Consider the following 55,969-nt stretch of genomic DNA (forward strand, 5'->3'; position numbering starts at 1 on the left):
GCGCCCGCTCGATCTGTTCGCCGACGCGGGCAACATGGGACAGTTCGCCAAGGACTTCTTCCCGCCCAATTTCGACGACTGGCGCATCTACCTGCACGAGATGCTCGTGACGCTTGCGGTCGCCGTGTGGGGCACCGCGCTCTCGATCGTCTGCGCGATTCCGTGCGGACTGATGTCGGCGCACAACATGGCGCCGATCTGGATCGTGCAGCCGATGCGGCGCGTGATGGACGCGTGCCGCGCGATCAACGAGATGGTGTTCGCGATGCTGTTTATCGTCGCGGTCGGTCTCGGTCCGTTCGCCGGTGTGCTCGCTTTGTGGGTGCATACGACCGGCGTGCTCGCGAAGCTTTTCGCGGAGGCCGTCGAGGCGATCGATCCGCGTCCGGCCGAAGGCGTGCGCGCGACCGGCGCAACGAATCTCGACGAAATCATCTACGGTGTGCTGCCGCAGGTGCTGCCGCTGTGGATCTCGTACGCGCTGTACCGGTTCGAGTCGAACGTGCGCTCGGCGATGGTGGTCGGGATGGTCGGTGCGGGCGGCATCGGCGTCGTGCTGTACGAGTCGATCCGCTCGTTCGATTATGCGCAGACGTCGGCGGTACTGATTATGGTCGTGGTGGTGGTGACGGCGATCGACCTGATTTCCGCGAAACTGCGGGAACGGGTGATTTAACCGACGGTATGCCCGCTTAACGGCGCAGACGTTCCGTCATCTCGCCGATAACGACGTGGCCGATCGCGCGCAAGCATCGCATCTCGCCGCCTAAGTTGGCGGCGAGAGCCGGGCGACCGGCAAGCAACGCTGCGTTTCCCCGCTCTGCTTCGTCCACATTGCGGCGTACCGCGTCACCGCCAGAGACGTTCACGCGGCTCCCGGAGCCAGCGGGCTTTGCACGGGCTGCACGCGGGCTTCACCGGCCCGCGCTCCGGCCAACCTGATCGGCATGGTACGAAGACCGCACGAGCGGGCCCGCCACCACGTCCTTGAACCCCAGCCGCATGCCTTCGTCGCGCCATGCTTCGAATGTTTCCGGCGACACGTAGCGCCGCACGGGCATATGAAATTTCGAAGGCGCGAGATACTGGCCGATCGTGTCGCGGCTGCGCAGGCCATGCTGCCCGAGCGCCGTCGCGCCCGAGATGCCTGCTCTGCCCGACGCCGAAACCGGCGCCGACACAGAATCCGCCACTTCGTCTTGCGGCACGGCTCGCATCGTCATGCTCCGCCGAAGAAGTCGTTCAACAGCCGATTCACTTCGGACGCCGCTTCCATATGCACCATATGGCCCTTGCCTTCGATCACATGCACCCGGATATCGCCGGACAAACCGTGCGCGTGCCGCGCGGGGATGATCTGGTCCTGCGCGCCCCAGATCACCATTGCGCGCGGCGCCAGCGCGCCGACGCGATCGCGGTAGATCTTCTGCTGCACGCCATCGGCAAACGCGAGCGCCGCGATCTTCTGCAAGGCCTCGTTGACGCCCTCGAGCCGCTTGTACTTCACGATGTCTTCGATCATTTGCCGCGTGACGAGCGCCGGGTCCGCGAATAGCTGCAGCATGTGCGGCTTTAACGTATTGCGGCTGCTGCCGGCCACGAAGCCTTCGATATACGCGCGGTTGATCTCCTCGCCGAGCCCCGCGCCGCTGATCAGCGTGAGCGACGCGACACGCGCGGGCGCATGCGCGGCGATCGTCATCGCCACGAGGCTGCCCATCGAATGTCCGACCAGATGCGCGCGCTCGATGCCGCGGTCGTCGAGAAACGCAAGCACCGCATCGGCCAGTTCCTCGACACTGCCGGTATCGACGGCTTTGCCCGATTCGCCGTGCCCCGGCAGATCGAGCGCCCACACTTCGCGGTGGGCGGCAAGGTCCGCATGATTGAACATCCACGCGTTGAGGTCGCCGCCAAAACCGTGGATCAGCACGGCGGGCGTGCCGCCTCCGTCGCCGACCTTGAGAAACCGCACAGTGCGGCCGCCGATCTGCGCTTTCTCCGGCTGCGGCCCCGCATCGGCTTGCGCCGCGGCCGCCGGCACAAAGTCGCGCTGGAATGCGGCAACCGCTTCGTCGATTTGCGCATCGGGCGTCTCGACGTCGGCCACCACGCCGAGCAACGCGCCGACCGGCAAGGTATCGCCCTCCTTCGCGATCTGCCGGCGCAGCGTGCCGTCGAACGCACACTCGACGCCCGACGAAATCTTGTCGGTCTCGACGTCGAGCAGCTCGTCGCCGCGGCTTACCTTGTCGCCGGTCGACTTCAGCCAGCCGTTGACCTGGCCCTGCTCCATCGACAAGCCCCACTTGGGCATCGTTACCATGTGAATCGGCATTGCTGTTACCTCGCTCAGTGCGTCGTCTTCGTCGTCCTGGTCACCGCGGCGGCGATCTGATCCGCCGACGGGATGTACAGGTCCTCGAGCACGCTCGCAAACGGCGCGGGCGTGTGCGGCGCGGTGACGAGCCCGATCGGCGCCTTCAGCGAATGAAACGCCTTCTGCGCGACGAGCGCGGCGATATCGGTCGCCATCGAGCAGCGCGGATTCGCTTCGTCGACCACCACGACGCGGCCGGTCCGCGCCGCGCTTTCAAGGATCGTCTCCTCGTCGAGCGGCGACGTCGTGCGCAGATCGATGATGTCGACGTGGATGCCGTCTTTCGCGAGCTTGTCGGCCGCTTCGGTCGCAAAGTGCACCATGCGGCCATAGGTCACGATTGTCGCGTCGTCGCCTTCGCGCACGACATTCGCTTCGCCGAACGGAATCGTGTACAGCTCTTCGGGCACATCGCCCTCCCGGCCGTACAGCAATTTATGCTCGCAAAAAATGACCGGGTCGTTATCGCGGATCGCCTGGATCATCAGGCCTTTGGCATCATACGGCGTCGATGGGCACACCACTTTCAGGCCGGGCACATGCGTAAACAGCGACGTCAGCATTTGCGAGTGTTGCGCCGCCGCGCGCAGACCCGCGCCCTGCATCGTGCGAATCACGACCGGCGTCACCGCCTTGCCGCCGAACATATAGCGGAATTTCGCGGCCTGATTGAAGATCTGATCGAAGCAGACGCCCATAAAGTCGATAAACATCAGTTCCGCCACCGGCCGCATGCCGCACGCGGCCGCGCCGACCGCCGCGCCGATAAAACCGCCTTCCGACAGCGGCGTATCGAGCACGCGCCCCGGATACTTGTGATAAAGCCCCTTCGTTACGCCGAGCACGCCACCCCACGCGTCGTGCTCGCCGGGCGCGCCTTCGCCGCCCGCGTTGTCTTCGCCCATCACGATGACGCTTTCGTCGCGCGCCATCTCCTGACTCAAGGCTTCGTTGATTGCCTGTGAATAGCTGATCTTGCGTGCCATGTCCGTCTCCTTGAATGTATCTGTGCGTGGCTGGCTTGCGGCCGGCAATCCGTTAGGGATACGACACGTAAACATCGGTCAGCAGGTCTTCGGCGCCCGGCGCCGGTGCCGCTTTCGCTTCGCTCACCGCGCTGTCGATCAGCTGTTTCACTTTCGCGTCGACGTCGCGCAGTTCGCCGGCGCTCAGCATCTCGGCGCGCACGACGCGTTCCTCGAAACGCTTCAGGCAATCCTTCTCGTCGCGCAGTTTTTGCACTTCGCCGGCCGCGCGATACGTCTGTGCGTCACCTTCGAAATGGCCGAAGTAGCGCGACAGCTTCATTTCGACGAGCGTCGGTCCTCCGCCGCCACGCGCGCGTTCGATTGCTTCGCCCACCGCTTCGTGCACCGCGAAGAAATCGAAGCCGTCGACAATCACGCCCGGCATGCCGAATCCGCTCGCGCGGTCGGCGATGTTGTCCGACGCGACGGCCCACGACGACGAGGTCGATTCCGCATAACCGTTGTTCTCCGCGATAAAGATCGCAGGCAACCGCCAGATCGACGCGAGATTCATCGACTCGAAAATAACGCCCTGATTCGACGCGCCGTCGCCGAAGAAGCAGACGCCGACGCCGCCGGTCTTCCTGTACTTCGCCGCGAGCGCCGCACCGCAGACGAGCGGTCCGCCCGCGCCGACGATACCGTTCGCGCCGAGCATGCCCTTCGACAGATCCGCGATATGCATCGAGCCGCCTTTGCCGCGGCAGACGCCTGTCGTGCGGCCATAGATTTCCGCCATCATGCCGCGCACGTCGACGCCCTTCGCGATGCAGTGACCGTGGCCGCGATGCGTGGTCGCGACATAATCGGCATCATTCAGATGCAGCATCGTGCCGACCGCGGACGCTTCCTCGCCCGCATACAGATGCACGAAGCCCGGAATCTCGCCGGTGGCGAACTCGACATGCAGCCGCTCCTCGAATTCGCGGATCGTGCGCATCATCCGATACGCGTCCAGCAGCTTGTGCTTGCTCAACTGACTCGAAACAGACATGGTGTGTCTCCTTTCCGTCTGATCATCTGGCGATGTAATGGCGCTGCGCGGCTATCTCGCGCATCAATTGCCGCGACGCCGAATAGCGCAGCGTGCGGCCCACGTCGACCGTCAACGGCCCGGCCCAATCCAGCGCGATCTCATAGCGATCGTCGCGCTCCAACTCAATTTCGCGTTCGCCGTCGAACGCAAGCGTGCCGCGGCCCGCGTCGAGCGGCAGCCATTCGCCGATGTCGAGCCGGTCGCAGGTGCGCATCGTCACCTGTCCGACGCGGCCCGGCGCGAGCGGCGCGAAGACCGGCACGCCGGCTCCGCCGTCGTGCGCAAAGGTCAGATGCAAACCATGCGACGCGCTGCGTTCTACCGGCGCCCACGCGCCGCCGATCGACGACAGGCCGATGCCGTCGGGCGGGGCGAAGGTCAGGTAGAGGGCGTCGATATCGGCCGGGTCCGACACCGCGCGCGCGCCGATAAAGCGCTGCCGGCTGACGCAGACGTCAACGAGTGCGATCTCTTTGCGGCCTCGGTTCGGGCCTGCGACGCAGCGCACGACGAGCCGCTTGTTGCGCGTCAATGCAACGTCGGGCGGCACGACACCGGCCGCGACGAGCGCGCCCGCGAGGCTCGCGACGGTCGCTTCGCGCATCTCGGGAAAGGCGTTGTTGGTGCCGGTGGACAGCGTGAGCAAAGGCACGCAGCCGCAATGCGCAGCGACCGCGCGATGCGTGCCGTCGCCGCCCAGCACCGCGATCAGATCGACGCCGGCGCGCACCATGTGGTCGACGCCGGCGTGCGTGTCCGCGACGCTGTCGGTGACCGGCAGATCGAGAAATTCGACATCGGGCCAATGCTCGGGGTAGCCGAGCGCCGCATGCGTATCGAGTGCGCGGCACAGCAGCGCCGCCACGCCGGTCTTGTCGCGCAACGTCAGCACGCGGCCCTCACCCAGCATGCCGAGACCCGCAAGCAGGCGCACGACCATGTTTGCCTTTTCGGCCGTCGGAAAGACCGAAGCATGGGTCGTCAGGCGGCGGATGTCGCGCCCGGACGCAGGGTTCGCGATCACGCCGACCGTGATGGGCGATGGCAAGGGCTTGTCTCCGTTGATCTGATTATTTGCTTCTGTTGCGTCTATCCGTTTGCGATGCTTGCGCCGCGCTGCGCGGCTTCGACGGAGCGCATTACTGCAATGCCCATGCCAAGAAATTTCCGGCGGTGACCAAAGTGCGATGAGCCGCGCGCATCAAGGCTCGCGACGTAAGGCGTGATGGCGTCGCACGCTTTGCAAACGCGACATGACGCAGTGCAAGAGGGTCGACGTGTCTCACGTCTTGCACGTGACAAGCATTCCGAATCAATCGATGAGAGTGCAACGCCTTCGCTGGCACGCGTTTCCCGCACTTCCCGCGCGAGATCGCCGTCTCACGTCGCATGAGACGAACGTCTCAACCGTCTCGCGTGCTGCATTGCAGTGTGATTGTGCAGCCCCGTAGAAATTAAACTTACGACCTGTCCGCCCCGACTGCGTCTCCTTGCGACTCGACTCGTCTCGCAAAATACTCGAACGAGTGTTCCCAGTGCACGGGAGTCATGATCTGCGCCATGCGCTTCGCGCGCGCTTCGGGCGCCAGGACCGCGGGCGCCAGCGACGCCGAGCGCGCCAGCACCTCCAGCCGCGCCGCGCGTTCGAGGAACACACCGACACAGATCGCATGCTCGATTGAGCGGCCGCAGAATGTCACGCCATGGTTGGCCATCATCACGACATCGCGCTCGCCCATCGCGTCGGCAAGTGCGCGGCCTTCTTCCGGCTTCACGATCAATGCGGCAGTTTCTCGCAATACGGGCAATTCACCGAAATAATCGGCGTCGAGCGTGTACGGCGTAAAGCGCTCGAGGCAGCCCGACAGAATCGACGCGTGACGCGGATGCGTATGCGCGACCACCTGCACATCGGGGCGCTTGAGCAGAATCTCACTATGAATCGGCCACTCCGAATGGCGGCCACCGCTGCCCGCAATCTGCTTGCCTTCAAAGTTCACCAGCACGAAATCCTCCGCGCCGTGCACTTCCTCGAGCCCGATACGATTGCGTTTGAGCCAGAAACCCCGGCCTTGCGGATCGCGCAGCGACAGATGCCCGAGCGACATGTCGCCGTGCCCTTCGAATTCGAGGATGCGGCAGCCGAGCGCGAGCCGGTCGAGCGCACGCTTGAGATCTTCGTTGATGTCCATCATGTTGTTCGTCGTCAGTGGGTCAATACGAAAGCGAAGGAAACGTGCGCCCCGCCGTGAAAACGCGCTAGCGCGCGCCATGCGAAATACGGCGCGACACAAAGACCAGCGCGCGGTCGAGCACAAGCCCGACGAGGCCGACCGCCAGCATGCCCGCGTACAGCCGGTCGTACCGGAACGTCGCCCCTGCATTCGCGATATAAAAGCCGAGCCCGTGCGTGTCACCGATCATTTCAGTGACGATCACCACCGTCATACCGATCGGCAAGGCAATGCGCAAACCATTCAGAATGCCGGGCAGCGCCGCGGGAATCAGCACGTGACGCAGCAGCGTACTGCGGCTCATCCCCATGTTCTGGCCGGCCCAAACGATTTCACGCGCCGTCGCGCGGCTCGCCAGATGCGTCGCGACAACGACCGGATACAGACACTCGAGCGCGGCAAACGCAATCTTCGACGGTGAACCGATGCCGAACAGGAACGTGAAGATCGGAAACAGCGCGATCTTCGGCACCGGGTAGCCCGCGAAAAACACCGGCTCGAACAGATATTCGAACCATCGCACGCGCGCGAGCCCGAAGCCGATCAGCACGCCGGCCGCCGAGCCGATCGCGAAGCCCGCGAGCGTGCGCCCGGTGGTCACGAGCGCGTGATACGGAAGGTTGCCGGACAGCGCGTCGCCGACAAACGCTTCCAGTACTGTGCCGAGCGACGGCAACACGCGTGGCGACACGACGCCGGACAGCGCAAGGCACTGCCACAGCAACAGCACCAGAGGCACCGAATACCACGCGCGAGCGCCCGACCACACACGTTTGAGCGCGATCATCGCTGCGCCTCCTCGGTGCCGAGGAGTGCGCCGCGCAGCACGCGCTTGCGTACAGCCATCAGCAACCGGTCGGCGACAAAGCCCAGCAGCCCGTACGCGACGACGCCCGTCAGCATGATGTCGTAGCGCACCCAATCCTCACCTTCGGTGATCAGCAGGCTCAAGCCCGTTTTCGCGCCGATCAGTTCCGCGGCGAACAGCGACACGAACGACAGTGCGAGCGCCACGCGCAATCCCGCGAAAATGCCAGGCAGCGTGGCGGGTAGCACGACACGAAACAGCAATGTCGGAAACGGCGTCTCGAAGTTGCGCGCGACCCAGATCAGGTGCTTGTCCATCTGCTGGACCGCGTGCTGCGCAGCGAGAAACACGGGGAACGACACGCTCAACGCGACGATCGCAGTCTGCGTCGCACTCGTCAGGCCGAAAACAAGCAGCACGACCGGTAAAAACGCGATCTTCGGAACCGGATAGATAAACGCGACGAGCGGGTCTGCGAATTCGCCGATCGGCTTCGACAGGCCGGCGAGCAGCCCGATCGCGACGCCGGTTGCCGAGCCGATCGCAAAGCCGCCGATAAGCCGTATCAGACTGTCGCGCAAATATGTCCACAATTCGCCCTCGCCGGCGAGCTCGCGCGTCGCATCCACAATCGCGCCCGGATACGACAGATACGGTGGCAGCTTGCCGCTTGCGCCAAACCACTGCCACAGCACGAGGACCACCAGCGGCACGGTCGCGCGGCCGGCCATATAACGCATGCGCCGCCACCATGTGCCGCGGCGCGGCTGAGCGGGAATCTCGAGTACCGCACTCATGCGACCTGCTCCACGTCTCGCGCCTTGATCACCTCTTCTCGTAACGCTTCCCATAGCGTGGTTCGCAGTTCGAAGAAGCGCTGCGATTTGCGGAACGCAACAAAATCGAGGCCGTCGCGCTCGACCTTCAGATCGAGCTTGATTTGCGCGGGCCGCGTCGAAAACACGACAATGCGCGTCGCCAGCGTCACCGCCTCGTCGATGTCATGGGTGACGAACAGCACGGTGCGGCGATGCCGCGCCCAGATATTGCCGAGTTCTTCCTGCAACAGCTCGCGGTTTTGCGCATCGAGCGCGCCGAACGGCTCGTCCATCAGCATGATGCGCGGCTCGAGCGCGAGCATGCGTGCGAGGGCGACGCGCTGCTTCATGCCGCCGCTCAGTTGCGCCGGGTACATGGTGCCGCCTTCCGGCAGACCGATCATCGTCAGCAGTTCCTGGACGCGCGCCGCGCGTGCCGGCGCGGACACGCCGCCGATACGCATCGGCCACGCGATGTTGTCGGCAACGCTCGCCCACGGAAACAGCGAGTAACCCTGGAACATCATCCCGCGGTCGCGCCCCGGACGATCGATCGGCTTGCCGTCGACGCGGATCTCGCCGCCAGTCAGCTGATCGAACCCGCCCGCCATGTGCAGAAACGTGCTTTTTCCGCAGCCGGACGGACCGAGAATGGCGAGGAACTCACCTTCCTCGACCGCCAGATTGAACCCGTCCAGCGTGGCGACGGAACCTTTCGGTGTCGCAAACACTTTGCGCACACCGCGTGCTTCGAGGATCGGCATTGAACTTATTCCTTCGGCAACCAGGACATGTCGACGAGCTGATTCACATCCGTCGGCTTGCGCTGGATGCCGTTCTTGATCAGGATGTCCTGCATTTTCGCGAGCGTTTGCACGTCGACCTTGTCGCTCGGGTCGCGGTAGTAGTCCGACATCGACAGATAAACCGCCGGCGTCACGCGCACCTCGCGTGCATCGATTAACGCCTGGCGCGCGTCTTTCGTGTGGTCGTCGTAATAGCGCGTCGACGTTTCGAGATCTTTCAGAAACGAATGCACGGCCGCCGGCTGGTTCTTCAACACGTCTGGCGAGGCGATCACGAGCATCAACTCCTGGTCGAACGGAATCGCGTCACGCGATGTGAACAACGGCCGCACACCGCCGTGTGTCTCCTCGGAACTCGCAAACGGCTGCGGAAACACGCCGACGTCGATCATCCCGGAACGCAGCGCCTGGCCCTGCGCGGGAAAGCTGACCGGCACGAACGTCACGTCCCGGTCCGGGTCGAGGCCGCTCTTCTCCAGCACGAGCTTCGCCCACAGGTGCGTTGAGCTGTTCAGCGCATCGATGCCGATCTTTTTGCCCTTCAGATCCTTGACCGTCCTGATCGGCGAGTTGTCGTTCACGAGATACGTGGTCTGGAAGCCGCTCGCGCTTTCCCGTGCGAGCGACGCGACGACCTTGAATTTCGCGCCTTCCGATGCGGCAAGCAGCGCTGCATTCGCGCTCGTCGTGATGAAATCGAGCGCGCCCGCTTCGAACGCCTGGAAGCGCTTGTCGTTGCCGGCAAAACGCGTGATGTCGAGCGTGTAGTCCTTGCCCTGCCCCGGTGCGATCGCGGGCTTCGCGTGCAGCAGCCACAATTGCTCTTCAGCCGCGCCGCCAATGCCGACGCGTAGCGCGGCCGGATCGGCATGCGCGAGCGCGGCCGCGAGCATGCCACCGACCAGGACGGCGACGCGCGTGATACCGCGACAGGCGGCGAACGGCTTCAACGGACTTCCACTTCTCATAGGTCACCTCGTGAATAGGGCGTTATCGCTGCTTACAACGTTCCACAAATGAAACGTCGTTTCTAATACGGTTTGCAGTTCATTCTACTGCGCGCAAAATGCATGTCGAAATTCTTTTTGCGAGTTCGTTGTGGATCGGTTCGAGCCGGCTTCGTATGCCGCTCATGCAAGCGCGGTCTGCGCATCCGCCAACGCGGCAAGCTCGACCACACGGCCCTGATTCATCCACTTGCGCGCGAGCTTCAGCTCGCGCGGGTTATTGATCGCAATCGCGCCGCGCAGCAGGCCGCGGTCGAGGCCCCCCGACAGGACAGGTTCGAGATAAAACAGCATCGCGCGCCGCGCCGCGAGATCGCCGCGCACCAGCAGCGGCGCATCGGTGGGCACATCGCCGAGAATCTGCAGGTTCACGTCGTACTGATCGGACCAGAACCATGGGATATCCGCGTACGGCTCGGGTTTTCCGAGCATCGCGCGCGCGGTGGCGATCGCCTGGTTTTGCGCATTTGCCCACGATTCGAGCCGCACGCGGCGGCCGAGCCACGCATTCGGATGATTCGCGACGTCGCCGCACGCGAACACATGCGCGTCGCTCGTCGCGCCGAACGCATCGACCACGACGCCATCGGCCACCGTCAGTCCCGCCGCCTCCGCGAGCGCCGTATGCGGCGCGAGACCGATACCGGCGACGGCGAAGTCCGCATCGAGCACCGTACCGTCGGCAAGCGTCGCGCGCACGCGCGATGCGTCGTCGGGATGATCGGCAAGCGATGCGAGCGCCGCGTCCAGATGCACGTTCGCACCGTGCGCCCGATGCAGGTCCAGCAGAAAACTGGACACGAGCGGCGGCACCGAGCGCGCGCACAGACGCGTCGCACCTTCGATCACCGTCGCTTCGACGCCGAGCTTGCGCGCCGTCGCGGCAACTTCGAGTCCGATCCAGCCGCCGCCGACCACGAGCACGCGCTTGCTCGCGCGCAGGCGCTCGCCGAGCGCGAGCGCGTCGTCGAGCGTGCGCAGATACGTCAGATGCGAAGTGCTGACGAGCGTGTCGGGCAATCTGCGCGGCGCGCCGCCCGTCGCCATGACGAGCCGGTCGTAATGCACTTCACGGCCGCTTGCGGTGCGCACGAGCCGTTGCGCGCGGTCGATCGACATCGCCCGCTCCGGTTGCCACGCTTCGACATTCAACGCGGCGAAGTCGTCGGGCGTGACAAGCCGGACCGTATCGATGCCCGCATCGCCCGCGAGCACGGCCTTCGACAGCGGCGGACGCTCATAGGGCAGATGCATTTCGTCCGCGATCATCACGATGCGCCCGCCGAAACCCTCCTTGCGAAGCGTCTTCACGATCCAGCCCGCCGCCTGTCCGCCGCCGATCACCGCGATCGTCCGCGGCATGCCGATGGTTGCGGCCGCAACGGAATCGGCAGCCGCATCGCCCGCCGTCGCGTCAGTCATCCTTGCGCTCCGTCATGAAGCGGCCCGCCGGCGCCACGGCATTCGCATTCTTCTGCCGCCGCGTGTTGCCGTCGAGGCCGCCGTCGATCGCCCATTCCGCGAACACGGTCGGACCCGGTTCGAAGTCGCGCGGCTGCCAGCTGGGCGTCAGCATGTCCTCGTCCGCGTAGTACTCGATCAGCCCGCCGGCCGGATTGCGGAAGTACCAGAAATACGCGGACGACACCGGGTGGCGCCCCGGTCCCAACTGCGTTTCCCAGCCCCGGCGACTGATATGCAGGCCGCCGCCGAACACCTCGTGAATATCGCGCACCGTGAAAGCGACGTGATTGAGACCGCGCTTGCCGCCCGGCAAGGCGAGCAGGAACAGATCGTGATGGCCGCCGTGCGGCGCGCAGCGCAGGAACGCGCCGCGGTCCGGGTAGCGGTCCGACAGCTCGAAGCCCAGGCGTTCGCGATAGAACGCCGTGTGCGCCGCGAGGCAATTCGTGAAGAACACGACGTGCCCGACTTCCACCGGCTCCGCGCGCTCATAGATCGGGCTCGGCTGATCGACGCGCAGCGTTTGCCCCCATACGTTCGAGGGCGAGCCGTGCACGTCGATCGCGCGGCGGCGCGTGACCTCGATGCGAATCGCCATGCCGTTCGGGTCGATGCAACCGACCGACAAGGCGGTCGAGAAGAAGCGGGGTTGCTCCGCCAGCGTTGCGCGATAGCGGTCGAGTTCCTGCGCGGCCGCGACGCCCCACGTCACTTCCCGCAGCGTCGCACCGGCTTCGAACGCGGGCGGCAGCGACGGGTCGTTTGCATCGACCGCGAGCACCGTACAACCGTTCAGCGTTTCGAAACGTGCGTGGCCCGCGTCGTGTGCGATTTCCGTCAGGCCCCAGTCGGCGAAAAACCGGCGGCACGCGTCGAGGTCGGTCACGCCATATGTAATCTGTTCGATACCGAGGATGCTCATAACCGTCTCCAGGCGCTTGATGAACGCCTCATAGCCTCTTGATTCCTTAATTCGCCCACGCGAGCGGAGCGTCATTCAAGCCCCAGTAAAGGCTCTTCTGCTGCATGTATTCGCGGATGCCGAAGCGCCCCTTTTCGCGGCCCATGCCGCTTTCCTTCCAGCCCGAGAACGGCGTCGAGATCGAAAACAGCTTGTACGTATTGATCCAGACCGTGCCCGCTTCGAGCGCGCGCGCCATCCGCCACGCGCGTTTGTAATCGCGCGTCCAGATGCCCGCGGCGAGACCGAACACGCTGTCGTTCGCCTGCGCGATCAACGACGCTTCGTCATCGAACGGCATCGCGACCAGCACCGGTCCGAAGATTTCTTCCCGGCAGATGCGCGCCGTATTCGGCAGCCCTTCGAGAATCGTAGGCAGGTAGAAGTAGCCGTGCTCGCGGTTGCCGCCGGTCGGACGCTCGCCGCCGCACAACAGTCGCCCGCCTTCTTCGAGGCCGAGTGCGACATAGCGCTCGACCGACTCGCGATGCGAGGCGCTGATCAGCGGCCCCATCTGCGTAGTGTCGAGCGACGGGTCGCCGACCCGCAGGCGCTTCGCGCCCGCCACGAGCCGCTCGACGAACACGTCGTAGATCGAACGTGCGACGAAAAGGCGTGAACCCGCGATGCACGCCTCGCCCGACGAGCTGAAAATGCCATACAGCACGCCATTGACCGCATGATCGAGATCGGCATCCTCGCAGACGATGGTCGGCGACTTGCCACCCAGTTCGAGCGAGGTGGGCATCAGCTTGTCGGCGGCGATGCGCGCGATGCCGCGGCCCACCTCGGTGCCACCGGTAAACGACACCTTGCGCACGAGCGGATGCCGCACGAGCGCGTCGCCGATCACCGAGCCCTTGCCGGGCAGTACGCTCAGCACGCCTTTCGGCACGCCCGCCTCTTCGCAGATGCGCGCAAGCGCGAGCGCGACGAGCGGCGTGACTTCCGCGGGCTTCAACACGACCGCATTGCCGGCGGCCAGCGCCGGTGCGAGCTTTTGCGCGTCCGACGCAATCGGCGAATTCCACGGCGTAATCGCCGCGACCACGCCGAGCGGTTCGTGCACGCTCATCGTCAAATAATCGCCGCGCGATGGCGTCAGGTCTTCGTCGAGTGTTTCAAGACACGCAGCGAAATAGCGGAAGGTGTTCGCCGCGCTCGCGACCAGCACGCGCGTTTCGCCGATCGGCTTGCCGTTATCGCGACGCTGCAATTGCGCGAGTGCTTCGTGGCGCGCCTGGATCAACGCGGCGATGCGATACAGGATCGCCGCGCGCTGATGCGGTTTCAGGCCCGACCAGTCGGCGCGCCGCCATGCGGCATCGGCTGCTTCGACCGCTGCGCGTGCATCATCGGCATCGGCCGTGGAGATCTCTGCGTTCAGCGAGCCATCGGCCGGATACAGGCTCCGGTAAGGCACACCGCGCCCGCGACGCCATTCGCCGCCGATAAAAATATCGGCGGTGGGCACAAGGCTTGTAATCAGTTCTGCTGGGGACATGTCGTTGAGTCCGTCCGGGTCTCGCTCAGATCACGCAGCGCGCCGCGCGGTTGCGCAGCGCGCGAATCGCGCTGAACGCGGTGAGCGCGGATGTTTTCGGGTTATCGGGTAGCGGCTTGCCGCTCATTTCCAGCGACATCTCGCCAAACGCGCCACGTGCGAGCACGCGATGCACATTGCGTGTCACGTTCGGATCGGCGATCAGCCGCACTGTCGTCGCGTCGAGACCCAGGCCCGCGAGCGCGATCGTCGCCGCGACGTTCGCGTTTTTCGGGTAAAGCCGCGCCGCGTCGCGCGCGCTGCCTTCGAAAATGACCCGTTCGTTCGCGAGCGCGCGCAGGTCGCACACGTCCTCCGCCGGCGTGCCGAGCCAGCCGACCGGCGGCTTGCGACCCGTGTACAGCACTTCGTCGAGGCCGCCAAATTTCGCGGCTGCAAGTGCATCGACGCCGCCGATCGCGCCGGACAGCAGCGTCAGCGTTGCCGCGCCCTCTTCGGCCGCAGCCGACAGCGCATCGAGCAGCCCGGTATCCGAGAGCGCGCCGATCGATGCGACCGCGCAATCGGTTCCGGCCTTCAACAGCGGCACGACATGAGCGATGAGCGCGCCATGCCCCGCACATTCGAGCGCAAAGTCGGGCTGGCTCGACAGCGCGGCGACCGATGTCACGACGTCGATGTCGGCGCCCACCGTCGCACGCACGGCGGCCGCGTGCGCTTCGGGCACGATCACATGCGACACATGCACCTGCGCATCGACCGCGACCGCGCGATACACGGCCTGGCCGATCGCGCCGAAGCCGATCATCGCGATATTCAGCGGCCCCTGTTTTTCCGGGTTCAGCGCGCTATGCATGTTCGGTTTCCTCCTTTTTGACGGGCGGTCCGGCGAACGCGGTCGCAAACGAACCGACCGCGAGCATGTCGACTTCGATCAGCACCGGCCCCTCCTTCGCGAGACCTTGCGCAATGACCTCGTCGGCTTCATCGAGCGAGTGCAGGCGGTAGTGCGTCAAACCGAGGCTCGAGCAGAACTGCGCGAAATCCGGCTGATGCAGATCGACGTAGTAGCGCCGGCCGCCGTATTGCGCATCCTGAATATTGCGGATCACGCCGTAGCACTTGTCGTTCATCAACACGATCATCACGTTGGCGTTTTCCTGCACCGCGGTCGCGAGTTCACCGACGTTGACCATCAGGCCACCATCGCCGACAAGGCATACCGTTTTCGCGGCAGCGCCCGCGAGTGCCGCGCCGATCGCCATCTGGATGCCCTGGCCGATGCCGCCGCCGAGTGCGTGCACGCCCGCGCGCGGCGCGAAGATCTTCAGCAGCCGGTTGCCCCACGTGCTGTTCGAAATCGTCACGTCGCGCACCCAGTTGTAGTCGCGGCCCACCGCGCGCTGCAATGAGTCGACGAGGCGGCGGTACGGTCCGAGGCCCTCCACCACTTCGGATACCGCGGCTTCGCGAACCGCGGCAAGGTCTTGTGCGAACGCGGGGTCGATAGCGAGGCGCCCTTCGAGCCGGTCGGCCAGCTCGCGCAGCACCGCGGCCGCGTCGCCGTGCACGAACAGTTCGTTGCGGTAACCGCGGTTATCGGCGAGGGCATCCGCATCGACGCGATAAAGCGGTTGCGGCAAACCGAGCTTGTACTTCAGCGTCTCGTTGCCGCGCAGCCGCGAGCCGACGACCACGAGCGCATCGCAGCTCGCATAGAACCGTTCGACCGCCGGATGCACGTTGAACGCGCCGAGCGACGCCGGGTGATCCTCGGGCAGCACGCCGCGCCCCTGCACGCTCGTCACGACACCGAAGCCGAGCGCGACGAGCCGTTCCACTTCCGCCCGTGCGTGGCGAGTGCCGCCGCCAAGCCACAGGAGCGGCCGCTTCGCATTCGCCAGCGTATCGGCCAGACGCTCGACGCGCGCGCTGTCATGCGTGAGCGTCGTGACATGCGGGGGAGTCAGATCGGACGGCCATTCGATCAGCGCGGCCTGGATATCGATCGGAATCTCGACGCTGACCGGACCGCCCGGCGCCGCTTGCGCAACACGCACGGCTTCGCGGATGGTCGGCAGCGCCGTTTCGACCGAGCGCACGCGAAATGCCGCTTTCGAGATCGACGACAGCATCGAGAGCTGATCGGGGGCTTCGTGGATGTACGCGAGGTCCTGATCCAGATAGTCGGTCTCGATCTGGCCGGTGATGTGCAGCAACGCGGTACCCGCCGTCAACGCCTCGACCATCGCGCCGGCCGCATTGCCGGCTGCAGTGCCTGTGCTTGTGAACGCCACGCCGAGGCCGCCCGACACACGCGCGAGGCCATCGGCCATGTTCACGGCGCCGGCTTCGCCGCGCGCGCCGACATAGCGGATCACACCGCGTCGTCCGATGGCATCGAGGATCGGCATGTTGTGAATCGAAATGACGCCGAAGGCGGTACGAACGCCGCACTGCTCGAGAAAGGCAGCGATCAGTTCGCCAACGGTAGTTTTGCTAGACATGTCGTGCTACGCCTCCAGAGACATCGATATGGGTGCCGGTCGTGTACGACGACAGCGCCGTGGCCAGGTAAAAGAGCGCCCGTGCGGCTTCGTCCGGACGTCCGAAGCGGCCAAGCGGAATGTTTTTCTTGCGTGCGAGTTCGCTGCTCCAGGCTTCCCAGCTCTGGCCGGGCTGCGCTTGCGCGGCGTAACGCCGGCGCCACTGCCCGGACTCGACGATGCCGATCAGGATCGAATTGACGCGCACGCCGTACGGTGCGAATTCGACCGCGAGCGATTTGGTCAGACTCAGCACCCCGGCACGCGCGGACGATGTCGCGACCATATGCGGCTCCGGCTGCAGCGCCAGCAGCGAATTCACGCAGACGATCGCGGCGTTGCCGGCGCCGGCCGCCTCGCGCAACATCGGCAGGAATGCACGGACCGGCCGGACGATGCTGAAGTACTTGAGGTCAAGCTCTTCTCGCCAGGCTTCGTCGGTGGTATCGGCGAAGGTCGACACGCGGCCCTGTCCTGCGTTGTTGATCAGCATGTCGACACGGCCGAACTGCGCGTGCACATCGCGCCGGAAAGCATCGACCGCCGATGCGTCGAGCACGTCGCACGACACCGCGAGCAACGACGCGTTCGGTATGCGTTCCCGCAGTGTCGCTTCGGCTGCGAGAAGCCGCGCGAGGTCGCGCCCGCAGATCGCAACCGAGGCGCCCGCGCGCAAAAACAGCTCGGCTGTCGCGAGTCCGATGCCCGATGAGCCGCCCGTGATCACCGCAACCTGTCCGGTCAAATCGATTTCAATCATTGCAATTCCAGTGTCTTCTTGGAGCCGTTGCGGTCTGCGCTGGGTCGTGTATTGGGCGTATTGGGCGTATTGGGCGCCTCGTGTGATCGATAGTTGAGCCGCAGCGACAACTGGTCGGCCGCATGCTTCACCTTGTCGACGAGGCCCGACTCGATCAGCGCAGTGTCGATTTGCGGACTCAGGATCGTCGTCGTGATCACGGCGGCAATGCGGCCCGTGTGATTGCGCACCGGTGCGGTCACGACCGAGATACCGCTCTCGAACGTCGACTGGCCGATCGCAAAACCCCGTTGCGCGTCCGCGCAGATCGCCGCATGCAATGCGTCGACGGTCGGCGGCGTGTGGTGCGTATAGCGTTCGAGTTCGTGTTCCGGGTAGAGCGCAATCAGTTCGTCGAAGGCGAGGTCGCCCATCAACACGTGGCCGTGCGTCGAAGCGTGAGCCGGCAAACGTGTACCGACATTCACCTTCACCGAACTGAACGGCGCGGCATGGCTTTGCGCCTTCGCAACGAACACCACGTCCCTGCCGTCGCGAATCAGGATGTGCGCGGTAAAGCCGGTCTCGTCGCGCAATTTCTCGATTAGCGGTTGACCAAGATCGGTCAGTTCCAGCGAACTCAGATACTCGAAGCCGAGCCGCAGCACCGCGACGCCGAGACGGTAATTGCGATCCTTGTCGACGCGCTCGACGAATCCGAGCGACTCGAGCGTCTGCAGCAGCCGGAACACCGTCGTACGAGGAATACCGAGGCGTCGCGAGAGCTCCGGCGCATCGAACGCGGGCTCACGCATGGAAAACTCCGACAGGATGCGCAGGCCGCGCTCGAGGCCGGGCACGCGGTAGCCCGTTTCGGACTGCGCATCGTCGTCGCGTGCGGCGGGTTGATGGTCCGATGTCATGGCGCCTCCCCTTCGCTCGCCGCGGGCATGGTGTCGGCCATGCGGCAGAACGTGTCGATCAGTTCGCTATAGACCGCCGGCGCTTCGACATAACCGGCGTGGCCCACGTGCGGCACGATCTGCAGCGTTACCTGCGCAGCCCGTGCGATGGGTTCGCACGCTGACGGCGGTGTGATCGCGTCGGCGGCGCCGACGGCGACCGCGACGCGCCCCGGAGCGCCCGTGAGGTCGGCAGCCAGGTCGGCGTTTGCGAGCAGATGCGTCGCCTGCGCGTAACCGCGAGGCAATACGCGCGCCATATTCCACCGTACCCATGCGCGTGCGTCGTCGTCGGCGCGCGGCGACAGCATGTTGTTGCTGCGTTGCGCAGCGAGGCCCGCGGGCCCCAGTCCGGCGAGCGCCGCAAGACGCTGTTCGCGCTTCGACACGCGCACATCCGGGTCCGCCGCGCCGTATCCCGACGCCGGCGACAATAGCAACAGACCGGCCACACGCGACGCATGGGCGGCCGCGAACGCACCCGCGATAATCGCGCCGAGCGAATGGCCGACCAGCACGCAACGGCTGACACCGAGCGCGTCGAGCCAAGCGCACAGTACCGCGGCATAGTCGGCCGCAAACGGCGACATCGCATCGACCGGCGTCGATTCCCCGTAGCCGGGCGCATCCCACGCGAGCACGCGCCGGCTGCCGCTCAGTGCTTCGAGTTGCTGCACCCACGACGCCGCACCCGAGCCGATGCCGTGCAGCAACACCAGCGGCACCGCGCCGGCATGCGTGCCCGCTTCGCGATAGCCGAGCACGCGCCCCCGCGGCAGCTCGCACCGGCGCGCAGTGAAGCGCGCAAGCAGCGCGCGATGGCGCGGCGCAGCGAGTTCGGTTTCAGTGGCGACGGCAGTGTCGATTGACGAAGCGGACATGGTTTCGGTTGCGAGGCATCGAACGGACATCGGCATGACGAAGGGGATGGCGCGCATACCTGCTCAGCGCTTGATCTTCGCGAGCGGCGAATCGGGCGGATAGGTCGGCGTGATCGGCTTCGGCGAACCCAGCATCACGCACATCAGCGCGTCTTCTTCGCCGACGTTGATTTCGGTGCGATAAACCCCCGGCGGCACCGAGATCAGGTCGCGCTCTCCGAGCACGGCTTCCCAGGTCTGCCCGTCCTTTTCGCAGACCACCTTCATCTTGCCGCGCAGCACGAAGAAGATTTCCTCGACGTCGATATGGATGTGGCTCGGACCGATATTGCCGGCCGGAATCACCATCGTCGAAAACGTGAAGCCGCCGGCAGGCACGGTGTTCATGTCTTTCGCGACGCCGGTGCCGCCGGTGCCGACGTAACGCATCTGTGCGCGGCGATACTTCGGGTCGAAGTCCGCCTGAAACTTCAATGCGTCCCAGTCGTAGCGGCGCGTTGCAAAGCGCGCGACGCGCGCCTCCATCCATTGCCCGAAGCTCGCCTCGGCCGGCTGGTCCCACGACTTACGTTCGAGATCCGTGTCCGCCATGATTTCTCCTTTCGATTCGACAAGATTCAATGCATTACAAAGCCGCCGTTGACCGGCAGCAGCTGGCCCGTCACGAAGCGCGCGGCATCGGACAGAAGAAACAGCACAGGGCCCGTCACGTCGGCAGGCAATTGCGCGCGCGACAATGCGCGGCCCTTGCGGTAATGCTCGTGGCGCTCGGCCGGCACATACGCGGTCGCTTCGACTTCGGTCAACCCCGGCGCGATCGCATTGACGGTGACGCCGTGCTCACCGAATTCGCGTGCGAGCGAATGCGTCATGGCGATCACCGCGCCCTTGCTCGCGACATACGCGAGCAGTTTCGGCGCGCCCCATAGCGCCGTGTCCGACGCGAGATTCACGATCGCGCCACGCCCCGAGTCGCGCAGATACGGAAGCGCCGCAGTCGATACGAGCCACGTGCCGCGCACGTTGACCGCCATCACCGCGTCCCACGTTTCGATGCTCAGTTCCCCGGCGAGCTTGCCGCCCGAGTTCGTGATCGACGCATTGTTGATCAGCGCATCGATGCCGCCGAGCGCGTCTGCCGCGCGTTCGACGAACGCTTGCACGCTCGCGGGCACGTTCAGGTCGAGCGGTACGAACTGCGCGGCAAGTCCTTGCGCGCTCAGTTCGGCCGCGAGTTCGCGCCCTTCCTCTTCCAGCACGTCTCCGAACACGACGCGCGCGCCGCGTTCGGCCAGCGCACGGACGAATGCCGCGCCCAGCCCGCGCGCGCCGCCCGTCACGAGCACGCGCAAACCGGTGGGTATCACGCGATTGGCGTCAGGCATGCGCGGCTCCGGTTGCAGGCGCGGCGGCAGTCTGTTGCGCGGCAAACGCGGCAAGTTGTTCGGCATGCTGTTGGGCACGCTGGCGCAACAGGCGCCGCACGCGCGTCATGCCGACATCGTGCTGGTAGAGAAATTCATGTTCGCGCGCATCGGGCGCGAGACTCTCGAGCACCACGCGATCCTGTTCGAGTACGGCCCAGTGCAGCCCTTCCAGCCGGTTGCGATACAGGAAACGCCACGCATCGCGCTGCCAGCCCGTCACTTTTCGGGTACGCCAGAAGTAAACCTGGCAGTGTTTATCGTCGACCGGCGTCGCGAAGCCGACAATGCCGAAGCTGCCGCCGGGGCCGAACTTCTTCCGATAAGGAATCGCGAGGCGCATCCACAGGCAGCCGGTTTCGCCGAACTCCACCCAGTCGAAATTCACGTCGCGCTGGTTGACCTTCTCGAACATCAGGCCCGTATCGGTTTTGCGCACGCGCATGTCGGCCTGCTTGTCGCCTTCCGCCATCGAGTGCGACGTCGCGTGCAGATAGGCACCGTGCATCGGGTCCATGACGTTGTCGATCGCGTACTGGTAATTGCACTTCCAGTTCGACATGCACAGGAAATGCGCGTACTGCGAGTCGTCGACCAGTTCATCGGGCAGAACCAGTGGCACGGGCTCGCGATGCGCGTCGTCTCCGAACCACAGGAAGATTGCGCCCGCGCGTTCCTCGACCGCGTACGACTTCACGCAGGTCTGCTTCTCGAGCGGACAGGCGGCCACCGCCGGCACCTTCTGCACGGTTCCGCTGCCGTCCACTTCGATGCCGTGATACCAGCATGCAACGCGCTCGCCGAGGTTCCAGCCGAGCGACAACCGTGCGCCACGATGCGGGCAGCGGTCTTCGAGCGCATGCACGCGACCCTCGCGATCGCGCCACAGCACGATCTGCTCGGACAGCCGCGTGATGCCGATCGGCGCGTCGCCGACTTGCCAGCTCGGCGCGACGGGATACCAGTAATTGCGCAGGCCGCGATTGATCGACGCCTGAATCGGATCGGCAGAGCTTGCGGCTTCGGTAAAGGGCAACGTCATAAGAAGACTCCGGATGCGAATACGAACGGGCTGCTGCGAAAGTTTTGCGAGAGGCGCTCAGGCGGCGCGTTCATTCGGCGAGCCGCTGGAACTCGGCGGCGAGGCGCGCGGCATCCCACGCGTCGCCGTCCGGCGTGCGAAAGCCGGCATGGTTGAGGCCGGCCGCAACTTCATCGAGTTCGAGTGCGCCGGAATCGAACACTTTTTCGAGCGCATTGCCGAAGTCGTTCTCGTATTGCGTGGGCTCGGCCTTGCGCGTTTGCCAGACCATGTTCTCCACCTGACCCGGCTGCTCGATGACGCCCTTGCCGGCGACGTTATTGGGTTGCGGTGCGTGCCATGGCTTCAGAAACGGGTTGAAGTTCACGATTGCCTCTCTCATGTCATACGACCTTGATCTGGATTTCCTCGCCGGCGAGGCGCACCGCGTACGTCTTCAGATCGCGGCCGCCAGGCTCTTTCAGGCATTTGCCGGTAGGAATGTGAAAAACCGCTTCGTGCAGCGGGCACTCAACCGTGTCGCCATCGATAAAGCCCTGCGTGAGCAGCGCGTACGCATGCGGACAGACGTTTTCGAGTGCATAAAGCTCGTCACCCACCTTGTAGATGCCAATCTCTGCGCCATCGAGCTTGAACTCGATCGGAGCGTCATCGGAAAGTTCGCCGACACGTCCGGCGCAACGCCATTCCTCTGCCATGCCTCACCTTTTCTGCGGGTCGAGATTTGTTCCATATAAGGAACAACGATTTATGGATGGTATTATAGCGCGCCAATTCGGCAGAAAAGAAATCAATCTGCCGAATTGGGGAAAACCCTGAAGTGGTGAAAACGCGCTGGACGGACAGGCGAAATGGCTCGCGCCGGAGCGGCTTCGCGCAGCAGCGATATGTGGTGGGACGTGCCACTGCTGAAGCATGGCAAAGGCGTGCCATGCTTTGCGCAGCCTTGCCTGGCGATGCTAAATAAGCGGAGACGACGGCGACTGAGACCGGCAGAGGGCGGGGCGCCCTTTGCTATTCCGCTACGTGCGGCAGTGACGGCGCGCGACGCGAAGCGATCGCTTCGCGCGAGCCGTCACGCACCAATCAAGGCAGGTCGATGAAGAGAGAGAAGATGCGGCCGACGGCTGTTACCGTGACGCAATGGCAGAGCGTTGAGCGAGCATGACCGTGGGATCATCCGGGTTCGGGCGATAGCCGAGGCGCGTCGACACGTCGAGCGCGGCACTGCACACCGCGGTGACGAGCGGCTCCCGGTCGGCGGTCTCACCGAGATCGGAACGCGGCACGGTCGCCGTCAGCGCGGCAACGATGCCGCCCGTCTGGTCCCGCACCGGCGCGGTCACAACCGAGATGCCGCGCTCGAACGACGCTTCGCTGGTCGCATAACCGAGCGCGGCGGTCGTGCGGATGCGCTTGTACAGTTCGTCGACCGTTGCCGGCGTCTGATCGGTAAACCGCTCGAGCTTGCGTTCCGGATACAGCTGCTTCAGTTCATCGAGCGTCAGATCGCCCATCAGGATCTGGCCGTGGACGGTCGCATGCGCGGGCAGCCGCGTGCCGACATGCACCTTGACGGAGCTGAACATCGGTTCGCGCGCCTGCGCCTTCGCCACAAACACGACATCACGCTGATCGCGAATCAGCAAATGCGTACTCAGCCCGGTCGCATCTCGCAGGCGCTCGAGGACCGCGGTGCTGACTTCTGTCAGTTCCAGCGAGTTCAGGTATTCAAAGCCCAGCCGAAGCACCGCGACGCCGAGTTTGAAATGCCGGTCGCTGCTCGCCCGCTCGAGAAAGCCAAGCGCTTCGAGTGTCTGCAGTAACCGGAATGTCGTCGTGCGGGGAATACCGATCCGCTTTGACAGTTCTGGCGCGCCAAGCTCCGGTTCGCGCGCGGAAAACTCCGACAGGATGCGTAAACCGCGTTCAAGCCCCGGCACCAGATACGAAGACGTGCTCTCGCCGTCAGAACTCATTTCAGCGAGTTCATCATGGCTACCCGATGCGATGGGAGGATGCTCGAGCGCGACCTTGGCCACCCCGGCCCGTCTACGCTCTCGTGCGGTCGCATTGTCTTTTTTCATAAGTGACCATTGCCTGCTGATCTTGATATACAAGCCTGAATGATAGCGCGACGGTGGCTCCGCCCGCCCTGCGAGTGCGCCCTCTTCGCCGGCGCATCGCACGGCACGGTCGTGCTACGCGTAAAGACATGCATCGCCCGCTGACGAGTTGCTCCCCACCATCCACTTTCGTGCCGAATTTCAAGGCCCCGATGCCGGCAGTTACACGTAAACCCCAAGAGAAATTGTTTTTGATCTTTTTTCGGTCGGCGCTAAGATATTCCATACAACAAACGTCGTTCCATACATGGAACACACTTCAACGACACTCACGACGAATTTCGCCTAATGGTGCTCGGTGAACTCTCAGGCTTTTGGGATGAGAGTGTGTTGTCCGCGTTTGCGTTTGCGTTCGCGTGCTTGTGTCGCGTCGTCGCAAACGCAGACAGTCTCGTGTTGCCGTACGCCAACGCAATCATGAGGTCAGGAAGTTGCACTGGCGTATCGATTTGTACAACTTACAAATAAGTAAGCTCAACAGGGGTTCACTATAATGAAACGACAGCTTCTCGCCATCGGGTTGGCCGGCCTTTCCACCACCGCGCTCGCACAGAACAGCGTCACGTTGTATGGGGTCATCGATGAAGGGGTGCAATATCTCAACAACGTCCGGCAGACGGTCAACGGTAAAAGTGTCGGCGGCAGCCAGCTTGGCCTCGATTCGGTCAGCGGACCGTGGGGCTCCCGCTGGGGCGTAAAAGGTGCGGAAGATCTCGGCGGCGGCTGGAAAGCGGTGTTCACACTGGAATCCGGGATGAACCTGAACAACGGCGCGCTCGCACAAGGGGGCACGTTCTTCGGACGCCAGGCCTTCGTGGGGATCACGCAGGCCCAATACGGCAGCCTGACGCTTGGCCGGCAATACGACAGCGTGTCCGATATGTCGGCGGCGTTCGGACCTCAGGATGCATGGGGCACGAGTGCGGGACATCCGGGCGACATCGACAACATGATCCGCAGCAACCGGCTCAACAACACCATCAAGTATACGAGCCCCAGTCTTGCGGGACTCACGCTGAACGCAACGGCGACGCTCGGCGGCGTAGCGGGCGACATTTCCCAGAACAGCGCATATACCTTCGGTGCCCTGTACGCGCGCAACGCGTTCATTGCGGGCGTTGCGTACGAATTCGCGAAGAATCCGTCCAATGTCGGCGCACCTTTGAATAGCAACGCGAACGCGGCACCGCCGGCAACCACCGGCATCTACACGCCGCTCAACTCCGGCTACCTCGCGGGCGCTCATCCCGCCAGTTCCTGGCAGGACATCGTCGCGGGCGCCGCGTATACGTTCGGCCAGTTTGCGATCGCAACAAACTACTCGAATGTGCGGTACGGGAATATCGGCAACCTGAACGGCGAATCGGCGGTTTTCAATACGATCGAGGTCAATGGTGAAATCCGGTTCAATCCGTACTGGTTCCTTGGCCTTGTTTATAGCTATACGAAAGGGAACTCCGTTGTCGGCGACCTCGGCGACCAGCACTTCAACCAGTTCGGCTTCCTCGTCGACAATTCGCTATCCAAAAGAACAGACCTCTACTTCGAAGGCGTCTACCAGATCGCGAGCGGTACAAATTCGTTGGGACGCCCTGCGAGAGCCGATATCGACTCGCTCGGCGAATCTTCGTCGAATCACCAGCTGTTCGTGCGGCTGGCGCTGAGGCACAAGTTCTGATCCCGGTTAGTGCGCATTCGCAAAGGCTCAACATGGGTTCAACATGACACGCGGCATTTCCATCAAGGCGCGCATCGGGCTCACGGTTGCGTTTCTGGCCGGCTTGCTGCTCGCGACCGGCGGGTTGGGTCTCGTCGGCACGAGCCGCACGAACGCTGCATACCGGGAGACCACCGACAACCAGATGCCTGGCGTGACCGATATCGGCAATGCCGAGATCTTCGCGGCACGGGCTCGGATGGAGCTCGACCGCGCGTCGTTCGTGATCGGCACCCCCGACGCGAAGCCGACCGCCGAACGCGCACGCGCGCTGTACGACACATCGGAATCCTGGTGGAACCGATACCTGAAGTTCCCCCAGGAGGCGGCCGAACACCTCCTCGCACAGGACGTCGCCGAAAAGCGGCGCGCATACAAGGTCGCGCTCGACGGATTCGCGGCCGCCATCGGCGCCAGCGATGAAGCCGGCATCGCGGACCAGGCGGGGCTTGCAGATCACGCGAACCGGCTGCAGGTTACGTACGGCGCACTCGCGGCCGCCGACGACGCGTTGCTCAAGCACGTGTTCGAACGGGCGAGACAAGGCTTCAATCAGGCACAGTCTGCGTTTTTTGTCCTGCGGATCTTCACGATCGCGGCACTATGCGCGGGACTCGCGGCAGCGGCCGGCTCGTACCTGACGTTGCGCCGCGCGATCAGCCGCCCGCTTGCGCAAGCGCTTGACCATTTCGACTCAATCGCCGCCGGCGACCTTCGCCGTGCGGTTAGCGTGCAGCTGCACACCGAGATGGGACAGCTTCTGCAAGGCATTGCGAAGATGCAACGCAGTCTCGTCGAAACGGTTCAGTCGGTTCGCGGCAGCAGCAAATCGATCGCGACCGCGACCCGTGAGATCGCGGCCGGCAATACCGACCTGTCATTGCGTACTGAAGAACAGGCATCGGCATTGCAGCGAACCGCATCGAGCATGGACGAACTGACCGGGACAGTTCGTCAAAATGCGGAGAATGCGCGCCAAGGGAGCTTGCTCGCGACGAACGCTTCGCGTATTGCGAGCGAAGGGAGTGCCGTTGTCGACCAGGTGGTATGCACGATGGGCGGAATCAATGAGAGTTCGACGAAGATCGCCGACATCATCGCGATCATCGAAGGCATCGCATTTCAGACCAATATCCTCGCGCTCAATGCGGCCGTGGAAGCGGCCCGGGCCGGCGAGGACGGACGTGGCTTCGCGGTCGTTGCCGGTGAGGTGCGAAGCCTTGCACAGCGTTCGTCGGCGGCAGCCAGGGAAATCAAGGAATTGATCGACACATCGGTCGAGCGTGTGCAATCAGGCTCCGCCCTCGTCAACCAGGCCGGGCGCACGATGACTGAAATCATCGGAGCGGTGCGGCGTGTGACCAATATCATGGAAGAGATCGCAGCAGCGTGCGAAGACCAGAGAAGAGGGATCGAGCAGGTCGCGCTTGCCGTGACGCAGATGGACGGCGTCACGCAGCAGAATGCGGCTCTGGTCGAAGAGGCGGCCGCGGCTGCGTTGTCTTTGGACCAGCAGGCGTCGAAGCTGAATCAGGCAGTATCGGTGTTCTCGGTCGACGCATCGCTCTCGATATGACGCAGCGCGCAGCCGCTCGGGACGAGCAGTCTGTATCGTCATCGATGAACATCGGGCCGGCGCTCGTGCACCTGACGCCTTCACCGTCCCGTCAAGCGCGCTTCAGAAAGAGAGCAACGAGCGCACCTCGATACTCTTGCGAGGCAGCGCATCGGCCGGCGACGTCGGGTCATTGAATGCGGTGTGCGCCGTCAACCGCGCAATATCCACGCCGGATGAATCGTAGATCTTGATCAACAGAAACTCGTCGGGCGTCATCAGTGGAAAGTAGTACCACCGATGCTTCGGGTTGTGCACGAACGCGTATGTCTCGCCAACCTTGTCCGGATAGACGAGATCGGACGGCACGAGATCGCGTGGATCGATGCTGCGCGAATCGCACAGCGCCAGCGGCGATTCGGCGGCCGTGTGACCGATCGGCCGCCACAGATTGACGATCGCGAAGCGCGACGCCAGCAACGGATCCGCTTCGTGCGCAGGCAGGTGATCGCGCACGCGGCGCGGTCCTGAAACGAAGGTCTGGTCGTTGTGCACGAACTTCACCGGCTCCCGCTCGCCCGCTGTGCGCGTCTGCGATCCGTCGCGCACCGTATGATCGAAAATCACGACGCGCGCGGCTCCGGTCCAGCGCTTGAGCAATCGCTCCACCTCCGGGTAGTAGACCCGTTCGATTGCGTCGCGCGATGAAAAGTCCGCAAGCGCGCTGACATGACGATGCAGTTCGAATCCGTTGCGATCGATCGACAAACCGCCAGGCGGCGGCTCCAGTCGCGCGTTGCGAATCGTCACGTCGTAATGGCGATAATTGCCGCTTCGCTGCGGCACGCCCGACGGCGGCTCGTATGCGTACGTGACAGGCCGCTCGCCGTTCGGGATCAGATAGTTCAGGCCTGCTTGCACCGAAACGGCACGATCAATAACGAAATCGCTCATTTTCGCTCCCCGAGTTCATATCCTGTCACGCCACCTTTTACCTCACCCGGCCACACACGCTCGATCGAGCCGGATGTTCCGGACGTCATCCGATGACTCTAGCCGCTGTCGGGCTGCGATCCAAACAACCATTTATGCAATGCTATGCACGCGCTGCTTGCGAATGGCAAGCTGACCGCTTCGCGCCTGGCGCGGTTCGCTTTTGCCCGACGCGCCACGTTGCAACGCACTGCCCGCCTGACACGGCCCTGTTGCCGGCCGCAACGATGAGCAGGAAATCAGCCGGTGTCGGCCTTTGCGCGTGCATCACGGCATGGCGATCCGCATTGAACATCACCGCATGTTTGCCTGGCTCGCCTGAGAGGAAATTGCCAGTTCGCGCGCACGACGGCTAAAAGGCTGGCCAGTTCCGATACCGGCGCCGAGGAAAAACATGGCCGATTCGTCGACTTGATCGACACGAAGCAAGGAATTCCACTCGCGTTCATACAGGCAACCCGTGAGCCACGAGTTCAGCCCCGATGCGGTGGCCGACAACTGGAACGTCTGCGCCAGACAGCCGAGCTCGGTGAGCGCCATCCGATACGCGCGATCGCCTGGATACTTCCAGAACAAACGATCGAACCGCGTCGTCAGAATCACGCCGAACCCCAGGTCGTTCGCATAGGCTTGCCCGCCGAGCAGGCCGCCTAGCGTCGCTTGATCAAAATCGTCCCTGATACGTACCAGCTTGTGTGCATGCGACTGATGGTGATAAATCGCCGGTTCGAGTCCGCTCACCCTTTTCGCGATCAGATACGCTTCGGTTGCCTGAAGCGAGCCCGCGGATGGCGAGGTTCTCCGGTTGCCAAGCGAAACGAATCCGCCGTTCGCGAGATCGGTTCGCCCCATACCATGAACGAAACCGAAGGTCGCATACAGGATGTTTGCGACCTGTTGCAGCGTGACGTCGGATGCGAGGAAGTCGCGAGTCGTTCGACGCTGGACCAGCGCCTGCCATAACGACATCGATTCGAGTTCGCCCATTTGCGGATCGGGCAGGTCGTATCGTGCGCCCTCGCGTTCGAGCAGAAAATTCACCGGCGTTTGGGCAATCTGCGACGACCATTGAATATATTCCGCTTCGCTATCCTGTATCAGTTCGGATCCTTCTTCGAGCGTCACCTGCGTGCCAAGATGAAACATTCGGGACAGCATGCCGCCTCCCCACGCGTCCATCTGTCCGCCATTTCTGCGAAGCAGATTGGCGCGTTCGAATTCCTCGCATATGTCCCGACCGGCCGTTCGCGTGGAATCGTCATCGGTCAGATGATGCTCGAGCAAAGCCGTCATTTCCTCCTGTGTGATTTCATATTGCCGCTGCGATTCGTAGTCCCAAAGCAGGATTTTCCCGCTTACCAGTTTGATGAAATAGGTCGGCATTTCCATTGTCCATTCACCTGTCGTTTGGCGAGGCTTCTGCAACCCGGCTGGAATCCCCCGCGCTTGCGGGGGTCCGTTCAACCGTTTCAGTGATTGAACTGCACGGCCGGTTGAGCAACGACCGACGACTCAGCAATCGTTGCGGGTACCAGCGGTACAGCGATGATTGCACTTGCCAATGGAGCGACAGACTGCGGGAACGCCAGCGGCGCAGCAAACCGGGTGCTCGCGATGGAGGTGCGATTCATAAAGACTTGCTTCATTGATATCTCCGATATAAGAATGCCCCCAACACGGCAACGAGGATCGGACCGTAGCGAGGCAAAGGAGAATCTAGAGGTGGAAACTTAGCGACGAATGACGGAGTGAGCGATACTTGTACAGTGCACGCAAACGATCTCCTGGCGCGTTCGCGACGGACCCGTCATACGATTGCGTGCTGCATTGCGGCGTGAACCGCCTGGATGGGTGTGCTAAAGAACATGATGCTTTGAATACGTTTCGTACCTTTGGAGCTGAACATGTCATATGTTGCTCAACGCCAGCATCTTGATCGTGTGCGTGGAGCGATTGAAGGACGCCTTCCGGCCCCGGCCAATTCCGTGCGTCTGGCGTCATCCTGGCAGCGTTCGTTCGAGCAGTACCACCTCGACCCCGGTTCGGTGGTCGGTCCGCGTGTATTGACCGCGGCCGAACTGCGCGAGGTTCAGTCCAGGGAAGAGGCGTTTCTGCGCGCGTCGGGGCAGTGCCTGACGCGGCTCCACGAGATGATTCGCGTCGCCGACTACTGCGTGATGCTGACCGACGCGCACGGCGTGACAATCGACTACCGGCTCGAGCGCGACCGGCGCAGCGACTTCAGGCATGCGGGGCTTCATATCGGCTCGTGCTGGTCCGAACGCGAAGAAGGCACCTGCGCCGTCGCGAATGTGCTGACCGATCTCGCGCCGATCACCGTGCACAAGATCGATCACTTTCGCGCGGCGTTCACGACGCTGACCTGCAGCGCATCGCCGATTTTCACGCCGACGGGCGAGCTGATCGGCGTGCTCGATGCGTCGGCCGTGCAATCGCCCGATAACCGCGACAGCCAGCGGCTCGTGTTTCAACTCGTGCGGCAAAGCGCGGCCTTGATCGAAGACGGCTACTTCCTCAATCAGACCACGCAGCATTGGGTGCTGTTCGGCCATCAAAGCCGCAACTTCGTCGAAGCGCAGCCCGAAGTGCTGATCGCGTTCGACGAATGCGGCAATATCGCCGCGTCGAACCGCAAAGCGCAGGAATGCATCGCGGGCCTCGCCGGCCCGCGCCATATCGACGACATCTTCGATACGTCCGCGATGCATCTGCATGACGTCGCGCGCGGCGATACGATCGTGCCGCTGCGTTTGCGTGCGAGCGGCGCGCTGCTGTATGCGCGCATCCGCGAGCCGCTGAAGCGGGTATCGCGCGGCGTGCGCGCGATTGCGGGTTCCTCCGTGCTCACGTCCCTGTCGAGCGCAACCGGGAGCGGCTCGCGCGACGCCGGCGCGCTGGGCCGCTTTCTGCGCAGCCGCGACGCGCGCATTGCACGCAATGCGGAGGTCGCGTTGCGCATCGCCGGCAAGCGGCTGCCGATCCTCATACTCGGCGAAACCGGGGTCGGCAAGGAAGTGTTCGCGCAGGCGCTGCACGATTCGGGCACGCGGCGCGCGCGGCCCTTTGTCGCCGTCAATTGCGGCGCGATTCCGGAAGCGCTGATCGAGAGCGAACTGTTCGGCTATGCGCCGGGCGCCTTCACCGGCGCGAAGAGCCGCGGCGCGCGCGGCAAGATCGCACAGGCGCATACGGGCACGCTGTTTCTCGATGAGATCGGCGATATGCCGCTCAGTCTGCAGACGCGTCTGCTGCGCGTGCTTGCCGAAGGCGAGGTGATGCCGCTGGGCGGCGATACGCCGGTGCGCGTCGATATCGACGTCATCTGTGCGACGCATCGCGATTTGCAGCGGATGGTGGCCGTCGGCGCTTTCCGCGAGGACCTGTACTACCGGCTAAGCGGCGCGACGCTGCATATGCCGCCGTTGCGCGAGCGCGAGGACATCCTCGATGTCGTGCATGAAGTGTTCGATGAAGAAGCGCAAAGCGCCGGCCACGCGCTGACGCTCGATGCGCACCTCGCCGAACGGCTCTGCGCGTTCGGCTGGCCGGGCAATATCCGGCAGCTGCGCCATGTGTTGCGCTACGCGTGCGCGGTATGCGATGCGACGCGCGTCGATTTGCGCCATCTGTCACCGGACGTCGCGGCCATGCTTGCGCCCCGGCAATTCGAGGCCGGCGGTCCTACGTTTGTGGCGCCTGCGTCGCTCGCGCATGCCGCCGACGAACGGGCCCGTATTGTCGATGCGCTGACGCGGCACCAGTGGCACCCGAATGCGGCCGCGCAGGCGCTTGGCATCTCGCGCGCAACGCTATACCGCCGCATTGCGAAGCTGGGGATAGTCGGGCCTCATCGGGGCTAGCCTGCGGCTCGCGGGTTTGCTGGCAGAACATTTTTGCGTTCCTGTTTTACTCGCCTTCCACGCGGTGATCGGCACAGCGATCCGTGCATGCGGCTTCAGGCGCAGGCTTTCGCTTGATCGCGGTCCGTGCGCCGTTACTGCTCGGCCAGTTTGCTGCGGCTTCGGTTACGGCCAAAGCGACGGCCGCCTGCCACCGGCCGGGCATCGGCCGTTTCGCTGCCGGCGAGGTCCGCGTAGCGCCCATGGCGTGCCGAGCGCGACATCAGCTTTTCAGGAATGCTCGTCGCGAGAAGATAGGTCGTCCATGCGCCGAATGCGACCGCCGCGAGGGCCAAAAGAAGAATCTGCATAAGGTCTCCACCATGCTGACGCGCCAATGCGCGGATATTCAGCCTCGACATTACACAAGCTGCGGCGCCGCAGGATGCACACTTTGACGGGTTGGCTCGAATCACAGTTCGTTTGGCAGAAAACGCACGCATGGCGTGCGCGTTAGCCGGCGTTCAGCGTCGCGATACGCTGCGCGAGACGCCTTAGCCGCAGCCGCAATTCGGGCGGCTCGAGCACCTCCACCTGTCCTGCGAAGCCGAGCAACTGCTCGGCCGCATAGTCGAGCTGTTCGATGGGCAGCGTGACTTCCTGCCAGCCGTCGTCGTCGGGCGGCGTGCTTTGCGCCTGTTCGACGGCCGCCGCGCCAAGCCGGTCGAGCCGCAACATCCCCTCCCGAGTAAGACGCAGCCGCGCGACGTTTTTTAACAGGCTCTTTTCGAATGCCGCGACCGAGCCGGCCCATTCGCTGCGCAGATCGAACGCCTCGGGCCGCTCGAAGGTCTCGTCGAGCACGCTCAGGTGCGTGATATTCGCGACCTTGTAGATGCGCAGTTGCGTGCGCGCCCGCGCGACCAGGTACCAGTCGCCGGCTTTGTGCACGAGCCCGAGCGGGTCGCGAATCCGTTCGCGCTCGTGCTCGGGTTGAGCGCCGCCATTACCTGAACTGGACGATGCCCAGCTCAGGTAATGCATCGCGATGCGCTTCTGTTCCCACACTGCGCCTGCAAGCAGCGTCAGGTGCGGCACCCGCGCGGGCCGGCGATGCCAGCCGACCGGGTCGATATGGAGCCGCGAGCCGATACGCGAGGCGTCGGGCGCCGCATCGGGCAGCGCCGTGACAAGCTTCAGCTGCGCGGCGCGCAATTGTTCGGACAGGCCAAGATCGGTCGCCGCGCCGGCGAGACCGGCAATCGACAGCGTCTCGGCCTCCGCCTTCGTGATGCCGGTCAGCCGCGCGCGATAGCCGTCGAGCAGCGCGAATCCGCCGCCCGGCCCGCGGTCCGCATAAACGGGTACGCCCGCGGCGCTCAGTTGATCGATGTCACGGTAGACCGTGCGCACCGATACGTCGAATTCGTCGGCAAGCGCTTGCGCGGTCACGCGCCCTTTGACCTGCAGCAACAGCAGCATCGAGACGAGGCGGCTTGGACGCAATGGCATTCTCCGAAAAATTCATGACATCGGTTGTCAGCTATTGGCGAGTATAACTGTCTGCATGTGCGATTGATCAGGAGTGGCGAGATGTCCGTGACTTACGTGATTCGCTTTCAGGTCGTTCCAGAAAAGCTCGACCGTTTTATGAGCCTGCTCGACGGCGTGCTCGATGCGATGCGCGTCGAGCCGAATTTCCATCAGGCGATCCTGCATCGCGACCCGGATTGCCCGCATCGGCTCATGCTCTATGAAACCTGGGAAAGCCATGAAGACGTGCTCGAGGAGCAATTGAACCGTCCGTACCGCCAGGCGTATCACGAGGCGCTGCCCGAGCTGCTCGCGAGGCCGCGCGAAGTGACCGTCTGGGAAGCCATGCGCGTCGATCGCAATCCGCCGCGCCGTGAAGTCGGGGTATTGCAGGCATGAGTGCGTCGCCTGTGCGGTCGGCGCGTCTGGGCGGGGGCACGCCGCTGCGCCTGCGTTGCGCTGGTCGCGGTTGCGGCGTTGTTTGCGGCGACCGGTTGGTATCTGCTGTGGCGGCTTGCGGTAACCGGCTGCGCGCTGCTGTATCTGCATCTGCGCAATCGGCTATCGGCCAACGCCTCACCAAGCGATATATCGCAGTCCATGAAGATACGATGAAGGTGAATTTAATGCTTTAGCTACAAATTTTATTGACAAGCCGCGCCTTGCCAGACACACTCGTTGACATGCTTACGCTTATCTCCACCGCCATTGTCATTTGGAACCCGATGCGAGCCGCCATTCACGGCGGGCCATTGGGAGCGTTTGCGTATTAGCAGTCTGGAATAAACAAAACATCCCCAAGGCCCCGCCGGCAACGGAAGGGGCCTTTTGTTTTGTGCGCGGCTTTCCGTTCTGTTCTCCGGCTCAATCGTCGATGGAGCACGACATGAACCAGGCAAGCCCGCAGTTCACCGACCCTGTGTCGGATGTCTCACCACCCGAAGTCTCGTCCGCATGCGCGGAAAGACTGCCGAGGGTCGTCATGCACTTCGAAGTGCAGCCAGGCGCAACGCTGTCCTGGAGGGTCGAGGAGCCCTGCGAACTGAATGTGAACAGCGAGCGCGTATGGTTGACGCGCGCTTCATCGCCTTACGACTACTGGCTGCAGCGCGGGTATTCGATTCAATTGCGACGTGGCGAGCGCGTATGGATCAGCACCGATGGCAAGCTTGCCGCGCGCCTTTCGTTGATTACTTATCCGCGCAAACGGCGTGGCGTGTTTTATCGTTGGCTCGAGCGTTTGTCGCTGCTGAATCCCGATATTTATGCGCCGAATTCGCGGTGACCGTTGCGGCGACAGATTGCCGCTTAAGGTAATGAAGAAGAACACCCCGCTGCTGCCGCGCGATGCTGTTGCGCGGCAGCTTGACGGCGTGTAAAGGGTCGGTTGCCGACGCGAATTACTGCGTCGTAGTCGCCGTACCGCTCGGCGTGATCTTTACCGCGGCCGCCGAAACGAACACTGCATGCACCGTGTCGCCCACCTTGAGGTCTTTCAGGTTGACGTCCGGACCGACATCAAGCGTTTGCGTCTGATACGCACCGCGCAACGTGACCGTGCGCTTCTTGCGGTCGACCTTCTGCACGGTGGCGAGCACTTCGATCTGCTTCGCGGTTTGATAGCCGCCAGACGCCGGCTGATAGACCTGTGTGTCGACGCGTTCGCGAATGCCCTTGTCGGCGCCCTTCACTTTTTCCGCGGTCACGAGCAAGGCGTTCTTGTATTCGGCATCGACGTTGTCGCCGACCTTGAGCTTATCGAAGCCCGGCACCTGATCGCTGACGAGGATGATTGCGGTGCGCCCGTTCGGACCCTGCAGCGTGACGGTGCGCGCGGCCGCATCGATAGCGACGATCTTCGCCTGGATATGCACCGGCTGCACGGCGCTCACTACATCTTGCGCGGAGTTCGCAAGCGTGTCCTGCGCGTAGGCGGGCTGCACCATATACGCGAGGGCGAGCAAGGCGGCTGCTCCCATTGCTTTCTTCATTTGGGTTCTCCTTGAAGAGCGTTTTCAGTCACTGGCGAATACGGGCTTTTTATGAAGCTATGCCGTATTAAAAACAGTTCGTCGTCCAGACGAAAACGCATCATAACCCAGCTGAAAGCCGATTAGACCCTGCGATTTTTCACATTGTGTAAAAGCCTGGATGCCTTTTGAATGGTGAAACGAAGGCTTCACGCATGGCGCATTCACGCAGCGGAAATGTTGTGAATCGTTATGTTTTTCCCGCTGCGCGATGATTTGTCAAACGCGTTCAAGTGCAATGGCAATGCCTTGCCCAACACCAATGCACATCGTGCACAGTGCAAAGCGGCCCTGCACGCGCTGCAACTGATACATCGCGGTCGTCACAAGACGCGCGCCGCTCATGCCGAGCGGATGACCGAGCGCAATCGCGCCACCGTTCGGATTGACGCGCGGATCGTCATCGGCCACGCCGAGCAGGCGCAGCACAGCGAGTCCTTGCGACGCGAACGCTTCGTTCAGTTCGATGACGTCGAACTGATCGAGCTTCATGCCAAGGCGCGCGAGCAGCTTTTGCGTGGCAGGCGCGGGGCCGATGCCCATCACGCGCGGCGCGACGCCCGACGTCGCCACGCCGAGCACACGCGCGCGCGGCGTCAGACCAAAGCGTTTCGCGATCGCATCGTTTGCCAGCAGCAATGCAGCGGCGCCGTCGTTGACGCCCGATGCGTTGCCGGCCGTGACCGTACCGTCGGCACGCACCACGCCCTTGAGTTTCGCCAACGCTTCAAGGCTCGTTTCGCGCGGATGCTCGTCGTGCGAGACGACCAGCGGATCACCCTTCTTCTGCGGAACCGTCACCGCGACGATTTCCTGCGCGAGCGTGCCGTCGCGCTGCGCACGCGACGCGTTCACCTGGCTGCGCAGCGCGAACGCATCCTGATCGGCACGGCTCACGTTGAATTCCTGGGCGACGTTCTCGCCCGTCTCGGGCATCGAGTCGACGCCCACCCTCTGCTTCATGAGCGGGTTGATAAAACGCCAGCCGATTGTCGTATCGAAGATCTCGGCCTGGCGCGCGAATGCAGTGGTCGCCTTGCCCATCACGAACGGCGCGCGGCTCATGCTTTCGACGCCGCCCGCGATCATCAGCCCCGCTTCACCCGCCTTGATGGCGCGCGCGGCAATACCGACCGCATCCATGCCCGAACCGCACAGGCGGTTGATCGTCGCGCCCGGCACGCCTTGCGGCAGGCCCGCGAGCAACAACGACATGCGCGCGACGTTGCGGTTGTCTTCGCCGGCCTGATTCGCGCAGCCGTAGATCAGGTCGTCGACGGCGTTCCAGTCGACCTCCTTGTTGCGCTCGATCAGCGCCTTCAACGGCACGGCGCCGAGGTCGTCCGCACGAACCTGCGACAGCGAACCCGCGTAGCGGCCGATCGGCGTGCGAATCGCGTCACAGAGGAAAGCTTCGGTCATTTTGATGTCTCCAACGGTACTTCAACGGTGCTTGCCGGGAAAGACCATTTGTTCTATATACGAACTTATGATCTAATATCGAACAATATTACACCGATCATAGGCGGGTGCGGAAAGGCCTGTCAACGGCCGTGCGCACCGGCTTATGCCCGCGCCGCTCATTCGCCGCTCATTCGTCACTCAGTCCGCTGCCTGCTCCGGGCCGCCCGCAAACATGGCCAACAATAAAGACACTCGCGCGTTGCAACCCGCGCTCGTCACAGACGCGGATGTGCCCGACAAACCGGGCGATTCCTACGTGCAATCGTTCGCGCGCGGGCTCGCGGTGATTCGCGCATTCAACGCGGAGCGTCCCGCGCAAACGCTGACCGATGTCGCGGCCGCAACCGGTCTCACGCGCGCCGGCGCGCGCCGCATTCTGCTGACGCTGCAAACGCTCGGTTATGTGGAAGCCGACGGGCGGCTGTTTCGCCTGACGCCGCGCATTCTTGATCTCGGCTTCGCGTATCTGACGTCGATGCCGTTCTGGAATGTCGCCGAACCTGTCATGGAAGCGCTATCGGCCGAGGTGCACGAAAGCTGCTCGGCGGCCGTGCTCGACCGCACGGAAATCGTCTATGTGCTGCGCGTGCCGACGCACAAGATCATGACCATCAATCTTTCCATCGGCAGCCGCCTTCCCGCCTGGTGCACGTCGATGGGACGCGTACTGCTCTCGTCACTCGACGATACCGCGCTCGACGCGATACTCGACGCATCGAACCTGCACGCGCATACGCCGCGCACGGTCACGGACAAAAACGAGCTCAAGCAGATCATCGCGCAGGTGCGCCGCCAGGGCTGGGCGATCAACGATCAGGAACTCGAGGAAGGGCTGATTTCGATTTCGGCGCCGATTCGCAACCGGCAAGGCCGCATCATCGCGGCGATGAATATCAGCGGCAATGCGCAGCGCAATTCGGCGAAGCAGATGGTAAGGACGTTTCTCGAGCCGCTGCAGAAAGCCGCGCAGGACGTCTCGGATAGGGTCGCGCTGCGCGGCTGAAGAACCGGCGAACTTGCGTCCTTCGTCGTTCCGCGCTTCAATCAGCGGCCAAGGTAACGCTCGACGAGCCGCGCCCAATACGCCGCGCCAACCGGCAGATTGCGGTCGTTGAAATCGTAGTGCGGGTTGTGCACCATGCAGCCGTCTTCGCCAACGCCGTTGCCGAGCCGCAAAAACGTGCCCGGCCGCTGCTGCAGCATGAACGAAAAATCTTCGCTGCCCATCAGCATGTCCGTATGCGCGACGACGTTGTCGTGGCCGACCAGTTCGCGCGCGACGTCGATCGCAAACTCCGTCTCCGCATCCGAATTGATCACAACCGGATAGCCTTCGATGTACTCGACCTTCGCCTTGCCGCCATAACTCGCGGCCTGGCCTTCGGCCAGTTCGGTGATGCGTTTTTTCAGCAACGCGCGCACGTCGGCGCTAAACGAGCGCACGCTCAATTCGAGCTTCGCGGTGGCGGGGATCACATTGTTGACGGTGCCCGCGTGCATCGAGCCGACCGTTACCACCGCGGGCTGCGCGGGGTCGACATTGCGCGCGACGACGGTCTGCAAGGCCATCACGATGCTCGCGGCGATCACCACCGGATCGACCGTCATATGCGGCCGCGCCGCGTGACCGCCCACACCTTCCACGGTGATCACGGCCTTGTCGCCCGCCGACATGAACGGCCCTTTGCGGAACAGAAACTTGCCGGGCTCGGCGCCCGGATGGTTGTGCATGCCGAACACGGCGTCGCATGGAAAGCGCTCGAACAGACCGTCTTCGATCATCTTCTTTGCGCCGCTGTCGATGCCGCTTTCCTCCGCCGGCTGAAAATACAGATGCACGGTGCCCGAGAAACGGCGCGTCGCCGCCAGATGCTGCGCGGCGCCGAGCAGCATCGTCGTGTGGCCGTCGTGGCCGCATGCGTGCATCTTGCCGTGCGTGCCGCTCGCGTATGGCAGGCCTGTCTGCTCGATGATCGGCAAGGCATCCATGTCCGCGCGAATGCCGATGCTGCGCGTGCCCGTCCCTGCTTTCAGCGTGCCGACCACACCGGTGCGCCCGACGCCGCGCGTGACCTGCCAGCCCCACGCTTCGAGCTTGCTTGCGACCAGCGCGGCGGTCTCGACTTCTTCGTAGGCGAGTTCGGGATGGTGGTGAATCTGATGGCGGATGTCGCGCAACGAGGCGGCGGCAGGTTCGAGATCGGCTACTTCGGCAAAGCGTGCTGCGTCGTCCATCGACTGTCTCCATTCGGCGCCGCTATCCGTCAGGTGGCGGGCGCGGCGAACAGTCGTGCACTATAGCAGCACGATTGCGCCGGCGCCGATGGCGCTGCGATTCAGACCACGCCGCGCAGAACGCGCACGAACGCGTGACCGGCCACGTCGAGCGCACCAGAATTGTCGATGCGCGTCAGCCGCGCGCCGTCGGGCAGCGAAAACGGCGCAAGGCGCGCGAGCCGCGCCGCGATCTGCTCGGCCGTTTCACGCGCCCGCGCACCGAGCCGCGCCGCGAGAATATGCGGCGCCGCTTCGACATGCACGATTTCCGCTTGCGGGTAGCGCTCGAGCGCGCGCCCGAGATGTTGCCGCGAACCGTTGACGACGACCGTGCATCCACGCGCGAGCCATGCGTCGAGTTCGATACCGATGCCATAGCGCAGCGTATGGCTCGACCATTCGAGTGCGAAGAGGCCGAGCGCCGAACGCGCTTCGAACTCTTCGGGCGTAAGCGCGACATGGTTTTCATTGCTGCCCGCGCTACGCGTGATGTACCGATGAGCGAACACGACCGGCGCACCGGCGACCTGTTCGCGCGCGAAATGCAGCAGCGAATCCTTGCCGGCGCCCGACGGGCCCATCACATAGATCAAACGGCCTTCCATGCCTTACTTCACCTCCGTGTTATCCGATGCACCGAGTGCACCGAATGGGATTCGCTGCCAGAGCACGAACGGTTCGCCCGGCGCGGGCTCGACAAACAGCGCAATGCCGTCGACCGGCAATGGGCCAAGCTGCTGCGCCCGCGCGTGCCACCATTGAACGATGGCCGCGCGATCCCGCGCGTTCTCCAGCGCATTCGACAACGTCATATGAAAGCGGAATTCGTCGAACACGTAGGGGTATCCCCATTCGACGAGCAGCGCGCGTTGCCGTTCGGTAAGCGGCGCAGCCAGACGCCGCTCGAGGTCCGCCGCCGATGGCGCAGCACGCAGCGCCGCGAATGCGCGCAGCGCGTCCGATGCCAGTTCGCGCATGCGCGCATCGGCCGCTTCGCCCGCAGGCCTCAGCGCAACGAAGCGGCCGAGCGTCGCGGCCTCGACGGGCAAGGCGAAACGCGTTTGCGTGCGCGTCCAGCGCTGCGCCGCATCAACGACATCGCGCGGCTGCACGCCATCCGCCAGCCGGAACGGAGCAACGAGCGTGCCGTGCCAGCCGTAGCGGCGCGGATCGTTCGTCAGACCCGCAAGCGATTGCGACAACGACGGAAAATCGGCACGCGGTGCGTGCGCCTCGCCGTTCTCGGCATCGCGTCCGAGCCACCCGGAGCCCGCGTCCCACCATGCGGAGCCGCGCGGCGGCGCATAGTAGATCGCATAGCGCGACGCCGCGCTCATACGTCGTTCTCCACGAGCAGTTGCACGCGGTCCGCCGCGAAGTGCGTGAAGCCGTATTTGATCGGCGTGCCTTCGAGATCGACGTCGACGTTTTCGACCCACAGCACCGGTTGCTGGCGATTGATATTGAGGCGGCGCGCCACGTCCGCATCGGGCAGCACACTGCCGATACGGCTCCATTTACGCAGATAGTCGGTCACGCCATATTCGGCGAGCGCGCGGGTCATGCCGCCGGTACGCTCGAGGGCGTCGGGCAAGTCTGCGAAACGCGCGGCCGGATACCAGCTGCGCGCAAAGGTGAGCGGCACACCGTTCGTTTCGTGCAGCGTTTCCATCCGGTAAACCGTCACGCCGGCCCGCAGGCCCAAAGCCTTCGCGACGTTCGGCTCGGCCTTCACGCGCGACGAAGACAGCAGCACGCCAAGCGATTGCTGTTGGCGCAGGTTCTCGGTGAATCGCGTGCGCCGACCGATCGTATAGTCGATCGCGCCCGGTTGAACAAACGTACCGCGCCCCTGTTCGACGCTGACGAGACCCAGCGCCGCAAGCCCCAGCATCGCGCGGCGGATCGTGTGACGGTTGACGTCGAAGCGTCTCGCGAGTTCGGCTTCGCTCGGCAGGCGCCCTTCTTCGCCGAAGCCGCTCGCGGCGATTTCCGCCGCGAGTATCTGCTCGATCTGCCGCCATACGGCGACGCCACCGCCGCGTTCGAGCAGCGTTCCCGGAGTCGCGTCGTCGTTCGATGTCATGGTGGTGTCATTCCCCTCGGTTCAAATATAACTCTCGATTGTAGTGCGCCAGCCGTGATGAAAATATGAATCTGCGCACTGCACCGTGTCACTGCGGGATTTTACCTACAAACGTCTAGACGTTTAGATGAATAGATGGTCAAATATCCGGACATCGAAACCACGGAACCCCGATGAACGATCCTTCCGCCCCCGTTTCCCCCGCCCCATCATCGTCGTCCAGACGTCGCGCGTGGATGGCGGTGCTGGCACGCACGTCGCGCGCGGACCTCGAAGCCGCGCTGCAACGCGCAATGAACGGCGCGCCGCTACCCGCATACGACTGGCTGCGTCCGCCGGAAACGGGCCTTGCGATGGTGCGCGGCCGCGTCGGCGGCAGCGGCGATGCTTTCAATCTCGGCGAAGCGACGGTGACGCGCGCCACACTGCGTCTGCGGGGACCGGGGGCTGGCCATCCGGGGGCCGATGCGCCGGTCGGCGTCGCCTGCCATCTCGGCCGCGACCGTCGGCGCGCGGAGCTTGCGGCAATCGCCGATGCATTGCTGCAACTGCCACAACAGCATCCGCATCTGTACGAACAACTGATCGAACCGCTCGCCGCTCGCATCGAGGCCGCGCGCGAAGCGCGCCGGCAAGACACCGCCGATACGCGCGTCGAATTCTTCACGATGGTGCGAGGCGACTGATGAACACATCGAACAATCCGGCGCAGGCCGCGCTGTCTGCTTCGCTGGGGACCTCATTGGCCACCTCATTGGCCTCCTCATTGGCCACCTTAACGCCCGGCTTCGCCGATCCCGTGCACGACACGCAAGCGGTGTTTCGCATACTGCTCGATGTGCTTTCGCGTCCGGGCACGATCGGCACCGTGCGCAACGTACTGCCGGCACTGAGCGCAACGGCAGCAACCGGCCCGCACCAACCCGCCGCCGACCGCGCCGCGTTCGCCGCGCTGCTGACGCTCTGCGATTTTTCGACGCCCGTGTGGCTCGCGCAAGCGGATACGTCGCTCGCGTCCGCGCTGCGTTTTCACACCGGCGCGCCGCTCGTCGATACGCCGCAACGCGCCGCATTCGCCTATGTGCACGACACTGCCGCCCTGCCCGCGCTCGAGCACTTCGCGCCCGGCGATCCCGAATCGCCCGAAACGTCGGCCACGCTGCTCGTTCGCGTCGCCTCGCTCACGAGCGGCAGGCCGCTTACGTTACGCGGCCCGGGCATCGAATCCACACACCGCATCGCGCTCGACGGCCTGCCCGAGCATTTCTGGCTCGAACGCGCGGAACTGGCGCCGCTCTTTCCGTGCGGCATCGACTACTACTTCGTCTGCGGCGACGCGCTGATGGGTCTGCCGCGCACAACCCAAGTGGAGCTCAACTAATGTACGTTGCCGTCAAGGGTGGAGAGCGCGCCATCGAAGCGTCGTGGCGCCTGCTCGACAAGGAACGTCGCGGCGATACGCAAGTCGCCGAACTCAGCGTCGCGCAGATTCGCGAACAGTTGCGGCTCGCCGTCGCGCGTGTGATGACCGAAGGTTCGGTGTACGACGAAGAACTCGCCGCGCTCGCGATCAAGCAGGCGGCCGGCGACCTCGTCGAAGCGATCTTCCTGCTGCGCGCGTATCGCACCACGCTGCCGCGCTTCGGCTATACGGAGCCGCTGCGCACTGAAGCAATTCAAGCGGAGCGCCGCATTTCGGCGACCTTCAAGGATGTGCCCGGCGGCCAACTGCTCGGGCCGACGTACGACTACACGCAGCGGCTGCTCGATTTCGCGTTGCTCGCGGAGCGCGAAGCCGATGGCGCGAATGTCGAGGCGAACGCGGTCGCGGCGGTGAACAACGCAACGAAGGCCGCACAGGAATCGATGCCGCGCGTCGTTGCCTTGCTCGACAAGGAAGGCCTGATCGAACAGGAAAAGCCCACGCCCGACGCGCCGGAACCGGGCGACCTGTCGCGCGAACCGCTCGCGTTTCCCGCAAGCCGCGCAACGCGCCTGCAAAACCTCGCGCGCGGCGACGAAGGCTTTCTGCTCGCGATGGGCTATGCGACGCAGCGCGGCTATGCGCACTCGCATCCGTTCGCGGGCGAAATCCGCTTCGGCACGGTCGCGGTCGACATGGTGCTCGACGAACTCGGCGAAGCGGTCGAGATCGGCGAGATCGATGTGACCGAATGCCAGATGATCAACCAGTTCGCGGGCAGCGCGGAAGCGCCGCCGTCGTTCACGCAAGGCTACGGCCTCGCGTTCGGCCATTCGGAACGCAAGGCGATGGCGATGGCGCTCGTCGACCGCGCGCTGCGCGCGGAAGAACTCGGCGAAGCGCTGCGCTCGCCGACGCAGGACGTCGAATTCATGCTGTCGCATAGCGATAACGTCGAGGCGTCCGGTTTCGTACAGCATCTGAAGCTGCCGCATTACGTCGACTTCCAGTCGGAGCTCGAACTCGTGCGACGGTTGCGTACGCAACATGCGGCTGCAGAAGGCGCCACCGAAAAGCGTGACGGCGACGAAGCCGACGGCAATCGGCCAGCGCCGGAGCCGACTCAGGAGCAACCCCAGCAGAAGCGGGCTTCGCAGCGCGCTCAACAGGAAGCAGCCGCATGAATTCGCCCGACACCCCCCTCGCATCACCCGGCCCCGATCGCGCGGCCGAAGGCTACAACTTCGCGTACCTCGACGAACAGACCAAGCGCATGATCCGCCGCGCGCTGCTGAAGGCGGTTGCGGTGCCCGGCTACCAGGTGCCGTTCGCGGCGCGCGAAATGCCGCTGCCGTTCGGCTGGGGCACCGGCGGTATTCAGGTCACCGCGTCGATCATCGGCCGCGACGATACGCTTAAAGTTATCGATCAGGGCTCCGATGAAACGACCAATGCGGTCAACATCCGGCGCTTTTTCGCGCGCACCGCGGGCGTCAAGACGACCCGCCGCACGACTGAGGCGACCATCGTGCAGACGCGTCACCGCATTCCCGAAACGCCGCTTACCGATAAGCAGATTCTCGTGTACCAGGTGCCGAACCCCGAACCGCTGTTCCGGCTCGAACCGCGCGTGGCCGAAAGCAGGAAGCTTCACGCGCTGGCCGACTACGGGCTGATCAGCGTGAAGCTCTACGAGGACATCGTGCATCACGGCAGCATCGCGACGACTTACGACTACCCGGTCATCGTCAACCACCGCTATCTGACGTCGCCGTCGCCGATTCCGAAGTACGACAACCCGAAGATGCATATGAACGCCGCGCTGCAACTGTTCGGCGCCGGCCGCGAGCGGCGCATCCACGCGATCCCGCCGTACACGCACGTACGCAGCCTCGATTTCGACGATCACCCGTTCGAAGTGCAGCGCTGGGACCATGCGTGCGCGCTGTGCGGTTCCACGGAGAGCTTTCTCGACGAAATGATCGTCGACGATACGGGCAAGCGCATGTTCGTCTGCTCCGATAGCGATTACTGCCACGAGCGACGCGAAGCGCAGACGGCCGGGCCCACGCAGCATGCGCAGCAAACGCAACCGCAGGCCCATACCGAGGGCGCGGGAGAACACGCATGACGCATACGCCTACCCCGCTCCTCTCCGCGCGCGCGCTCACCAAACAGTACGGCGGCCGCAACGGTTGTAGAAACGTCAGCTTCGATCTGTATCCTGGCGAAGTGCTGTGCATCGTCGGCGAGTCCGGCTCCGGCAAGACAACGCTGCTGAACACGCTCGCGCTGCGCACCGAAGCCGACAGCGGCACGCTGCACTACGCGGCCGCGCACGGCGCGACGGTCGATCTGCGCGAGCTGTCCGAGCCGCGCCGGCGGCTCTTGATGCGTACCGAGTGGGGCTTCGTGCAGCAGAATCCGCGCGACGGGCTGCGCACGGGCGTCTCGGCGGGCGCCAATATCGGCGAGCCGCTGATGGCCGTCGGCGCGCGCCATTACGGGCAAATTCGCGCGCTCGCGACGCAGTGGATGGAGCGCGTCGAGCTCGATGCCACGCGCATCGACGAATTTCCGGCCGCGTTTTCGGGCGGCATGCAGCAGCGTCTGCAAATCGCGCGCAATCTCGTCACAGGCCCGCGTCTCGTGTTCATGGACGAACCGACCGCCGGTCTCGACGTCTCGGTGCAGGCGCGCCTGCTCGATCTGCTGCGCACGCTGACGGCCACGCTGCATCTGTCGGTGCTGATCGTGACGCACGATATCGGCGTTGCGCGGCTGCTCGCGCACCGGCTCATGGTGATGCAAGGCGGCGAAGTCGTCGAATCGGGCCTGACCGATCAGGTGCTCGACGATCCGCAGCATCCGTACACGCAAACGCTGGTTTCCTCGGTTCTACCGGTTTGAGGTCTGCGATGTCATTGATCGAATCCCATGCTCCACGCGCAATCGGACCCGTTTTCGTCGACAACCCGGCGCTCATGCTGCGCGCGGTCGGCGTCGCGAAGACCTTCACGCTGCATGGCCAGGGCGGCGTGCGCATCGACGCGCTCGACGGCGTGTCGCTCGATGTCGAACGCGGCGAATGCGTCGTGCTGGTCGGCCCGTCGGGCGCGGGCAAGAGCACGCTGTTGCGCTGCCTGTACGGCAACTATCTCGCGAGCGCCGGCACGATCGCGCTGCGTGACGATGGGCGCGACACGCGCCACATCGCGATTACCGGCGCGCAGGCGCACGACGTGCTGCATTTGCGTCGTAGCGTGGTGGGCTACGTGAGCCAGTTTCTGCGCGTGATTCCGCGCGTCACGACGCTGACCCTCGTGGCCGAGCCGCTCGTCTCGCGCGGTGTCGCCGAAGCCGAAGCGCGCGAACGCGCGGCCGCCTTGCTGGCCCGGCTGAATGTGCCCGAACGGCTGTGGTCGCTGGCGCCGGCCACGTTTTCGGGCGGCGAGCAGCAGCGCGTGAATATCGCGCGCGGGCTGATCGCCGAACATCCGGTGCTGCTGCTCGACGAACCGACCGCCTCGCTCGACGCGGAAAACCGCGACGTGGTCGCCGATCTCGTGATCGAGGCGCGCGAGCGCGGCGCGGCGATCGTCGGCATTTTTCACGATGAAGACACGCGCGCGAAAGTGGCGACGCGCCGGCTCGAATTGAGGCCACCGCTGCGTCACACGGCTGCAATACACTGATATCCAATACCCATACGGAGCTTTCCGATGTTGATCAGGAACGCCCGCGTCGTCACGCGGGATGAAGAATTCACTGGCGTCGTGTGGATCGAGAACGACGTGATCCGCGACATTTCGCGCGGCACGACGTCCGCGCGCGAGTCGGAGGACTGGGAAGGCGATTACCTGCTGCCCGGCCTGATCGAGCTGCACACCGACAATCTCGAGAAGCATCTCGCGCCGCGTCCCGGCGTGTACTGGAACACCGACGCCGCCTTCGTGATTCACGACGCGCAGGTCGCCGCGGCCGGTATCACGACCGTCTTCGACGCGCTCGCGATCGGCTCGCGCGCGCACAACGGGCCGCGCGAGCGCGGCATCCAGACGCGGTGCGCGGAAGCGCTGCAGCGCTTCACCGAGCGCAAGCTGCTGCGCGCCGACCACTTCCTGCACTTGCGCTGCGAGGTTGCAACCGGCGATGTCGTCGAGGTGTTCGACGAGCTGTGCGGACACCCGATGCTGCGGCTCGCTTCGGTGATGGATCACACGCCGGGGCAGCGCCAGTGGCACGACCGCGTCGCGTGGCGCCGCTTTCAGGAGCGTCACGGCAAGCTGACCGACGAGGAAGCCGAACGGACGCTGATGGAACTCGCCGCGGAACAGCAGCGTTTTGCCGATGCGCACCGTCTTGCGATCATCGACCGCTGCAAGAAGCTGCAGGTGCCGGTCGCGAGCCACGACGACACGCTCGTCGAGCACGTCGAACAGGCAGCCGCCGAAGGCGTCGTGCTGGCCGAATTCCCGACCACGCGCATCGCAGCCGAAGCCTCGCACCGTCACGGCATCGCGACGATCATGGGCGCGCCGAACGTCGTGCGCGGCGGCTCGCACTCGGGCAATGTGTCGGCACTCGAGCTTGCCAAGGCGGATCTGCTCGATATTCTGTCCTCGGACTATGTGCCGTCGAGCCTGTTGACCGCGGCGTTCGAACTCGTCGAAAAGGCCGAGTGGACGCTGCCGCGCGCGATGGCTACCGTGTCGGCCGAACCCGCGCGCGCGGCCGGCCTGCACGACCGCGGCGCGATCGCACCGGGCCTGCGCGCCGACTTCGTGCGGGTCACGATGATGGGCGCGCTGCCGGTGCCGCGCGCCACGTGGCGCGCCGGCGAGCGCGTGGTATAAGGAACGGCTGCGGCGAATCGCAAGCGCTGCCACGAGCACGACAACCAGCATTGCGAGCAGCACCGCAAGCAGCACTCAGCAAGCACTGCCGCCGGCGCCCGTCGTGCGGCAGTGCAGCGAGCCGCTGCCGCGCGCCGTTATCACGTCGCGCGGCTTGTGTGACCTCCCCCCGTTACCGCCTAACTGTCGATTTCCTTTCATTGGCACCTGCCCGCAAAAGCGCGTCAGAGCTTGCTTTGCCGCGCCATCCGGGGTTCTACCAGGTCCCCAATATTTTTGGACTGGTAAGCTTGGCGCGCGCTGCTGGCGGCCTGCCGGCGGCCAAAACCACCCGACCGGCCGCCTATCCGCGGCGGGTCATGTCGCACAGCACAATCCGCATACGCGACTTATCAGAACTACTCGGGAGTAAATCAGTGAAAAAACTGCTCGCGGCCTTGACGGTTGCCCTGCTTGCCACCGTTTCGATCGGCGCACACGCCAAAGACTGGACGACAATCCGTTTCGGTGTCGACGCCAGCTATCCCCCGTTCGAATCGAAGGGCTCCGACGGTAAGCTGGTCGGTTTCGACATCGACCTCGGCAACGAAATCTGCTCGCGCCTGAAGGCGAAGTGCGTGTGGGTCGAGAACGACTTCGACGGCATGATCCCGGCACTGAAGGCGAAGAAGTTCGACGGCGTGCTGTCGTCGATGTCGATGACACCGCAGCGCGCTGAACAGATCGCCTTCTCGTCGAAGCTGTTCAACACGCCGACGCGCCTCGTCGCGAAGAAAGGCTCGAACATCCAGCCGACGCCCGAATCGCTGGCCGGCAAGTCGGTCGGCGTCGAACAGGGCACGATCCAGGAAACCTACGCGAAGACCTACTGGGAGCCGAAGGGCGCGAAGGTCGTCGCGTACCAGAACCAGGACCAGGTCTATGCCGACCTGATTTCGGGCCGTCTCGACGCAGCGCTGCAAGACGCCGTGCAAGCGGACATCGGCTTCCTGAAGACGCCGCGCGGCGCGGGCTTCCAGTTCGTCGGCAAGGATCTCGAAGACAAGAAGATCCTCGGCGAAGGCGCGGGCATCGGCATGCGCAAGGAAGACACGGACCTGAAGACGAAGGTCGACAAGGCGATCGCCGACATCATCAAGGACGGCACGTACAAGAAGCTCGAGAAGAAGTACTTCGACTTCGACGTGTACGGCGGCTAATCGCGCCGGCCAGGCCAAGGCCTCCGCAGTACAGACGGGCTCCGCACGGAGCCCGTTTTCATTCCAGGCGGGCATAATAGCCCGCAGTCAACCGATAAGCGGCCGCTACGCTTCGCCGCCCCTCTCTCATGCAAACGCAAATTCATCCGCTGATTTCCCCGTCGCTGGGCACCGCTCGCAACGTGACGAGCTTCCACTACGGCCCCGGCGGCGGACAGAAGGTGTATATCCAGTCGTCGCTGCATGCCGACGAACTGCCCGGCATGCTGGTTTCGTGGGCGCTGCGCCGCAAACTCGAGGCGCTCGAAGCGGCCGGCAAGCTGCGCGGCGAAGTGATCGTCGTGCCGGTTGCGAATCCGATCGGTTTGAACCAGCATATGCTCGGCTTGCTCGCGGGCCGCTTCGAATCGAATACCGCGCAGAACTTCAACCGCAATTTCCATAACCTCGCGGCGCTCGTCGAGCCGATCATCGAAGGACGGCTGACCGGCGATATCGAGGCCAATCGCAGCGCGATCCGCGCGGCGATGCGCGAGACATTGCAGGCGCAGAAGCCGCGCACCGAACTCGAATCGCACCGCCTCGCGCTGCAGCTGATGTCGTTCGACGCGGACATCGTGCTCGATCTGCATTGCGATTGGGAAGCCGCGCTGCACCTGTACACGAATCCGGACCTGTGGTCCGACGTCGAGCCGCTGTCGCGCTATCTCGATGCCAAGGCGTCGCTGCTCGCGCTCGACTCGGTCGGCAATCCGTTCGACGAGATTCACAGCTTCTGCTGGTCCGATCTGCGCGCGCGCTTCGGCGACCGCTTCCCGATTCCGAACGGCTCGATCTCGGTCACGGTCGAGCTGCGCAGCCAGCGCGACGTGTCGTACGCGTTCGCGGAAAAGGACGCGCAAGGCATCGTCGAGTACCTCACGCATCGCGGCGTGATCGAAGGCACGGCCGCGCCGATGCCCGCGCTCGAATTCGCGGCCACGCCGCTCGCCGGCACCGAGCCGGTCGTGTCTCCGGTCAGCGGCGTCGTGGTGTTTCGCGCGGAAGTCGGCAAATGGGTCGACGCGGGCAAGGAGATTGCCGATATCGTCGATCCGCTGACCGATCAGGTCGTCACGCTGAAGTGCACGGTCGCGGGCGTGTTGTACGCGCGGCACGTATCGCGATTTGCGACGGCCGGGATGGAAGTGGCGCGCGTGGCAGGCGCGAAGGCAATCCGCTCGGGTTCGTTATTGTCGGCTTAGTCGGTTTGGTCAAACCGCGTTTCTCGGCCAGCATGTTGTTGGCCGTGATACTTCGCATTAGCGCATGTGCGCCATTCACGGCGCGTCGCCAGCAAACAAATCGCCCGCTTGCAGCGGGCGATTTCGCTTATGCGTCATACATTTACGCGCGCGAAGAAGATTTCCTTTCAAAAAACCGACATACATAAACAGCTTGTATGCGTAACTATAAGAAACGAGCAAAATTTCCCGCGATCGTGTCCTAAAAATGTAGTTTTTGCACTACATCTCGTGCGTTTTTCGTAATTGTCATATTCAGTTGTATGTAATCCGTTTAAATTTCCGGTCGACGAAAGACCTGCCGAAGAGCATGGCGACAGTCGCTGGCAAATTTCCAAAACGGAGAAATCTTTGAACAAGAAAGTACTGACCACGGCGCTCCTCGCAACCTTTGCGGGCGCTGCGCACGCACAAAGCAGCGTGACGCTCTACGGGATCATCGACGCGGGTATCAGCTACGTGAATCACAGCGGCGCGAACTCGCAGAAGCTGTTCAAGTATGACGACGGCGTCGCTCAAGGCAGCCGTTGGGGCATGCGCGGTACGGAAGACCTCGGTGGCGGCCTGAAGGCGATCTTCGTGCTCGAAGGCGGCTTCAACAGCGGCAACGGTACGTCGAGCCAGGGCGGCGCGCTGTTCGGCCGCCAGGCATTCGTCGGCCTGTCGAAGGACGGCATCGGCGCGGTAACGTTCGGTCGTCAATACTCGCTGTCGACGGACGTTCTCGGCGGCGCGTACTCGAACGGTGGCAACACCGTCGGCGGCAACTACTCGTACCACATGAACGACGTCGACCAGCTGACGTCGAGCCGTATCAACAACTCGGTGAAGTTCAGCAGCGCGAACTTCTACGGTCTGACGTTCGGCGCGTTGTATGGCTTCTCGAACCAGGCTGGCGCATTCGGCGGTGCTCCGACGGTGGGCGCGGCAACCGGCTCGTCGCGCGCATACAGCTTCGGCGCGAACTACGCGTACGGTCCGTTCAGCCTTGGCGCTGCTTACACGGACATCAAGTTCCCGGCTCTGGCTGTGCCGGCATTCAACGTTGCGCTCGCGAACTTCAACCCGGGCACGGGCACGTCGGGTGGCGCGGCGATCCGCGATCTGCGCACGTTCGGCGTGGGCGGCCGCTACACGCTCGGTCCGGTGACGGCATGGGCGTTGTACACGAACACGCTGTTCCAGCCGATCACGCTGGGTTCGTCGCTGTACCAGGCTTACGACGCGGGCGCGAAGTACGCGTTCACGCAAGCGCTGTCGGTTGCTGCCGGCTACACCTACTCGAAGGTGAACGGCGCCACGGCGAGCGGCCACTGGAACCAGATCACGGGTGCTGTCGACTACGCGCTCAGCAAGCGTACCGACGTGTACTTCCTGACGGTGTTCGAAGACGCAAGCGGCAAGGCCGGCAACTCCGAACTGCAATCGCAGGTCGGCGACACGAGCTCGTTCTTCGGCAACTCGGGCAACAACTCGCAAAGCCAGCTGGCGTTCCGCGTCGGCATTCGCCACAAGTTCTAAATCGCGCGGCCGGTTGGCCTTGGGTGAGACGCTCGGCCGACCTGCTTCGAGAGCAGGCAAGGACGCCCTTCGGGGCGTCTTTTTATTTCCGTTTCTTCGTTCTCGTTGCTCGTGCCGATCCGTGCTGACGAAGGTGGGTCTCGCTAGCAGCGGGCTTCACGCGCGCGGACAACGTGTCGCACTGCAAGTGCGGCGAAAGCTGGGGACACATGCGGCATAATTCACGCTTACTTCACATTCCTGTGCCCTGCCGATGGATCTCCCTTTCAACGAGCGCGGTGTCTCCGTCACGCGCAACGCCTTGTCCGCTGCCGGCCAGGTCTTTCCGCTGCGGGAAATCGGCGGCGTGCGCGTCGTCACCGTGCCGCGCAACCGGTCGCTGCCGATCGTCATTTCGGTGGCCGGCGCCGTCGGCGCGGTGGTCGGCGGCGTGTTCCGGTCGCCGGCCGGCATCGTATGCGGCGCGATGCTCGTGGTGGTCGGCTGGCTCACCTGGATCAGCCAGGATGTCACGCACCGGCTGATCGTGCAATCGGAAGGCGACGAGCGCGAGGCCTTGTCGAGCCTCGATCTCGACTTCGTCGAGCGCGTCGCCAAAACGGTTCGCGACGCGGTGGCGGCCATGCCGGCAAGCTAAGCGCCGTTAATAAAAAATTAACGCGCCTTCGGCGCGCTTTTGCACTCGTTTAAGATGTGCGCGGCTAGAGTGGACAGGTCATAACAGCCGTGCCGTCCCCGCTCGCGTCGGCACCTTGAAGATGCACGAACCTTCAACCACTCTGGAACGTCCCGCGCCGCGCGTGTTTCGTGCGCCGGCCTCTCAACTTTCCTCCTCGTTCGTCACGATCGACATCACGGTGCCCGGCACCTCTTCCTCGGCCGGCCGGCGTGCGCTGCACAGCGCCCTCGGCGCCGACCTGCGTCTCTATGTGATGACCATCGACAAGCGTCACGAGCGCATTACGTTCCGCGTCGAAGTGATGTCGCGCAGCGTCGACGACGTGATCGCCGCACTGACCGGCGGCCTCGCGCGTGCCACGATCGGCCGTGTCAGAGCGACGGCGATCAAACGTATTCAGGATGCCTAGTTTTCACAGATTTTTGCAGACACGCCGCCGCGCGCGCGTAGAGTTTGCGGTTTTTGTCACCCGCGTTCCCAGCTGCGGACACCTCAAACCCTAGCGCGTGCGCATTGGCGCGATGGGGGTCGTCATTGGGACACGCGTAACCGCAAGGTGGGTCTCATGACGCTCTCCTCTTTGCCGCGCCGCGCGGCATTGCGCACAGGCGCTCGCATCGCTGCTTTACTGTCCGCGCTGGCGGGCTCCGGCTGCGGCACGTCGATCACGGCACCGACACCGCCCGCTTCCACCGCCGGTCTCATCAACGAGGGCCGCGACGGCTTGCTGATTCCGCTCCATGTCGAGCGCAGCGACCTCGGCCAGGCGCGGCTAGGCCTGCCCACGGTGATCGACGGCAAGGCGGTCTACCTGATGTTCGATACCGGCACGCGCGGCGTGCGGGTACTGTCTTCGGCGCTGCCGCGCACAAGCTACGCCGCCGCCGGGACGCGAACCTCGCTGACGTTTCCGACCGGCGCGCAGGCGTCCGGGCCCGTGGTCAATATGCCGTTCAGCATGGCCGGCACGAAGCCTGTCGACATCGCGGCGCAATCGGTCGACGAAGTGCGCTGTATGCCGGGCGCGAAACGCTGCGTCGCGATGGACGGTTACACGGGCGAATTCGGCTGGGCGTTTTCCGGCATTCTCGGCGCCGCGGCCGATGCGCCGAACGACACATGCTGCACGCAGCCGCTGCGCGCATTGCCCGCACGTATCGGCGAGCGGTATCTCGTGCATCCGGGTCTGGCGCGGCCATTTCTCGTGTTGAGTCCGTCGAACGCGGTTGCGACCGGCTTTACGCTGCTGCCGTTGCGCGCGGCGCAGGATGGCGCGCTGCAATGGCCGGCCGGCTGCGTGCAGGTCGCCGACAAGCTGCGCTTTTGCGCGCCCGTTGTGTTCGCAACAGGCGGCAACGGCATGATCCGCATCGAGACGGACAAAGCCCCCAGCTGGGTCGGCGACGGCGATGAAAACACGGTGCTCAAGCAAGGCAACTACGACGTCGCGCTTGGCGTCGGGCCCTGGGCGCATCGCTTCGAGGGCGCGCAGGTGACGATTGCGAAAACGCGGGCCGGTGCGAACCGGATCGTGATCGGCTTGATGGCGCTGCAGAACATCGATTTGCTGTTCGACTTCAGGAACGGCCAGCTTGGCGTGCGTGCGGCGCGCGATGCCGAGACGATCGACGGCTAGGCGCAGCGCGGGCTTCATCCGATCGAAGCCCGCGCCCCGCGTGACTCACTCCATGTCCAGCGGCTTCACCTGCCAGATATCGCGTGCGTATTCGGCGATCGTGCGATCGGACGAAAACTGCCCCATGCCGGCCACGTTCTCGATCGCGCTCGCCGCCCAGCCACGCGCGTCGACGAAGCGCCGGTCGACCTCGTCCTGCGCCTTCGCAAACGCTGCGAAATCGGCGAGCACCATGTAGTGATCGCCCCAGTCGACGAGCGTGTGGAAGATGTCCGAGAACCGCAACGGATCGTCGGGTGAGAAAAACCCGGTGCGGATCTGGTCGAGCGCCACGCGCAATTCCGGGTCGTCTTCGTACAACTGACGCGGCCGGTAACCGGTCGCGCGCAGGTTGTCCACTTCGTCGGCCGTGTGCCCGAAGATAAAGATGTTCTCGCGGCCCACCGCATCGCAGATCTCGATGTTGGCGCCGTCGAGCGTGCCGATCGTCAGCGCGCCGTTCAACGCGAGCTTCATGTTGCCGGTGCCCGACGCCTCGGTGCCCGCCATCGAAATCTGTTCGGACAGGTCGGCGGCCGGAATGATCAGCTCCGCGACGCTTACGCCGTAGTTCGGCACGAACACCACCTTGAGCCGGTCGCCGATCACCGGGTCGTTGTTCACCTTCGCGCCGACGTCGCCGATCAGCTTGATGATCGTCTTCGCCATCCGGTACGCGGACGCGGCCTTGCCGGCGAACATCACGACGCGTGGCACCCAGTCGCGCTGCGGCTCCGCGAGAATGCGGTTGTAGCGCACGATCACATGCAGCACGTTGAGCAACTGCCGCTTGTATTCGTGAATGCGCTTGACCTGCAGATCGAATAGCGCGTCCGGATCGAAGCCGATCTTCGTATGCTCCGACAGACGTTGCACGAGACGCTGCTTGTTCTGCCGCTTCGCTTCGCGGAATGCATCGACGAATGCAGGATCGCTTTTCAGGTCGCGCAGTTTCGACAGCTCGAACAGATCGCGGCGCCAGTGCGTACCGATCTGCCGGTCGATCAGCGACGACATCGACGGGCTCGCCTGCGCGAGCCAGCGCCGCGGCGTCACGCCATTCGTCACATTCGTAAAGCGCTCGGGGAACATGCGCGCGAAGTCGGCGAAGATATCGCGCGTCATCAGTTGCGAATGCAACTTCGATACGCCGTTCACCTTCTGGCTCGCGACAATCGCCAGATGCGCCATCCGCACGCGCCGCTGCCCGTATTCGTCGACCAGCGAAATACGGCGGATCATATCGACGTCATGGCCCGAATGCTCGCTGACGCGCTTCAGAAATTCCGCATTGATCTCGAAGATGATTTCGAGGTGCCGCGGCAACAGGCGGGCGAGCGTTTCGACGTCCCAGGTTTCGAGCGCTTCGGGCATCAGCGTGTGATTCGTGTACGAGAACACCTGCTGCACGTCTTTCCACGCCTTGTCCCACGACACGCGATGCACGTCGACCAGCAAGCGCATCAGCTCGGGAATTGCGAGCACCGGATGGGTATCGTTCAGATGCACCGCGACCTTCTCCGCGAAGCGGCCGAACGTGCTGTGCGTGCGCAGATAGCGGCGAATCAGATCCTGCATGGTGGCCGAGACGAAGAAGTACTCCTGCCTCAGGCGCAGCTCGCGTCCGGCCGACGTCGAATCGTCCGGATACAGCAGGCGCGATACGTTCTCCGACATATTCTTCGCGTCGACGGCGCGGCGGTAATCGCCCTGATTGAACGCGGAGAGATCGAGCTCTTCGGTCGCACGCGCGGACCACAGACGCAGCGTGTTGGTCGCGCTCGTCGCGTAGCCGGGAATGACCGTGTCGTACGCCATCGCGTTCACATGCTGCGTTTCGATCCATTCGATATGGTCGTTGCGCTGCACGGTGCGGCCGCCGAAATGCACGATGTACTGCACCTCGGGGCGCGGAAATTCCCATGGGTTTCCGGCGCGCAGCCAGTAGTCCGGTGTTTCGACCTGCTCACCATTCACGATCTGCTGGCGGAACATCCCGTACTCGTAACGGATGCCGTAGCCGAAGCCCGGAATGCCGAGCGTGGCCATCGA

The 55,969-nt window shown here is 64.0% G+C and carries 55 protein-coding genes and 1 pseudogene (1 of these 56 only partly in view); 20 read left to right on the forward strand and 36 right to left on the reverse strand.

What is annotated here, in order from left to right:
• Window positions 1-676, forward strand: a 676-nt coding sequence (gene phnE, locus ACYPXD_RS27580; RefSeq protein WP_459718947.1) for a phosphonate ABC transporter, permease protein PhnE, incomplete at its 5' end; no start/stop codon positions are given.
• 238 nt (window positions 677-914) lie between these two features.
• Here phnE and ACYPXD_RS27585 read toward each other — a convergent pair.
• The 24 genes and pseudogenes from ACYPXD_RS27585 to ACYPXD_RS27700 form a co-directional block, all read right to left on the reverse strand.
• Window positions 915-1,097 (reverse strand): annotated as a pseudogene (locus ACYPXD_RS27585) (lipoyl synthase); the annotation flags it as partial.
• Window positions 1,098-1,219: 122 nt separating this feature from the next.
• On the reverse strand, window positions 1,220-2,338 hold the full coding sequence (locus ACYPXD_RS27590) for an acetoin dehydrogenase dihydrolipoyllysine-residue acetyltransferase subunit (protein ID WP_459718950.1): 1,119 nt from the start codon (window positions 2,336-2,338) through the stop codon (window positions 1,220-1,222).
• Between the two features lie 14 nt (window positions 2,339-2,352).
• Window positions 2,353-3,366 carry an alpha-ketoacid dehydrogenase subunit beta gene (locus tag ACYPXD_RS27595; RefSeq protein ID WP_459718955.1) on the reverse strand — a complete coding sequence of 338 codons (1,014 nt, stop codon included), beginning with the start codon at window positions 3,364-3,366 and terminating at the stop codon, window positions 2,353-2,355.
• A 52-nt stretch (window positions 3,367-3,418) separates the two neighbouring features.
• A complete protein-coding gene (locus ACYPXD_RS27600) occupies window positions 3,419-4,402 on the reverse strand; it encodes a thiamine pyrophosphate-dependent dehydrogenase E1 component subunit alpha (RefSeq protein WP_459718957.1) in 984 nt (327 codons plus the stop codon).
• A gap of 22 nt (window positions 4,403-4,424) precedes the next feature.
• A complete protein-coding gene (locus ACYPXD_RS27605) occupies window positions 4,425-5,492 on the reverse strand; it encodes an ATP-NAD kinase family protein (protein ID WP_459718961.1) in 1,068 nt (355 codons plus the stop codon).
• A 412-nt stretch (window positions 5,493-5,904) separates the two neighbouring features.
• Window positions 5,905-6,639, reverse strand: coding sequence for a class II aldolase/adducin family protein (locus ACYPXD_RS27610; protein WP_459718964.1), 735 nt, complete (start codon window positions 6,637-6,639; stop codon window positions 5,905-5,907).
• A gap of 64 nt (window positions 6,640-6,703) precedes the next feature.
• A complete protein-coding gene (locus tag ACYPXD_RS27615; RefSeq protein WP_459718966.1) occupies window positions 6,704-7,465 on the reverse strand; it encodes an ABC transporter permease in 762 nt (253 codons plus the stop codon).
• On the reverse strand, window positions 7,462-8,283 hold the full coding sequence (locus ACYPXD_RS27620) for an ABC transporter permease (RefSeq protein WP_459718969.1): 822 nt from the start codon (window positions 8,281-8,283) through the stop codon (window positions 7,462-7,464). Before ACYPXD_RS27620 ends, ACYPXD_RS27615 begins: the two co-directional genes overlap by 4 nt.
• The gene (locus tag ACYPXD_RS27625) at window positions 8,280-9,068 is read right to left on the reverse strand and encodes an ABC transporter ATP-binding protein (protein WP_459718973.1); all 789 of its coding nucleotides are present in this window, start codon (window positions 9,066-9,068) and stop codon (window positions 8,280-8,282) included. The genes ACYPXD_RS27620 and ACYPXD_RS27625 overlap by 4 nt, the downstream gene beginning before the upstream one ends.
• Before the next feature lie 5 nt (window positions 9,069-9,073).
• On the reverse strand, window positions 9,074-10,078 hold the full coding sequence (locus ACYPXD_RS27630; protein WP_459718975.1) for an ABC transporter substrate-binding protein: 1,005 nt from the start codon (window positions 10,076-10,078) through the stop codon (window positions 9,074-9,076).
• Window positions 10,079-10,240: 162 nt separating this feature from the next.
• The gene (locus ACYPXD_RS27635; RefSeq protein ID WP_459719646.1) at window positions 10,241-11,479 is read right to left on the reverse strand and encodes an NAD(P)/FAD-dependent oxidoreductase; all 1,239 of its coding nucleotides are present in this window, start codon (window positions 11,477-11,479) and stop codon (window positions 10,241-10,243) included.
• 52 nt (window positions 11,480-11,531) lie between these two features.
• Window positions 11,532-12,503, reverse strand: a complete 972-nt coding sequence (locus ACYPXD_RS27640) for a VOC family protein (protein WP_459718978.1) — start codon at window positions 12,501-12,503, stop codon at window positions 11,532-11,534.
• A 46-nt stretch (window positions 12,504-12,549) separates the two neighbouring features.
• A complete protein-coding gene (locus ACYPXD_RS27645; protein ID WP_459718982.1) occupies window positions 12,550-14,046 on the reverse strand; it encodes an aldehyde dehydrogenase in 1,497 nt (498 codons plus the stop codon).
• 25 nt (window positions 14,047-14,071) lie between these two features.
• Window positions 14,072-14,902, reverse strand: a complete 831-nt coding sequence (locus tag ACYPXD_RS27650) for an aspartate dehydrogenase (RefSeq protein ID WP_459718985.1) — start codon at window positions 14,900-14,902, stop codon at window positions 14,072-14,074.
• Entirely contained in the window at window positions 14,895-16,553 is a 1,659-nt protein-coding gene (locus ACYPXD_RS27655; RefSeq protein WP_459718988.1) for a thiamine pyrophosphate-binding protein, read from the reverse strand. The genes ACYPXD_RS27650 and ACYPXD_RS27655 overlap by 8 nt, the downstream gene beginning before the upstream one ends.
• Window positions 16,546-17,352 carry an SDR family oxidoreductase gene (locus tag ACYPXD_RS27660; RefSeq protein WP_459718992.1) on the reverse strand — a complete coding sequence of 269 codons (807 nt, stop codon included), beginning with the start codon at window positions 17,350-17,352 and terminating at the stop codon, window positions 16,546-16,548. The genes ACYPXD_RS27655 and ACYPXD_RS27660 overlap by 8 nt, the downstream gene beginning before the upstream one ends.
• Window positions 17,349-18,254 carry an IclR family transcriptional regulator gene (locus ACYPXD_RS27665; protein WP_459718994.1) on the reverse strand — a complete coding sequence of 302 codons (906 nt, stop codon included), beginning with the start codon at window positions 18,252-18,254 and terminating at the stop codon, window positions 17,349-17,351. The genes ACYPXD_RS27660 and ACYPXD_RS27665 overlap by 4 nt, the downstream gene beginning before the upstream one ends.
• The gene (locus ACYPXD_RS27670; protein ID WP_459718997.1) at window positions 18,251-19,174 is read right to left on the reverse strand and encodes an alpha/beta fold hydrolase; all 924 of its coding nucleotides are present in this window, start codon (window positions 19,172-19,174) and stop codon (window positions 18,251-18,253) included. The genes ACYPXD_RS27665 and ACYPXD_RS27670 overlap by 4 nt, the downstream gene beginning before the upstream one ends.
• A gap of 63 nt (window positions 19,175-19,237) precedes the next feature.
• Window positions 19,238-19,765 (reverse strand): cupin domain-containing protein, encoded by a 528-nt coding sequence (locus ACYPXD_RS27675; protein WP_459718999.1) that lies wholly within the window; start codon window positions 19,763-19,765, stop codon window positions 19,238-19,240.
• Window positions 19,766-19,791: 26 nt separating this feature from the next.
• The gene (locus ACYPXD_RS27680; RefSeq protein WP_459719002.1) at window positions 19,792-20,559 is read right to left on the reverse strand and encodes an SDR family oxidoreductase; all 768 of its coding nucleotides are present in this window, start codon (window positions 20,557-20,559) and stop codon (window positions 19,792-19,794) included.
• Complete coding sequence (locus ACYPXD_RS27685) at window positions 20,552-21,640, reverse strand: Rieske 2Fe-2S domain-containing protein (protein ID WP_459719005.1); 1,089 nt, start codon at window positions 21,638-21,640, stop codon at window positions 20,552-20,554. The genes ACYPXD_RS27680 and ACYPXD_RS27685 overlap by 8 nt, the downstream gene beginning before the upstream one ends.
• Before the next feature lie 70 nt (window positions 21,641-21,710).
• Window positions 21,711-22,022, reverse strand: coding sequence for a recombinase-like helix-turn-helix domain-containing protein (locus ACYPXD_RS27690; protein ID WP_459719008.1), 312 nt, complete (start codon window positions 22,020-22,022; stop codon window positions 21,711-21,713).
• A gap of 1 nt (window position 22,023) precedes the next feature.
• Complete coding sequence (locus tag ACYPXD_RS27695; RefSeq protein WP_459719012.1) at window positions 22,024-22,338, reverse strand: non-heme iron oxygenase ferredoxin subunit; 315 nt, start codon at window positions 22,336-22,338, stop codon at window positions 22,024-22,026.
• Window positions 22,339-22,770: 432 nt separating this feature from the next.
• A complete protein-coding gene (locus ACYPXD_RS27700; RefSeq protein WP_459719649.1) occupies window positions 22,771-23,619 on the reverse strand; it encodes an IclR family transcriptional regulator in 849 nt (282 codons plus the stop codon).
• 640 nt (window positions 23,620-24,259) lie between these two features.
• Here ACYPXD_RS27700 and ACYPXD_RS27705 point away from each other — a divergent pair.
• Together ACYPXD_RS27705 and ACYPXD_RS27710 are read left to right on the forward strand one after the other, a co-directional pair.
• Window positions 24,260-25,444 (forward strand): porin, encoded by a 1,185-nt coding sequence (locus ACYPXD_RS27705; RefSeq protein ID WP_459719017.1) that lies wholly within the window; start codon window positions 24,260-24,262, stop codon window positions 25,442-25,444.
• 43 nt (window positions 25,445-25,487) lie between these two features.
• Window positions 25,488-27,059 (forward strand): methyl-accepting chemotaxis protein, encoded by a 1,572-nt coding sequence (locus ACYPXD_RS27710; RefSeq protein ID WP_459719020.1) that lies wholly within the window; start codon window positions 25,488-25,490, stop codon window positions 27,057-27,059.
• 102 nt (window positions 27,060-27,161) lie between these two features.
• Here the strand turns inward: ACYPXD_RS27710 and ACYPXD_RS27715 are convergent, their stop codons facing one another.
• From ACYPXD_RS27715 to ACYPXD_RS27725, 3 genes are all read right to left on the reverse strand, one after another.
• Window positions 27,162-27,992, reverse strand: a complete 831-nt coding sequence (locus ACYPXD_RS27715; RefSeq protein WP_459719023.1) for a CmcJ/NvfI family oxidoreductase — start codon at window positions 27,990-27,992, stop codon at window positions 27,162-27,164.
• A 333-nt stretch (window positions 27,993-28,325) separates the two neighbouring features.
• Entirely contained in the window at window positions 28,326-29,414 is a 1,089-nt protein-coding gene (locus ACYPXD_RS27720) for a SagB/ThcOx family dehydrogenase (protein ID WP_459719026.1), read from the reverse strand.
• Window positions 29,415-29,500: 86 nt separating this feature from the next.
• A complete protein-coding gene (locus ACYPXD_RS27725) occupies window positions 29,501-29,677 on the reverse strand; it encodes a hypothetical protein (RefSeq protein ID WP_459719030.1) in 177 nt (58 codons plus the stop codon).
• Window positions 29,678-29,935: 258 nt separating this feature from the next.
• On the opposite strand from ACYPXD_RS27725, the gene ACYPXD_RS27730 reads away from it, so the two are divergent.
• On the forward strand, window positions 29,936-31,912 hold the full coding sequence (locus ACYPXD_RS27730; RefSeq protein ID WP_459719033.1) for a sigma-54-dependent Fis family transcriptional regulator: 1,977 nt from the start codon (window positions 29,936-29,938) through the stop codon (window positions 31,910-31,912).
• Between the two features lie 134 nt (window positions 31,913-32,046).
• On the opposite strand, the gene ACYPXD_RS27735 is transcribed toward ACYPXD_RS27730, so the two are convergent.
• Both ACYPXD_RS27735 and ACYPXD_RS27740 read right to left on the reverse strand, forming a co-directional pair.
• Window positions 32,047-32,262: a hypothetical protein gene (locus ACYPXD_RS27735; RefSeq protein WP_459719036.1), complete on the reverse strand. Its 216-nt coding sequence runs from the start codon at window positions 32,260-32,262 to the stop codon at window positions 32,047-32,049.
• A gap of 142 nt (window positions 32,263-32,404) precedes the next feature.
• Window positions 32,405-33,403, reverse strand: coding sequence for a helix-turn-helix transcriptional regulator (locus ACYPXD_RS27740; RefSeq protein WP_459719040.1), 999 nt, complete (start codon window positions 33,401-33,403; stop codon window positions 32,405-32,407).
• A gap of 81 nt (window positions 33,404-33,484) precedes the next feature.
• On the opposite strand from ACYPXD_RS27740, the gene ACYPXD_RS27745 reads away from it, so the two are divergent.
• Together ACYPXD_RS27745 and ACYPXD_RS27750 are read left to right on the forward strand one after the other, a co-directional pair.
• A complete protein-coding gene (locus ACYPXD_RS27745; RefSeq protein ID WP_459719044.1) occupies window positions 33,485-33,823 on the forward strand; it encodes a putative quinol monooxygenase in 339 nt (112 codons plus the stop codon).
• A gap of 316 nt (window positions 33,824-34,139) precedes the next feature.
• Window positions 34,140-34,709, forward strand: a complete 570-nt coding sequence (locus ACYPXD_RS27750; RefSeq protein WP_459719049.1) for a DUF2917 domain-containing protein — start codon at window positions 34,140-34,142, stop codon at window positions 34,707-34,709.
• A 115-nt stretch (window positions 34,710-34,824) separates the two neighbouring features.
• Here the strand turns inward: ACYPXD_RS27750 and ACYPXD_RS27755 are convergent, their stop codons facing one another.
• On the reverse strand, window positions 34,825-35,415 hold the full coding sequence (locus tag ACYPXD_RS27755) for a hypothetical protein (protein ID WP_459719052.1): 591 nt from the start codon (window positions 35,413-35,415) through the stop codon (window positions 34,825-34,827).
• A 258-nt stretch (window positions 35,416-35,673) separates the two neighbouring features.
• On the reverse strand, window positions 35,674-36,876 hold the full coding sequence (gene pcaF / locus ACYPXD_RS27760) for a 3-oxoadipyl-CoA thiolase (RefSeq protein ID WP_459719055.1): 1,203 nt from the start codon (window positions 36,874-36,876) through the stop codon (window positions 35,674-35,676).
• A 214-nt stretch (window positions 36,877-37,090) separates the two neighbouring features.
• Here pcaF and ACYPXD_RS27765 point away from each other — a divergent pair, with 214 nt between their 5' ends.
• Entirely contained in the window at window positions 37,091-37,921 is an 831-nt protein-coding gene (locus ACYPXD_RS27765; protein WP_459719057.1) for an IclR family transcriptional regulator, read from the forward strand.
• A 41-nt stretch (window positions 37,922-37,962) separates the two neighbouring features.
• On the opposite strand, the gene ACYPXD_RS27770 is transcribed toward ACYPXD_RS27765, so the two are convergent.
• The 4 genes from ACYPXD_RS27770 to phnF form a co-directional block, all read right to left on the reverse strand.
• Window positions 37,963-39,153 carry a M20 aminoacylase family protein gene (locus ACYPXD_RS27770; RefSeq protein WP_459719060.1) on the reverse strand — a complete coding sequence of 397 codons (1,191 nt, stop codon included), beginning with the start codon at window positions 39,151-39,153 and terminating at the stop codon, window positions 37,963-37,965.
• A gap of 101 nt (window positions 39,154-39,254) precedes the next feature.
• The gene (phnN, locus tag ACYPXD_RS27775; RefSeq protein WP_459719062.1) at window positions 39,255-39,800 is read right to left on the reverse strand and encodes a phosphonate metabolism protein/1,5-bisphosphokinase (PRPP-forming) PhnN; all 546 of its coding nucleotides are present in this window, start codon (window positions 39,798-39,800) and stop codon (window positions 39,255-39,257) included.
• Window positions 39,801-39,803: 3 nt separating this feature from the next.
• Window positions 39,804-40,532: a DUF1045 domain-containing protein gene (locus ACYPXD_RS27780; protein WP_459719064.1), complete on the reverse strand. Its 729-nt coding sequence runs from the start codon at window positions 40,530-40,532 to the stop codon at window positions 39,804-39,806.
• Window positions 40,529-41,281 (reverse strand): phosphonate metabolism transcriptional regulator PhnF, encoded by a 753-nt coding sequence (gene phnF, locus ACYPXD_RS27785; RefSeq protein WP_459719067.1) that lies wholly within the window; start codon window positions 41,279-41,281, stop codon window positions 40,529-40,531. Before phnF ends, ACYPXD_RS27780 begins: the two co-directional genes overlap by 4 nt.
• Before the next feature lie 173 nt (window positions 41,282-41,454).
• Here phnF and phnG point away from each other — a divergent pair, with 173 nt between their 5' ends.
• The 13 genes from phnG to ACYPXD_RS27850 all read left to right on the forward strand — a co-directional run bounded on the left by phnG (window position 41,455) and on the right by ACYPXD_RS27850 (window position 53,878).
• A complete protein-coding gene (gene phnG / locus ACYPXD_RS27790; protein ID WP_459719070.1) occupies window positions 41,455-41,967 on the forward strand; it encodes a phosphonate C-P lyase system protein PhnG in 513 nt (170 codons plus the stop codon).
• A complete protein-coding gene (gene phnH / locus ACYPXD_RS27795) occupies window positions 41,967-42,662 on the forward strand; it encodes a phosphonate C-P lyase system protein PhnH (protein WP_459719074.1) in 696 nt (231 codons plus the stop codon). Before phnG ends, phnH begins: the two co-directional genes overlap by 1 nt.
• Window positions 42,662-43,888, forward strand: coding sequence for a carbon-phosphorus lyase complex subunit (locus ACYPXD_RS27800; RefSeq protein ID WP_459719078.1), 1,227 nt, complete (start codon window positions 42,662-42,664; stop codon window positions 43,886-43,888). The genes phnH and ACYPXD_RS27800 overlap by 1 nt, the downstream gene beginning before the upstream one ends.
• Window positions 43,885-44,835, forward strand: a complete 951-nt coding sequence (locus tag ACYPXD_RS27805; protein ID WP_459719081.1) for an alpha-D-ribose 1-methylphosphonate 5-phosphate C-P-lyase PhnJ — start codon at window positions 43,885-43,887, stop codon at window positions 44,833-44,835. The genes ACYPXD_RS27800 and ACYPXD_RS27805 overlap by 4 nt, the downstream gene beginning before the upstream one ends.
• On the forward strand, window positions 44,832-45,614 hold the full coding sequence (gene phnK / locus ACYPXD_RS27810; RefSeq protein ID WP_459719086.1) for a phosphonate C-P lyase system protein PhnK: 783 nt from the start codon (window positions 44,832-44,834) through the stop codon (window positions 45,612-45,614). Before ACYPXD_RS27805 ends, phnK begins: the two co-directional genes overlap by 4 nt.
• An 8-nt stretch (window positions 45,615-45,622) precedes the next feature.
• Window positions 45,623-46,399, forward strand: a complete 777-nt coding sequence (gene phnL / locus ACYPXD_RS27815) for a phosphonate C-P lyase system protein PhnL (RefSeq protein WP_459719089.1) — start codon at window positions 45,623-45,625, stop codon at window positions 46,397-46,399.
• A 27-nt stretch (window positions 46,400-46,426) separates the two neighbouring features.
• A complete protein-coding gene (locus ACYPXD_RS27820; RefSeq protein WP_459719092.1) occupies window positions 46,427-47,560 on the forward strand; it encodes an alpha-D-ribose 1-methylphosphonate 5-triphosphate diphosphatase in 1,134 nt (377 codons plus the stop codon).
• A gap of 416 nt (window positions 47,561-47,976) precedes the next feature.
• Complete coding sequence (locus ACYPXD_RS27825) at window positions 47,977-48,759, forward strand: ABC transporter substrate-binding protein (protein ID WP_459719096.1); 783 nt, start codon at window positions 47,977-47,979, stop codon at window positions 48,757-48,759.
• 128 nt (window positions 48,760-48,887) lie between these two features.
• On the forward strand, window positions 48,888-50,003 hold the full coding sequence (locus tag ACYPXD_RS27830; RefSeq protein ID WP_459719101.1) for a succinylglutamate desuccinylase/aspartoacylase family protein: 1,116 nt from the start codon (window positions 48,888-48,890) through the stop codon (window positions 50,001-50,003).
• A gap of 390 nt (window positions 50,004-50,393) precedes the next feature.
• On the forward strand, window positions 50,394-51,563 hold the full coding sequence (locus ACYPXD_RS27835; protein WP_459719104.1) for a porin: 1,170 nt from the start codon (window positions 50,394-50,396) through the stop codon (window positions 51,561-51,563).
• Window positions 51,564-51,816: 253 nt separating this feature from the next.
• Window positions 51,817-52,200, forward strand: coding sequence for a DUF6232 family protein (locus tag ACYPXD_RS27840; protein WP_459719107.1), 384 nt, complete (start codon window positions 51,817-51,819; stop codon window positions 52,198-52,200).
• A 121-nt stretch (window positions 52,201-52,321) separates the two neighbouring features.
• Complete coding sequence (locus tag ACYPXD_RS27845; RefSeq protein ID WP_459719109.1) at window positions 52,322-52,651, forward strand: hypothetical protein; 330 nt, start codon at window positions 52,322-52,324, stop codon at window positions 52,649-52,651.
• 156 nt (window positions 52,652-52,807) lie between these two features.
• Window positions 52,808-53,878 (forward strand): hypothetical protein, encoded by a 1,071-nt coding sequence (locus tag ACYPXD_RS27850; RefSeq protein WP_459719112.1) that lies wholly within the window; start codon window positions 52,808-52,810, stop codon window positions 53,876-53,878.
• A 45-nt stretch (window positions 53,879-53,923) separates the two neighbouring features.
• Here the strand turns inward: ACYPXD_RS27850 and ACYPXD_RS27855 are convergent, their stop codons facing one another.
• A protein-coding gene (locus ACYPXD_RS27855; protein ID WP_459719115.1) for a glycogen/starch/alpha-glucan phosphorylase crosses the window boundary here: on the reverse strand, window positions 53,924-55,969 show its 3' portion. 408 nt of this gene lie beyond the right edge of the window; only the last 2,046 of its 2,454 coding nucleotides appear in the window; the start codon falls outside the window, past its right edge — the gene reads right to left on this strand; the stop codon is at window positions 53,924-53,926.

It is taken from the genome of Paraburkholderia sp. 2C, assembly GCF_054589215.1.

What these genes read in the sequence shown, in the direction of transcription:
- ACYPXD_RS27590 (WP_459718950.1), bottom strand. Translation starts at nt 2,338, where the DNA reads ATGCCGATTCACATGGTAACGATGCCCAAGTGGGGCTTGTCGATGGAG.
- ACYPXD_RS27595 (WP_459718955.1), bottom strand. Translation starts at nt 3,366, where the DNA reads ATGGCACGCAAGATCAGCTATTCACAGGCAATCAACGAAGCCTTGAGT.
- ACYPXD_RS27600 (WP_459718957.1), bottom strand. Translation starts at nt 4,402, where the DNA reads ATGTCTGTTTCGAGTCAGTTGAGCAAGCACAAGCTGCTGGACGCGTAT.
- ACYPXD_RS27610 (WP_459718964.1), bottom strand. Translation starts at nt 6,639, where the DNA reads ATGATGGACATCAACGAAGATCTCAAGCGTGCGCTCGACCGGCTCGCG.
- ACYPXD_RS27615 (WP_459718966.1), bottom strand. Translation starts at nt 7,465, where the DNA reads ATGATCGCGCTCAAACGTGTGTGGTCGGGCGCTCGCGCGTGGTATTCG.
- ACYPXD_RS27620 (WP_459718969.1), bottom strand. Translation starts at nt 8,283, where the DNA reads ATGAGTGCGGTACTCGAGATTCCCGCTCAGCCGCGCCGCGGCACATGG.
- ACYPXD_RS27625 (WP_459718973.1), bottom strand. Translation starts at nt 9,068, where the DNA reads ATGCCGATCCTCGAAGCACGCGGTGTGCGCAAAGTGTTTGCGACACCG.
- ACYPXD_RS27630 (WP_459718975.1), bottom strand. Translation starts at nt 10,078, where the DNA reads ATGAGAAGTGGAAGTCCGTTGAAGCCGTTCGCCGCCTGTCGCGGTATC.
- ACYPXD_RS27635 (WP_459719646.1), bottom strand. Translation starts at nt 11,479, where the DNA reads ATGCCGCGGACGATCGCGGTGATCGGCGGCGGACAGGCGGCGGGCTGG.
- ACYPXD_RS27640 (WP_459718978.1), bottom strand. Translation starts at nt 12,503, where the DNA reads ATGAGCATCCTCGGTATCGAACAGATTACATATGGCGTGACCGACCTC.
- ACYPXD_RS27645 (WP_459718982.1), bottom strand. Translation starts at nt 14,046, where the DNA reads ATGTCCCCAGCAGAACTGATTACAAGCCTTGTGCCCACCGCCGATATT.
- ACYPXD_RS27650 (WP_459718985.1), bottom strand. Translation starts at nt 14,902, where the DNA reads ATGCATAGCGCGCTGAACCCGGAAAAACAGGGGCCGCTGAATATCGCG.
- ACYPXD_RS27655 (WP_459718988.1), bottom strand. Translation starts at nt 16,553, where the DNA reads ATGTCTAGCAAAACTACCGTTGGCGAACTGATCGCTGCCTTTCTCGAG.
- ACYPXD_RS27660 (WP_459718992.1), bottom strand. Translation starts at nt 17,352, where the DNA reads ATGATTGAAATCGATTTGACCGGACAGGTTGCGGTGATCACGGGCGGC.
- ACYPXD_RS27665 (WP_459718994.1), bottom strand. Translation starts at nt 18,254, where the DNA reads ATGACATCGGACCATCAACCCGCCGCACGCGACGACGATGCGCAGTCC.
- ACYPXD_RS27670 (WP_459718997.1), bottom strand. Translation starts at nt 19,174, where the DNA reads ATGTCCGCTTCGTCAATCGACACTGCCGTCGCCACTGAAACCGAACTC.
- ACYPXD_RS27675 (WP_459718999.1), bottom strand. Translation starts at nt 19,765, where the DNA reads ATGGCGGACACGGATCTCGAACGTAAGTCGTGGGACCAGCCGGCCGAG.
- ACYPXD_RS27680 (WP_459719002.1), bottom strand. Translation starts at nt 20,559, where the DNA reads ATGCCTGACGCCAATCGCGTGATACCCACCGGTTTGCGCGTGCTCGTG.
- ACYPXD_RS27685 (WP_459719005.1), bottom strand. Translation starts at nt 21,640, where the DNA reads ATGACGTTGCCCTTTACCGAAGCCGCAAGCTCTGCCGATCCGATTCAG.
- ACYPXD_RS27690 (WP_459719008.1), bottom strand. Translation starts at nt 22,022, where the DNA reads ATGAGAGAGGCAATCGTGAACTTCAACCCGTTTCTGAAGCCATGGCAC.
- ACYPXD_RS27695 (WP_459719012.1), bottom strand. Translation starts at nt 22,338, where the DNA reads ATGGCAGAGGAATGGCGTTGCGCCGGACGTGTCGGCGAACTTTCCGAT.
- ACYPXD_RS27700 (WP_459719649.1), bottom strand. Translation starts at nt 23,619, where the DNA reads ATGAGTTCTGACGGCGAGAGCACGTCTTCGTATCTGGTGCCGGGGCTT.
- ACYPXD_RS27705 (WP_459719017.1), top strand. Translation starts at nt 24,260, where the DNA reads ATGAAACGACAGCTTCTCGCCATCGGGTTGGCCGGCCTTTCCACCACC.
- ACYPXD_RS27710 (WP_459719020.1), top strand. Translation starts at nt 25,488, where the DNA reads ATGACACGCGGCATTTCCATCAAGGCGCGCATCGGGCTCACGGTTGCG.
- ACYPXD_RS27715 (WP_459719023.1), bottom strand. Translation starts at nt 27,992, where the DNA reads ATGAGCGATTTCGTTATTGATCGTGCCGTTTCGGTGCAAGCAGGCCTG.
- ACYPXD_RS27720 (WP_459719026.1), bottom strand. Translation starts at nt 29,414, where the DNA reads ATGCCGACCTATTTCATCAAACTGGTAAGCGGGAAAATCCTGCTTTGG.
- ACYPXD_RS27725 (WP_459719030.1), bottom strand. Translation starts at nt 29,677, where the DNA reads ATGAAGCAAGTCTTTATGAATCGCACCTCCATCGCGAGCACCCGGTTT.
- ACYPXD_RS27730 (WP_459719033.1), top strand. Translation starts at nt 29,936, where the DNA reads ATGTCATATGTTGCTCAACGCCAGCATCTTGATCGTGTGCGTGGAGCG.
- ACYPXD_RS27735 (WP_459719036.1), bottom strand. Translation starts at nt 32,262, where the DNA reads ATGCAGATTCTTCTTTTGGCCCTCGCGGCGGTCGCATTCGGCGCATGG.
- ACYPXD_RS27740 (WP_459719040.1), bottom strand. Translation starts at nt 33,403, where the DNA reads ATGCCATTGCGTCCAAGCCGCCTCGTCTCGATGCTGCTGTTGCTGCAG.
- ACYPXD_RS27745 (WP_459719044.1), top strand. Translation starts at nt 33,485, where the DNA reads ATGTCCGTGACTTACGTGATTCGCTTTCAGGTCGTTCCAGAAAAGCTC.
- ACYPXD_RS27755 (WP_459719052.1), bottom strand. Translation starts at nt 35,415, where the DNA reads ATGAAGAAAGCAATGGGAGCAGCCGCCTTGCTCGCCCTCGCGTATATG.
- pcaF (WP_459719055.1), bottom strand. Translation starts at nt 36,876, where the DNA reads ATGACCGAAGCTTTCCTCTGTGACGCGATTCGCACGCCGATCGGCCGC.
- ACYPXD_RS27765 (WP_459719057.1), top strand. Translation starts at nt 37,091, where the DNA reads ATGGCCAACAATAAAGACACTCGCGCGTTGCAACCCGCGCTCGTCACA.
- ACYPXD_RS27770 (WP_459719060.1), bottom strand. Translation starts at nt 39,153, where the DNA reads ATGGACGACGCAGCACGCTTTGCCGAAGTAGCCGATCTCGAACCTGCC.
- phnN (WP_459719062.1), bottom strand. Translation starts at nt 39,800, where the DNA reads ATGGAAGGCCGTTTGATCTATGTGATGGGCCCGTCGGGCGCCGGCAAG.
- ACYPXD_RS27780 (WP_459719064.1), bottom strand. Translation starts at nt 40,532, where the DNA reads ATGAGCGCGGCGTCGCGCTATGCGATCTACTATGCGCCGCCGCGCGGC.
- phnF (WP_459719067.1), bottom strand. Translation starts at nt 41,281, where the DNA reads ATGACATCGAACGACGACGCGACTCCGGGAACGCTGCTCGAACGCGGC.
- phnG (WP_459719070.1), top strand. Translation starts at nt 41,455, where the DNA reads ATGAACGATCCTTCCGCCCCCGTTTCCCCCGCCCCATCATCGTCGTCC.
- phnH (WP_459719074.1), top strand. Translation starts at nt 41,967, where the DNA reads ATGAACACATCGAACAATCCGGCGCAGGCCGCGCTGTCTGCTTCGCTG.
- ACYPXD_RS27800 (WP_459719078.1), top strand. Translation starts at nt 42,662, where the DNA reads ATGTACGTTGCCGTCAAGGGTGGAGAGCGCGCCATCGAAGCGTCGTGG.
- ACYPXD_RS27805 (WP_459719081.1), top strand. Translation starts at nt 43,885, where the DNA reads ATGAATTCGCCCGACACCCCCCTCGCATCACCCGGCCCCGATCGCGCG.
- phnK (WP_459719086.1), top strand. Translation starts at nt 44,832, where the DNA reads ATGACGCATACGCCTACCCCGCTCCTCTCCGCGCGCGCGCTCACCAAA.
- phnL (WP_459719089.1), top strand. Translation starts at nt 45,623, where the DNA reads ATGTCATTGATCGAATCCCATGCTCCACGCGCAATCGGACCCGTTTTC.
- ACYPXD_RS27820 (WP_459719092.1), top strand. Translation starts at nt 46,427, where the DNA reads ATGTTGATCAGGAACGCCCGCGTCGTCACGCGGGATGAAGAATTCACT.
- ACYPXD_RS27830 (WP_459719101.1), top strand. Translation starts at nt 48,888, where the DNA reads ATGCAAACGCAAATTCATCCGCTGATTTCCCCGTCGCTGGGCACCGCT.
- ACYPXD_RS27840 (WP_459719107.1), top strand. Translation starts at nt 51,817, where the DNA reads ATGGATCTCCCTTTCAACGAGCGCGGTGTCTCCGTCACGCGCAACGCC.
- ACYPXD_RS27845 (WP_459719109.1), top strand. Translation starts at nt 52,322, where the DNA reads ATGCACGAACCTTCAACCACTCTGGAACGTCCCGCGCCGCGCGTGTTT.
- ACYPXD_RS27850 (WP_459719112.1), top strand. Translation starts at nt 52,808, where the DNA reads ATGACGCTCTCCTCTTTGCCGCGCCGCGCGGCATTGCGCACAGGCGCT.